Annotated in this window: 56 protein-coding genes (2 of these 56 running past the window's edge); 13 read left to right on the top strand and 43 right to left on the bottom strand. The window is 67.1% G+C overall.

What is annotated here, in order from left to right; genetic code table 11:
* On the top strand, window positions 1–836 hold the 3' portion of the coding sequence (locus C6Y53_RS07040; protein WP_106471798.1) for a LysR substrate-binding domain-containing protein. It extends 88 nt beyond the left edge of the window; the window shows 836 of its 924 coding nt (coding positions 89–924); the start codon falls outside the window, past its left edge; its stop codon occupies window positions 834–836.
* Here the strand turns inward: C6Y53_RS07040 and C6Y53_RS07035 are convergent.
* From C6Y53_RS07035 to pheS, 6 genes are all read right to left on the bottom strand, one after another.
* Window positions 812–1,660 carry a 3-oxoadipate:acetyl-CoA acetyltransferase gene (locus tag C6Y53_RS07035; protein WP_106471797.1) on the bottom strand — a complete coding sequence of 283 codons (849 nt, stop codon included), beginning with the start codon at window positions 1,658–1,660 and terminating at the stop codon, window positions 812–814. The genes C6Y53_RS07040 and C6Y53_RS07035 overlap by 25 nt on opposite strands.
* On the bottom strand, window positions 1,657–2,514 hold the full coding sequence (locus C6Y53_RS07030; RefSeq protein WP_106471796.1) for an alpha/beta fold hydrolase: 858 nt from the start codon (window positions 2,512–2,514) through the stop codon (window positions 1,657–1,659). The genes C6Y53_RS07035 and C6Y53_RS07030 overlap by 4 nt, the downstream gene beginning before the upstream one ends.
* Window positions 2,511–2,885, bottom strand: coding sequence for a hypothetical protein (locus C6Y53_RS07025; RefSeq protein ID WP_244614960.1), 375 nt, complete (start codon window positions 2,883–2,885; stop codon window positions 2,511–2,513). The genes C6Y53_RS07030 and C6Y53_RS07025 overlap by 4 nt, the downstream gene beginning before the upstream one ends.
* A gap of 152 nt (window positions 2,886–3,037) precedes the next feature.
* Complete coding sequence (gene pheT / locus C6Y53_RS07020) at window positions 3,038–5,434, bottom strand: phenylalanine--tRNA ligase subunit beta (protein WP_106471795.1); 2,397 nt, start codon at window positions 5,432–5,434, stop codon at window positions 3,038–3,040.
* On the bottom strand, window positions 5,431–5,751 hold the full coding sequence (locus C6Y53_RS07015) for a DUF2513 domain-containing protein (RefSeq protein ID WP_244614959.1): 321 nt from the start codon (window positions 5,749–5,751) through the stop codon (window positions 5,431–5,433). The genes pheT and C6Y53_RS07015 overlap by 4 nt, the downstream gene beginning before the upstream one ends.
* A 26-nt stretch (window positions 5,752–5,777) precedes the next feature.
* On the bottom strand, window positions 5,778–6,851 hold the full coding sequence (gene pheS, locus C6Y53_RS07010) for a phenylalanine--tRNA ligase subunit alpha (protein WP_106471793.1): 1,074 nt from the start codon (window positions 6,849–6,851) through the stop codon (window positions 5,778–5,780).
* Window positions 6,852–6,993: 142 nt separating this feature from the next.
* Here pheS and C6Y53_RS07005 point away from each other — a divergent pair, with 142 nt between their 5' ends.
* Window positions 6,994–8,133: a serine hydrolase domain-containing protein gene (locus C6Y53_RS07005; RefSeq protein WP_106471792.1), complete on the top strand. Its 1,140-nt coding sequence runs from the start codon at window positions 6,994–6,996 to the stop codon at window positions 8,131–8,133.
* Between the two features lie 101 nt (window positions 8,134–8,234).
* Here the strand turns inward: C6Y53_RS07005 and C6Y53_RS07000 are convergent, their stop codons facing one another.
* From C6Y53_RS07000 to pyk, 5 genes are all read right to left on the bottom strand, one after another.
* Window positions 8,235–8,684: a GNAT family N-acetyltransferase gene (locus tag C6Y53_RS07000; RefSeq protein WP_106471791.1), complete on the bottom strand. Its 450-nt coding sequence runs from the start codon at window positions 8,682–8,684 to the stop codon at window positions 8,235–8,237.
* Between the two features lie 213 nt (window positions 8,685–8,897).
* Window positions 8,898–9,263, bottom strand: coding sequence for a 50S ribosomal protein L20 (rplT, locus tag C6Y53_RS06995; protein ID WP_106471790.1), 366 nt, complete (start codon window positions 9,261–9,263; stop codon window positions 8,898–8,900).
* 14 nt (window positions 9,264–9,277) lie between these two features.
* The gene (rpmI, locus tag C6Y53_RS06990) at window positions 9,278–9,478 is read right to left on the bottom strand and encodes a 50S ribosomal protein L35 (protein ID WP_106473988.1); all 201 of its coding nucleotides are present in this window, start codon (window positions 9,476–9,478) and stop codon (window positions 9,278–9,280) included.
* A 125-nt stretch (window positions 9,479–9,603) separates the two neighbouring features.
* Window positions 9,604–9,828: a hypothetical protein gene (locus C6Y53_RS20980; protein ID WP_211299484.1), complete on the bottom strand. Its 225-nt coding sequence runs from the start codon at window positions 9,826–9,828 to the stop codon at window positions 9,604–9,606.
* A gap of 115 nt (window positions 9,829–9,943) precedes the next feature.
* A complete protein-coding gene (gene pyk, locus C6Y53_RS06980) occupies window positions 9,944–11,389 on the bottom strand; it encodes a pyruvate kinase (protein ID WP_106471788.1) in 1,446 nt (481 codons plus the stop codon).
* A 124-nt stretch (window positions 11,390–11,513) separates the two neighbouring features.
* On the opposite strand from pyk, the gene C6Y53_RS06975 reads away from it, so the two are divergent.
* From C6Y53_RS06975 to C6Y53_RS06965, 3 genes are all read left to right on the top strand, one after another.
* On the top strand, window positions 11,514–12,251 hold the full coding sequence (locus C6Y53_RS06975; RefSeq protein WP_106471787.1) for an N-formylglutamate amidohydrolase: 738 nt from the start codon (window positions 11,514–11,516) through the stop codon (window positions 12,249–12,251).
* Between the two features lie 90 nt (window positions 12,252–12,341).
* Window positions 12,342–12,656 carry a DUF1244 domain-containing protein gene (locus tag C6Y53_RS06970; protein WP_106471786.1) on the top strand — a complete coding sequence of 105 codons (315 nt, stop codon included), beginning with the start codon at window positions 12,342–12,344 and terminating at the stop codon, window positions 12,654–12,656.
* A gap of 63 nt (window positions 12,657–12,719) precedes the next feature.
* A complete protein-coding gene (locus C6Y53_RS06965) occupies window positions 12,720–13,469 on the top strand; it encodes a hypothetical protein (RefSeq protein ID WP_106471785.1) in 750 nt (249 codons plus the stop codon).
* Window positions 13,470–13,496: 27 nt separating this feature from the next.
* On the opposite strand, the gene C6Y53_RS06960 is transcribed toward C6Y53_RS06965, so the two are convergent.
* The 4 genes from C6Y53_RS06960 to dgcN all read right to left on the bottom strand — a co-directional run bounded on the left by C6Y53_RS06960 (window position 13,497) and on the right by dgcN (window position 17,074).
* Window positions 13,497–14,360: a D-amino-acid transaminase gene (locus C6Y53_RS06960; RefSeq protein WP_106471784.1), complete on the bottom strand. Its 864-nt coding sequence runs from the start codon at window positions 14,358–14,360 to the stop codon at window positions 13,497–13,499.
* 55 nt (window positions 14,361–14,415) lie between these two features.
* Window positions 14,416–15,033 carry a PolC-type DNA polymerase III domain-containing protein gene (locus C6Y53_RS06955; protein WP_106471783.1) on the bottom strand — a complete coding sequence of 206 codons (618 nt, stop codon included), beginning with the start codon at window positions 15,031–15,033 and terminating at the stop codon, window positions 14,416–14,418.
* 1 nt (window position 15,034) lies between these two features.
* Entirely contained in the window at window positions 15,035–16,000 is a 966-nt protein-coding gene (dgcA, locus tag C6Y53_RS06950) for an N-acetyl-D-Glu racemase DgcA (protein WP_106473987.1), read from the bottom strand.
* Between the two features lie 72 nt (window positions 16,001–16,072).
* The gene (gene dgcN, locus C6Y53_RS06945; RefSeq protein WP_106471782.1) at window positions 16,073–17,074 is read right to left on the bottom strand and encodes an N-acetyltransferase DgcN; all 1,002 of its coding nucleotides are present in this window, start codon (window positions 17,072–17,074) and stop codon (window positions 16,073–16,075) included.
* 339 nt (window positions 17,075–17,413) lie between these two features.
* Here dgcN and C6Y53_RS06940 point away from each other — a divergent pair, with 339 nt between their 5' ends.
* Entirely contained in the window at window positions 17,414–18,370 is a 957-nt protein-coding gene (locus C6Y53_RS06940; protein ID WP_106471781.1) for an L-malyl-CoA/beta-methylmalyl-CoA lyase, read from the top strand.
* A 156-nt stretch (window positions 18,371–18,526) separates the two neighbouring features.
* Complete coding sequence (locus tag C6Y53_RS06935; protein WP_106471780.1) at window positions 18,527–19,294, top strand: SDR family NAD(P)-dependent oxidoreductase; 768 nt, start codon at window positions 18,527–18,529, stop codon at window positions 19,292–19,294.
* Between the two features lie 6 nt (window positions 19,295–19,300).
* On the opposite strand, the gene C6Y53_RS06930 is transcribed toward C6Y53_RS06935, so the two are convergent.
* The 6 genes from C6Y53_RS06930 to phnD form a co-directional block, all read right to left on the bottom strand.
* A complete protein-coding gene (locus C6Y53_RS06930; protein ID WP_106471779.1) occupies window positions 19,301–19,786 on the bottom strand; it encodes a MaoC family dehydratase in 486 nt (161 codons plus the stop codon).
* Between the two features lie 127 nt (window positions 19,787–19,913).
* Window positions 19,914–20,819 carry an HAD-IIA family hydrolase gene (locus C6Y53_RS06925; RefSeq protein WP_244614958.1) on the bottom strand — a complete coding sequence of 302 codons (906 nt, stop codon included), beginning with the start codon at window positions 20,817–20,819 and terminating at the stop codon, window positions 19,914–19,916.
* Window positions 20,816–21,631: a phosphonate ABC transporter, permease protein PhnE gene (gene phnE, locus C6Y53_RS06920; RefSeq protein ID WP_106471777.1), complete on the bottom strand. Its 816-nt coding sequence runs from the start codon at window positions 21,629–21,631 to the stop codon at window positions 20,816–20,818. The genes C6Y53_RS06925 and phnE (C6Y53_RS06920) overlap by 4 nt, the downstream gene beginning before the upstream one ends.
* Window positions 21,631–22,443, bottom strand: a complete 813-nt coding sequence (phnE, locus tag C6Y53_RS06915; protein WP_106471776.1) for a phosphonate ABC transporter, permease protein PhnE — start codon at window positions 22,441–22,443, stop codon at window positions 21,631–21,633. Before phnE (C6Y53_RS06915) ends, phnE (C6Y53_RS06920) begins: the two co-directional genes overlap by 1 nt.
* The gene (gene phnC, locus C6Y53_RS06910; protein WP_106471775.1) at window positions 22,440–23,237 is read right to left on the bottom strand and encodes a phosphonate ABC transporter ATP-binding protein; all 798 of its coding nucleotides are present in this window, start codon (window positions 23,235–23,237) and stop codon (window positions 22,440–22,442) included. Before phnC ends, phnE (C6Y53_RS06915) begins: the two co-directional genes overlap by 4 nt.
* A gap of 70 nt (window positions 23,238–23,307) precedes the next feature.
* A complete protein-coding gene (gene phnD / locus C6Y53_RS06905; RefSeq protein ID WP_106471774.1) occupies window positions 23,308–24,276 on the bottom strand; it encodes a phosphate/phosphite/phosphonate ABC transporter substrate-binding protein in 969 nt (322 codons plus the stop codon).
* Between the two features lie 197 nt (window positions 24,277–24,473).
* Here phnD and C6Y53_RS06900 point away from each other — a divergent pair, with 197 nt between their 5' ends.
* Window positions 24,474–26,093, top strand: a complete 1,620-nt coding sequence (locus C6Y53_RS06900; protein WP_149615478.1) for a coiled-coil domain-containing protein — start codon at window positions 24,474–24,476, stop codon at window positions 26,091–26,093.
* Between the two features lie 31 nt (window positions 26,094–26,124).
* The gene (locus tag C6Y53_RS06895) at window positions 26,125–27,177 is read left to right on the top strand and encodes a TAXI family TRAP transporter solute-binding subunit (protein ID WP_106471772.1); all 1,053 of its coding nucleotides are present in this window, start codon (window positions 26,125–26,127) and stop codon (window positions 27,175–27,177) included.
* A gap of 34 nt (window positions 27,178–27,211) precedes the next feature.
* Here C6Y53_RS06895 and C6Y53_RS06890 read toward each other — a convergent pair whose 3' ends face one another.
* From C6Y53_RS06890 to C6Y53_RS06790, 21 genes are all read right to left on the bottom strand, one after another.
* Window positions 27,212–29,155: an ExeA family protein gene (locus C6Y53_RS06890; protein ID WP_106471771.1), complete on the bottom strand. Its 1,944-nt coding sequence runs from the start codon at window positions 29,153–29,155 to the stop codon at window positions 27,212–27,214.
* 112 nt (window positions 29,156–29,267) lie between these two features.
* Window positions 29,268–30,197, bottom strand: coding sequence for a carbohydrate kinase family protein (locus C6Y53_RS06885; RefSeq protein ID WP_106471770.1), 930 nt, complete (start codon window positions 30,195–30,197; stop codon window positions 29,268–29,270).
* 71 nt (window positions 30,198–30,268) lie between these two features.
* Complete coding sequence (locus C6Y53_RS06880) at window positions 30,269–31,750, bottom strand: mannitol dehydrogenase family protein (RefSeq protein ID WP_106471769.1); 1,482 nt, start codon at window positions 31,748–31,750, stop codon at window positions 30,269–30,271.
* A gap of 28 nt (window positions 31,751–31,778) precedes the next feature.
* Window positions 31,779–32,552, bottom strand: coding sequence for an L-iditol 2-dehydrogenase (locus C6Y53_RS06875; RefSeq protein WP_106471768.1), 774 nt, complete (start codon window positions 32,550–32,552; stop codon window positions 31,779–31,781).
* A complete protein-coding gene (locus tag C6Y53_RS06870; protein WP_106471767.1) occupies window positions 32,549–33,553 on the bottom strand; it encodes an ABC transporter ATP-binding protein in 1,005 nt (334 codons plus the stop codon). Before C6Y53_RS06870 ends, C6Y53_RS06875 begins: the two co-directional genes overlap by 4 nt.
* 11 nt (window positions 33,554–33,564) lie before the next feature.
* Window positions 33,565–34,395, bottom strand: coding sequence for a carbohydrate ABC transporter permease (locus C6Y53_RS06865; RefSeq protein ID WP_106471766.1), 831 nt, complete (start codon window positions 34,393–34,395; stop codon window positions 33,565–33,567).
* Between the two features lie 10 nt (window positions 34,396–34,405).
* Entirely contained in the window at window positions 34,406–35,272 is an 867-nt protein-coding gene (locus C6Y53_RS06860) for a carbohydrate ABC transporter permease (protein WP_106471765.1), read from the bottom strand.
* A gap of 111 nt (window positions 35,273–35,383) precedes the next feature.
* On the bottom strand, window positions 35,384–36,685 hold the full coding sequence (locus C6Y53_RS06855) for an ABC transporter substrate-binding protein (RefSeq protein WP_106471764.1): 1,302 nt from the start codon (window positions 36,683–36,685) through the stop codon (window positions 35,384–35,386).
* A 115-nt stretch (window positions 36,686–36,800) separates the two neighbouring features.
* Window positions 36,801–37,832, bottom strand: coding sequence for a LacI family DNA-binding transcriptional regulator (locus C6Y53_RS06850; protein ID WP_106471763.1), 1,032 nt, complete (start codon window positions 37,830–37,832; stop codon window positions 36,801–36,803).
* Window positions 37,833–37,959: 127 nt separating this feature from the next.
* Window positions 37,960–39,699: a SulP family inorganic anion transporter gene (locus tag C6Y53_RS06845; RefSeq protein ID WP_106471762.1), complete on the bottom strand. Its 1,740-nt coding sequence runs from the start codon at window positions 39,697–39,699 to the stop codon at window positions 37,960–37,962.
* A 103-nt stretch (window positions 39,700–39,802) separates the two neighbouring features.
* Complete coding sequence (locus C6Y53_RS06840; RefSeq protein ID WP_106471761.1) at window positions 39,803–41,500, bottom strand: bifunctional protein tyrosine phosphatase family protein/NAD(P)/FAD-dependent oxidoreductase; 1,698 nt, start codon at window positions 41,498–41,500, stop codon at window positions 39,803–39,805.
* An 18-nt stretch (window positions 41,501–41,518) separates the two neighbouring features.
* Window positions 41,519–42,403 carry an MBL fold metallo-hydrolase gene (locus tag C6Y53_RS06835; protein WP_106471760.1) on the bottom strand — a complete coding sequence of 295 codons (885 nt, stop codon included), beginning with the start codon at window positions 42,401–42,403 and terminating at the stop codon, window positions 41,519–41,521.
* 20 nt (window positions 42,404–42,423) lie between these two features.
* Complete coding sequence (locus C6Y53_RS06830) at window positions 42,424–42,861, bottom strand: DUF6691 family protein (protein WP_106471759.1); 438 nt, start codon at window positions 42,859–42,861, stop codon at window positions 42,424–42,426.
* Window positions 42,862–42,864: 3 nt separating this feature from the next.
* Entirely contained in the window at window positions 42,865–43,296 is a 432-nt protein-coding gene (locus C6Y53_RS06825; RefSeq protein WP_106471758.1) for a YeeE/YedE family protein, read from the bottom strand.
* 2 nt (window positions 43,297–43,298) lie between these two features.
* Window positions 43,299–43,502 carry a YgaP family membrane protein gene (locus C6Y53_RS06820; protein ID WP_106471757.1) on the bottom strand — a complete coding sequence of 68 codons (204 nt, stop codon included), beginning with the start codon at window positions 43,500–43,502 and terminating at the stop codon, window positions 43,299–43,301.
* 148 nt (window positions 43,503–43,650) lie between these two features.
* On the bottom strand, window positions 43,651–44,313 hold the full coding sequence (locus C6Y53_RS06815; protein ID WP_106471756.1) for a Crp/Fnr family transcriptional regulator: 663 nt from the start codon (window positions 44,311–44,313) through the stop codon (window positions 43,651–43,653).
* A 241-nt stretch (window positions 44,314–44,554) separates the two neighbouring features.
* The gene (gene amaB, locus C6Y53_RS06810) at window positions 44,555–46,048 is read right to left on the bottom strand and encodes an L-piperidine-6-carboxylate dehydrogenase (RefSeq protein WP_106471755.1); all 1,494 of its coding nucleotides are present in this window, start codon (window positions 46,046–46,048) and stop codon (window positions 44,555–44,557) included.
* Window position 46,049: 1 nt separating this feature from the next.
* A complete protein-coding gene (locus tag C6Y53_RS06805; RefSeq protein ID WP_106471754.1) occupies window positions 46,050–47,084 on the bottom strand; it encodes an ACP S-malonyltransferase in 1,035 nt (344 codons plus the stop codon).
* A complete protein-coding gene (locus tag C6Y53_RS06800; RefSeq protein ID WP_106471753.1) occupies window positions 47,081–49,273 on the bottom strand; it encodes a thiamine pyrophosphate-dependent enzyme in 2,193 nt (730 codons plus the stop codon). The genes C6Y53_RS06805 and C6Y53_RS06800 overlap by 4 nt, the downstream gene beginning before the upstream one ends.
* A gap of 4 nt (window positions 49,274–49,277) precedes the next feature.
* The gene (locus tag C6Y53_RS06795) at window positions 49,278–50,465 is read right to left on the bottom strand and encodes a pyridoxal phosphate-dependent aminotransferase (RefSeq protein WP_106471752.1); all 1,188 of its coding nucleotides are present in this window, start codon (window positions 50,463–50,465) and stop codon (window positions 49,278–49,280) included.
* Window positions 50,455–51,516: a saccharopine dehydrogenase family protein gene (locus C6Y53_RS06790; protein ID WP_106473986.1), complete on the bottom strand. Its 1,062-nt coding sequence runs from the start codon at window positions 51,514–51,516 to the stop codon at window positions 50,455–50,457. The genes C6Y53_RS06795 and C6Y53_RS06790 overlap by 11 nt, the downstream gene beginning before the upstream one ends.
* A gap of 94 nt (window positions 51,517–51,610) precedes the next feature.
* Here C6Y53_RS06790 and C6Y53_RS06785 point away from each other — a divergent pair, with 94 nt between their 5' ends.
* Complete coding sequence (locus C6Y53_RS06785) at window positions 51,611–52,528, top strand: LysR substrate-binding domain-containing protein (RefSeq protein ID WP_244614957.1); 918 nt, start codon at window positions 51,611–51,613, stop codon at window positions 52,526–52,528.
* On the opposite strand, the gene C6Y53_RS06780 is transcribed toward C6Y53_RS06785, so the two are convergent.
* Window positions 52,503–53,225, bottom strand: a complete 723-nt coding sequence (locus tag C6Y53_RS06780) for an aspartate/glutamate racemase family protein (protein WP_106471751.1) — start codon at window positions 53,223–53,225, stop codon at window positions 52,503–52,505. The two genes, C6Y53_RS06785 and C6Y53_RS06780, sit on opposite strands and share 26 nt — an antisense overlap.
* Before the next feature lie 203 nt (window positions 53,226–53,428).
* On the opposite strand from C6Y53_RS06780, the gene C6Y53_RS06775 reads away from it, so the two are divergent.
* The 3 genes from C6Y53_RS06775 to C6Y53_RS06765 form a co-directional block, all read left to right on the top strand.
* Window positions 53,429–54,397, top strand: a complete 969-nt coding sequence (locus C6Y53_RS06775) for a TRAP transporter substrate-binding protein (RefSeq protein ID WP_106471750.1) — start codon at window positions 53,429–53,431, stop codon at window positions 54,395–54,397.
* 75 nt (window positions 54,398–54,472) lie between these two features.
* The gene (locus tag C6Y53_RS06770) at window positions 54,473–55,003 is read left to right on the top strand and encodes a TRAP transporter small permease (protein WP_106471749.1); all 531 of its coding nucleotides are present in this window, start codon (window positions 54,473–54,475) and stop codon (window positions 55,001–55,003) included.
* A protein-coding gene (locus C6Y53_RS06765) for a TRAP transporter large permease (RefSeq protein WP_106471748.1) crosses the window boundary here: on the top strand, window positions 55,000–55,579 show its start. The gene runs 719 nt beyond the window's last position; only the first 580 of its 1,299 coding nucleotides appear in the window; its start codon is at window positions 55,000–55,002; its stop codon lies beyond the right edge, outside the window. Before C6Y53_RS06770 ends, C6Y53_RS06765 begins: the two co-directional genes overlap by 4 nt.

Genomic DNA, 55,579 nt, shown 5'->3' with positions numbered 1-55,579 from the left:
CGCCGCTGAGCCGCCAGATCGCCCATCTCGAGGCCGAACTCGGCGTGCAGCTGTTCGACCGCTCGCGCAGCCAGATCAAGCGCACCCAGGCCGGCGATGCCCTGCTGGAACGCGCGCGCGACATTCTCGAACGGGTCGACCGCACCGCGCGCGAGGTCCGGCGCATCGGCGAAGGTGCCGCCGGGCGGCTGCGCGTCGCCTTCATCGGCTCGGCCAGCCATGGGGTCCTGCCGGAACTGATCCGCACCTTTCGCGCCGAGTATCCGGATGTGGAACTGGCGCTGTCGGCGATGAACAACGCCCAGCTCAAGACCGCGCTGATCGAACGCCAGATCGACGTGGCCTTTGCCCGCCCGGCGCTGGACGATGACGAAATCCGCTGCGAGAAGATCCACCGGGAACCGCTGATCCTGGCGCTGCCGGCGGAATCCGAACTGGCCGGCCGCGACCGGCTGGTGCTGGCCGAGCTGAAGCGCGAAACCTTCGTGCTCTATCCCCGCCGGCCGCGGCCCAGCTTTGCCGACGGGATTCTCGACATCTGCAAGAAAGAGGGCTTCATCCCCGACTCAGAGGTTCTGGCGCAGGATTACCAGACCGCGATCGCGCTGGTTTCGGTGGGGGTTGGGGTTTCGGTGGTGCCGCAATCGGTGTCGCAATCGGCCCGCCACGGGGTCGTGTTCCGGCCCTATGACGGCTACAACCCCGGCACCGCGATTTCGCTGGCGGTGCGGCGCGACAATCAGAGCGTGCACACCAACCAATTCGTCACCATCGCGCAGCGCTTTGCGCGCAGGGTCCGGGCGGCGCAGGATCAGGCCGGGACCGCCGCGCCCTGACGCAGCCCGAGGATGCGCCGCGCCTCGGCCGGGCTGGCCACCTCGCGGCCATGTTTCGCGCAGATCTCGACCGTGCGCGTGACCAGCGCGGCATTGGATGGCGCCAGCCGGTCGCGGCTGAGGCGGATATTGTCCTCGAGCCCGGTGCGGGCATGGCCGCCGGCGGCAATCGCCCAGTCGTTCAGTTCGGCCTGGTGCCGCCCGATACCGGCCGCGCACCAGGGCGCATCCGGCCCGAACAGCCGATGCACGGTGCGTATATAGCAATCGAACACGGCGCGATCGGCGGGCATGGCGTTTTTCACCCCCATGACGAATTGCACATAGGGCAGATCGCGGATCTGGCCGCGCTGCCACATCGCATGGGCCTGCAGGATATGCGACAGGTCGAAGGCCTCGATCTCGGGCTTGATGTCATGGGCCAGCATCTCTGCCGCCAGCCAATCGACCAGGTCGGGCGGGTTTTCATAGACCCGTGTCGGAAAATTGTTCGACCCGACCGACAGTGATGCCATGTCGGGCCGCAGCGGCAGCATCGCGCCGCGCGCCTTGCCCGCGCCGGAACGTCCGCCGGTGGAAAACTGGATGATCATGCCGGGGCAATGGCGGTCCAGCCCCTCCTTGAGCCGGGCGAACCGGTCCGGGTCGGAACTGGGGCTGCCATCGTCGTTGCGCACATGCGCATGCACGATGCTGGCCCCGGCCTCGAACGCTGCATGGGTGCTTTCCACCTGTTCGGCGATGCTGACCGGCACCGCCGGGTTGTCGGATTTCTGCGGCAGGCTGCCGGTGATGGCGACGCAGACGATGCAAGGGGTGGTCACGCCGCCACCTCCTGGCCCGCGCGCATCCGCGCCAGCGCGTCGAGAAAGAAGGGCCGGAACCCCTCGGGGTGTTCGCTCATCGGGAAATGGCCCAGTTCGTCCATCACCGCGATCGTCGCGCCGGGGATCGCGTCGGCGGTGCGCTGGGCATCCTCGGGCGTGCAGGTCAGGTCATAGGCGCCGACCATGATATGCACCGGCGTTGCCTTGGTGTCGATTTGGCCCAGCCGCCCGATCAGGCTGTCGTCGCGGGTGTAGAAACCCAGATCGCCCCGGAACACGCCCGGCCCGCTGGCCATGAACATCCACTGCGTGTTCCAGCGTTCGGCCTCGGGCGCATGGGGCGAGATATTGGCCGAAACCAGCGCCGCGCCCATTTCGCCGCCATGGGCGTCGGGGCGGTGGAACCAGTCGATGTCATACCATGCAGGTTGGAAATCGGATGCCTCGATGGCGATGAAACCGGCAAAGCGGTCGCCATGCAGCGCCGCCAGCTGCAACGCGATCCGCCCGCCCATCGAGCAGCCCGCCAGCACCGGCCGGTCCAGCCCCAGCCCCTCGATCACCGCCAGCACCGTGGCGATATAGGTTTCGGTGGTCAGCAGGTATTCCTCGGTCTCGAAGCCCTCGGGCGGCAGCGACTTGCCGTGCCAGGGCATGTCAAAGGCAATGAGCCTGTTGCCGCCGGTGATCCCGGCATCGTTCATCAGGTGCCGCCATTGCCGGGTGTCGGCCCCGGCGGTGTGCATGCACAGAACCGGCCGGCCCTGGCCCGCTTCCTCAAAATAGATGCGCTGCGTGCGGCCTTCGATATCGACCGTCAGGTAGCGCCCGGTGATCGGTTCCACGCTCATACCCGTGTCCCCTTGCGTCCCAATGCCATGAATTCCTTGAAGAACCTCAGGTTCTTGACCAGCGCGAGGATGTCACCGTCGATCCGGGCGCGTTCGATCTTGACCAGCCCGAACAGGTCGTGGAACCCCGGTTCGGGGCGCGGTTCCCAGAACGCGCGCAGGGCTTCGGCATCGGTCCTGAGCGCAAAACGCCACGGGGTCTTGCGGCTGGGGCCGGGTTCAATCCGGGCCAGCTGGCCCCTGTCGAAATGCAGGTAATATTCCGCCTCGTCCACCTGCAGCAGCACGATGTCCGAGAACAGCCGGCCGAGCCGGACCAGATGCGGTGTGCGACCCAACGCCTGCTGCATGGTTTCGATTTTCTCGAGCACGTCATTCTCCGTGTTTCGGTTCGGACACATGGTCGGCTCCGAACCGTCGAAGAACAATGCCCGCTCCGGTATCGCGCGATACCGGACCGGCCTGTCATGCGGGATGACCCGGCGGCAGGTCGCCGCCGGACCTGCCGGCGATCGGCGGATGGTCAGCCGCGCAGGACGCCGCCCGTGGCCTTGGCGACCTTTTCGACGATCCGGGTGCCGACGGCTTCGATATCGGCGTCCTTCAGCGTCGTTTCGGTCGGCTGCAGCCGCACGGTGATGGCCAGCGATTTCTTGCCCTCGCCCAGGCTGCCGCCGATGAATTCGTCAAAGACGCGCACGGATTCGATCAGCGCCTTGTCGGCCCCGGCGGCGGCGTTCACCAGTGCCAGCGCCTCGACATCCGCGTCGACGACAAAGGCGAAATCGCGTTCGACCGCCTGCAGGTCGCGCAGTTCGAGCGCGCCGCGGGCGGCGCCCGACCGGCGGGGCAGCGGCACCTGGCCGGGCCAGATCGTAAACGCCATCGCCGGGCCTTTCACATCCATCTCGGCCAGCACCCTGGGGTGCAGTTCACCGAATACGCCCAGCACCTTTTTCGGCCCCAGGCAGATGCGGCCGTGCCTTCCCGGATGCCACCAGTCGCGGGCCCCGCGCAGGATCTGCACCCTGGCCGGAGCCCCGATCGCGGCCAGCACCGCCTCGGCATCGGCCTTGACGTCATAGACATCGACCGGGCGCGACGCGCCATGCACGTCCTTGGGGCCGGTGCGGCCGACCAGCAGCCCGCTGATCAGCAGGTGCTGTTCGCCGGGTTCGCCGCCATGAAAGGCCGGGCCGGATTCGAACAGCGCCAGGTCCATGTAGCCGCGCGCCTGGTTGCGCGCCGCCGCCCGCAGCAGGCCGGGCAGCAGCGCCGGGCGCAGGTGGCTCATTTCCGAACTGATCGGGTTTTCCAGCATGGTGGCGTCATCGCCGCCGCCGAACAGCGCCGCGGCCTGCCGGTCGATGAAGGAATAGGTGACGCATTCGTTGTAGCCCAGCGCCGCGCAGGTCCGCCGCGCCGCCTGGCTGCGCCGCTGCTGCGGGGTCATCACCGGGCGCGGCACGCCGTCGCCGAGGCGCGCCAGCGGCCGCCCCTCCAGCCGGGTGAGCGAGGCGATGCGCGCGACCTCTTCGACCAGGTCGGCCGGGCCCTGCACATCAGGGCGCCAGGGCGGCACATGCGCCATGTCGCCCTCCAGCCGGAACCCCAGCCGGGTCAGGGTCTGGCGCTGATCCGCCGCGGGAATGTCCATGCCGACGAGGCTCTGCACCCGTTTCGTGTCCAGCGCATAGGCGCGGGAATGATCCGGCACCGCGCCGGCCACCACCACATCGGACGGTTCGCCGCCGCAGATATCGAGGATCATCCGCGTGGCCAGTTCCAGCCCGGTCAGGGTGAACGCGGGGTCCACCCCCCGTTCGAACCGGTACCGCGCGTCCGAATTGATCTTCAGCGACCGGCCGGTCAGCGCGATCTGGACATGGTTCCAATAGGCGCTTTCCACGAACACGTCGACGGTGTCGCCGGTCACGCCGGTTTCCTCGCCGCCCATGATCCCGGCGATACTCTCGGGGCCGTTGTCGTCGGAAATCACCATCATGCCCGGTTGCAGGACATAATCCCGTTCATCGAGCGCGGTCAGGCTCTCGCCGCCGCTGGCGCGATGGACGCGCAGGCCACCCGCCACCTTGGCCATGTCGAACACATGCAGCGGGCGGTTGCGGTCATAGGTGAAGAAATTGGTGATATCGACCAGCGCCGAGATCGGCCGCAGCCCGATCGCGCGCAGCCGGTCCTGCAGCCATTGCGGGCTGGGGCCGTTCCGGACGCCCCGGATCACGCGCCCGGCAAAGAGCGGGCAGCCATCGGCGGTGTCGTCGTCGATGCTCACCGCGACCGGGCAGGGGAAATCGCCGGGGACCGGGTCGCCATCGCGCTGTTTCAGCGTGCCGAGCCCGCGCGCGGCGAGGTCGCGGGCGATGCCCTGCACCCCCAGCGCATCGGGGCGGTTCGGTGTGATCGCGATCTCGATCACCGGGTCCACCTTGGCCGGGTCGTTTTCGGCCAGCCAGTCGATGAACCGGTCGCCGACCTTGCCCGAGGGCAGTTCGATGATGCCATCATGTTCTTCCGACAGTTCCATCTCGCGTTCGCTGGCCATCATGCCGTGGCTCTCGATGCCGCGGATCTTGCCGACCTGGATGGTGGTGTCGATGCCGGGCACATAGGTGCCGGGTTTCGCGACCACCACGGTGATCCCCTCGCGCGCATTGGGGGCGCCGCAGATGATCTGTTTCTCGCCCTCGTCGGTCTCGACCCTGCACACCCGCAGCCGGTCGGCATCGGGGTGTTTCTCGGCGTGTTTCACATAGCCGAGCGTGAAATCGGCCAGCCGCGCGGCGGGGTCGGTGATGTCCTCGACCTCGAGCCCGAGATCGGTCAGCGCCTCGGCGATCTCGTCCACCGAGGCGTCGGTGTCGAGATGGTCTTTCAGCCAGGAGAGGGTGAATTTCATAGTTGAATCCCCAGTCTATTGTTGGCCTCTTGCTTTACATATGCGACCGCCAAGTCCTTCATCATTCCCAGCGTCAAGCCGCCGACCTTCGCCGCACCGTTTTTCGTCCGTTGCCAAACGGTGTCGCTTCGGATTGCTGCAAGGTAGTCGTGCCCGGTATTCGTGAGCCGGTAAGCGTCGTTGTTTACCGGGGCAACCAGACCGGCATCACACATCAAATGAATGTGGCCAAGCCGGTTGCGATCGATGGCGTCCATTGAAAGGGTTTTGACAAAGAGAAGGCTCCAATCCTCCTGCTGCTCGAATTCGAACAGCAAGCTTCTTATCAGGTCGTCGTCACGCCTCACCGGCTCAACCCCCCATGCAAGGTCGGCACATCCAAACTCGCAAAACCGTAATTCCGCAGCCAGCGCAGGTCTGAATCGAAAAACGCGCGCAGGTCGGGGATGCCGTATTTCAGCATCGCCAGCCGGTCGATGCCCATGCCGAATGCAAAGCCCTGCCATTGCTCGGGGTCGATGCCGCCGGCGCGCAGCACGTTGGGATGCACCATGCCCGAGCCCAGCACCTCCATCCAGTCGTCGCCTTCGCCGATCCGCAATTGCCCGTCGACCCAGGAACACTGGATATCGACCTCGGCCGAGGGTTCGGTGAAGGGGAAATGGCTGGCGCGGAACCGGGTCTTGATGCCGTCGATCTCGAAAAACGCGGCAAAGAATTCCTCGAGCACCCATTTCAGGTTGGCCATGGAAATGTCGCGGTCGATGGCCAGGCCTTCGACCTGGTGGAACATCGGCGTGTGGGTCTGGTCGTAGTCGGCGCGATAGACGCCGCCGGGGCAGATGATGCGGATGGGCGCGCCCTGCGCCTCCATCGACCGGATCTGCACCGGGCTGGTATGGGTGCGCAGCACATGGGGCGGGCGGTTGTCGCCCTCGGCGCGCGCCATGTAGAACGTGTCCATTTCCGCCCGCGCCGGGTGGTGGCCGGGGATGTTCAGCGCGTCGAAATTGTAATGGTCGGTTTCCACCCGCGGCCCTTCGGCGACCGAAAAGCCCAGTTCGGCAAAGATCGCGGTCAGTTCCTCGGTTACCTGGCCCACCGGGTGCAGCGTGCCCTGGCGACGGTCGCGGGCGGGCAGGGTCACGTCCAGCCATTCGCCGCGCAGCCGTTCGTTCAGCGCCGCATCGGCCAGCGCCGCCTTGCGCGCGGACAGGGCCGAGTTGAGTTCGTTCTTCAGCGCGTTCAGCGCGGGGCCGGCCACCTGGCGTTCGTCGGGCGTCATCCGGCCCAGTTCGCGCATCTTCAGCGACACCTCGCCCTTCTTGCCCACGGCGGCGACGCGGATCGCCTCGAGCGCGTCCTCGTCCGCCGCGTCGGCGATCTGGCTCAGGTATCTGGCTTTCAGATCGTCCATGACAATCCTCCGAAATGGGCCCCGGTTGGTCCGTGACCTGCTAGCCGCCCCGCCGGGCGATTGCAAGCAGGCGGGCAGGGGCGTGGACGCGGGGCGGGGCCGCCGATAGGGTGGCGCCGTATCGTTGAGACGGGAGGAAACGATGGCGACATTACAGGCGGTTCTGGACGACGCCGTGGCGGCAGGCAAGGTGCCCTTTGCCGTGGGCATGGTCGGCAATGCCGGCGGCATTACCTTCAGCGGCGCGGCGGGCGAGGCGGCGCCGGGCCGCGCGGCGGGCGAGGATACCGCGTTCCGCATCTTCTCGATGACCAAGGCGATCGGCTCGGTGGCGGCGATGATCCTGCTGGACCGGGGCAAGCTGGACATGGAAACCCCGGTCGGCGACGTGCTGCCCGAGTGGAACGACCTGCAGGTGCTCGACGGCTGGGACGGCGACACCCCGGTGATGCGGCCGCCGAAAACCGTCGCCACCGTGCGCAACCTCGCCACCCATACCAGCGGGATCGAATACGAATTCTGGAACCCGGACGTGCCGCGCTATCTCGGCGCGGCCGGGGTGGCGACGGTGCTGAGCGGCAGGCTGGCATCCTTGAACTATCCGCTGACCTTCGATCCGGGCACCCGCTGGGGCTATGGCCTGTCGATCGACTGGCTGGGCCGCGTGGTCGAGGCGGTGGACGGGCGCCGCATCGATGCCTTCTGCCAGCAGGAGATCTTCGACCCGCTGGGCATGGGCGATACCGCCTTTGAGCCGGACGCGCTGACCGACCGGCTGGCGCAGGTGTCGATGCGGGGCGAGGACGGCGCGTTCGTGCCCTTCGAACTCGCGCCGCCGCCGAAACCGGAAGTCTACGGCATGGGGCACGCGCTCTATTCCACCGCGCCGGATTACATGCGGTTCCTGCGGATGGTCCTGAACAAAGGGCAACTGGATGGCGAACGGGTGCTGAGCGAACCGGCCGTGGCCGAGATGCTGGCCGACCAGATGCATGGGCTGACCTTTCAGAACATGTACACGGTGGCGCCGGCGGTCAGCGCGGATGTGGAACTTCCGCCCGGCACCACCCACAGCTTTGCCTTCGTGCGCAGCGAGGCCGACCAGCCCGGCAAACGCCGCGCCGGGTCGCAGGGCTGGGCCGGGGTCTGCAACACGCATTACTGGTTCGACCCGGCCAGCGACGTGGCCGCGGTGATCATGACCCAGTCGCTGCCCTTCGTCGAACCGCCGATGCAAGAGACCTACGACGCCTTTGAGCGCGCGGTGTATGCCGGGCTCTGACCGGGAAACGACGCCGCGCCCGGGTCGCAAGTGACCGGGCTGACCGGCAAAATCGGCGGCGGCCTGCGGGCCGCCGCCGGTCGTTGGCCCGAGGCTGGCCGCTAGCGCGAGAGGCGCAGCCTCACCAGTTCGAAGGGCAGGCCGTTGTCATCGGTTCCGCGCCGCGACATCTCGGTGAAGCCGAGGCCGCGATAGAAACCGATGGCACCGGTATTGGCGGCATAGGCCTCGAGTTCCAGCCCGTCCCGGTCCGACAGCGCATGGCGCACCAGCCCGCGCCCGATGCCCCGGCCGTGCAGGGCCGGGGCCACGAACAGCCCGCCGATGAAATTGTCGAGCAGCCCGATGAACCCCAGCGGCTGGCCGGCGGCATCCACCGCGACATGGGTTTCGGCCTGTTCCAGATAGATGTCGCCGACGAGGCGCTGCTGGTCATCCAGTTGCGCGGCGGTGAAAAACGGGTGCGCGATCTCCGAGGCGCTCCGCCAGATCTCCAGCAGGCGCGGCCGGTCCTCCGGCCGGTAGGGCCGGATGCGATAGGTGTTGGTCATGTGATTATCCTGTCAGTAAGGCGCATATGCGCAGCAAGTTTGGTTCGGCCACCCGGCCGTCGGACCCGTCTCGCGGGTGACCCCAGAGCTTCTGCGCATAGATCTCCTTGTCCTGACAACTGGCCGATACCCGATCGGGCCGCGCGTGACAACCATGGCAAGGAAAAGGGCCGCCCCGGCGGGACGGCCCTGGACTATCGGCTATGGCGGCGGTTACGCGGCCAGCGCGCCCTTGGCCTTTTCGACGATGGCGCCGAACGCTTCGGGTTCGTGCACGGCCAGGTCGGCCAGAACCTTGCGGTCCACTTCGATCCCGGCCAGCGACAGGCCGTTGATGAAGCGCGAATACGTCAGCGCCTCGTCATGGGCGCGGACGGCGGCGTTGATCCGCTGGATCCACAGGGCGCGGAAGTTGCGCTTGCGGTTCTTGCGGTCGCGGGTCGCATACTGGTTGGCCTTGTCGACGGCCTGACGGGCCACCTTGAAGGTGTTCTTGCGGCGGCCATAGTAACCTTTGGCGGCCTTGACCACTTTCTTGTGGCGGGCGTGGGTCGTGGTTCCACCTTTGACGCGGGACATGAGCGTATCTCCTCTTAGCGGTCGTAGGGCATGTAGCCCTTGACGATCTTGGCGTCGGGGGCGGACAGGGTGGTGGTGCCGCGGGCGTCGCGGATGAACTTCTTGGTCCGCTTGATCATGCCGTGGCGCTTGCCGGCCTGGGCCGACAGGACCTTACCGGTTCCAGTCACCTTGAAGCGCTTCTTGGCGCTCGACTTGGTCTTCATCTTGGGCATTTCCGTCTCCTGTTCGTCGGGTTCGGTTAACACGCGACTCGGCATGCCGCTTGGGCCGGTCGCGCGGTCAGATGGGCCGTTTACGCAATGAATGGCGCACGCGCAAGCGAATTTTCCGGGCAGCCTCAGTGCAGGATCTGGCCGATGCCGTCAAAGAACGCATCCGGGATTTCGGACAGGGTCAGCCCGCCTGGAACGGTGCGCAGCGCATACCAGACCAGCAGCCCCGCCACCAGCGCGACCAGCGCCGTTGTGCGCGGCGGGCGCCGCGCGGCAAAGTCGGAAAAGGCCGACGGGATCACCATCGCGGCGAGCACCAGTCCGATAACGAGCGCGATTTCCGGGGTCATGTGGGGCTCCGCTGCGATTCGCCCCAGAATAGGACGAAACCGGCCCTTTGCAGAATCGGTTTCCGCAAACGTCGCTAACAGGGCGTCACCAGGGGGCGGTCCGGGCCAGACAGTGTCAGTCGGGGTCGGTCCGGTAGATCAGCCGTTCGTCGCAGGGGGCGACGCGCAGGATATTCGTCGTGCCGGGCACGTTGTAAGGCACCCCGGCGGTGATCACGATCTGGTCGGTTCCGCTGGCGAAACCGCCCGAACGGGCGGCGCGGGTGGCGTTGATGACCGCTGTCTTGAACCGGTCCATTTCATCGGCCATCACGCAGTTGCAGCCCCAGCTCAGGCACAGGCGCCGGGCGGTGCCGCGCAGGCTGGTCAGGGCGATGATCGGCACGCCGGGGCGTTCCCGCGCGGTCAGAAGCGCGGTGGTGCCGCTCTGGGTATAGCAGCAGATCGCCTTGATATCGGTCTTTTCCGCGATCTCGCGGGCGGCGGCCACGATGGCGTCGGCCACGCTGTCGCCCTTGGCGGTGCGCGACGAGGCGATGATCTGGGTATAATTCGGGTCGGTTTCGACCTCGGCGGCGACCTTGTCCATCGTTTCCACCGCCTCGACCGGGTAGTTCCCGGCCGCCGATTCGGCGCTGAGCATCACCGCGTCGGCGCCTTCGTAGATGGCGGTGGCCACGTCGGAAACCTCGGCACGGGTCGGCATCGGGCTTTCGATCATGCTTTCCAGCATCTGGGTGGCCACGATCACCGGCTTGGCGGCGGCGCGGCAGCGGCGCACCAGCCGTTTCTGGATCGGCGGCACCGCCTGAACCGGCAGTTCGACGCCCAGATCGCCACGGGCGACCATGATCCCGTCGGAGGCCTCGAGGATGTCGTCGAAACTGGCCACCGCGGCGGGTTTCTCGATCTTCGACAGGATCGCGGCGCGGCCGGCGGCCAGGTCCCGCGCCTCGCGCACATCCGCCGCGCGCTGGACAAAGGACAACGCCAGCCAGTCGACACCCAGCCCGCAGACGAATTCCAGGTCGGCGCGGTCCTTTTCGGACAGCGCCGCCAGCGGCAGCACCGCGTCGGGCACGTTCACGCCCTTGCGGTCCGAGATCGTGCCGCCCGCGATCACCTCGCAATCGGCGAAATCGTCGCCGCAGTTCGCGACCTTCAGGCGGATCTTGCCGTCATTCACCAGCAGCGTGGCGCCGGGGCTGAGCGCGGCGAAGATCTCGGGATGCGGCAGCTGGACGCGGCGCGCGTCGCCCGGCGCCGCATCGAGATCGAGCCGGAAGGACGCGCCGTCGGCCAGGTCATGCGCCCCTTCGGCGAACTCTCCCACGCGCAGTTTCGGCCCCTGCAGGTCCGCGAGAATCGCGATCGGGCTGTCCAGGTCCTCTTCGACCTGGCGAATGATCCGATGCCGGCTGGCGATCTCGTCATGGGTGCCGTGGCTCATGTTCAGGCGGAACACGTCGGCGCCCGCCTCGTGCAGCGCCCGGATGACATCATAGCTGGACGATGCCGGGCCCAGCGTGGCCACGATCTTGACGTTGCGCTCTCTTCTCATCCTTATCGCCCCTTTGGTCCCCAAGCCGGCAGGTTGTTACCGCAAACACGGCTGTTCCGCTTATGGCCCAATTCCCATTGGCGGACAACTGGCCTATTGGTTCGGGCAACAACATCACAGGCACATGACGTATTCCCCCTGTTACCTGATCGGCGAGAACCGCCCCGGCCGCTGGCTGATCACCTGCGATCACGCCACCAACTGCGTGCCGCCGCAGGTCGCCGGCGGCGATCTGGGCCTGCCGCACGAGGACATGGAGCGCCACATCGCCTATGACGTGGGCGCCTGGGGGGTGGCGCAGCAGCTGGCGCAGGCGCTGGACGCGCCGGCGGTGGCGGCCAATTTCTCGCGCCTCGTGATCGACCCTAACCGGGGCGAGGACGATCCGACGCTGGTGATGAAGCTCTATGACGGGTCGATCATCCCCGCCAACCGCGGCGCGGACCGGGCCGAGATCGAACGGCGCCTGAACCTGTGCTACCGCCCGTATCACGACACCCTCGCGCGGATGGCGGCGCTGCCCCATGCGGTGATCGTGTCGGTTCATTCCTTTACCCGGCAGCTGCGCGGGCGCGATCCCCGGCCCTGGCATGTCGGCGTGCTGCATACCGATGACGAACGGTTCTCGGCGCCGCTGATCGACCGGCTGCGGGCCGAGGACGATCTGTGCGTGGGCGTCAACCAGCCCTATACCGGCTATCTGCCGGGCGATGCGATCGACCGGCACTGCACTGCGCATCACCGGCCCAACGTGCTGATCGAACTGCGCAACGACCTGATTGCCGACAGCGCGGGCCAGAAACACTGGGCCGGACGGCTGGCGGTGGTGTTGCAGGACGCGCTGGGCGTCTCGGGGCTGTGACCCCGGCGTGACCGCCGGTGCCGTTGCCTTGGCGGGCGCGGATTGCTAGGCAGGGGAACGGGCGCAACCCCGGCCGCAGCGGAGCCTGACATGGACAAGCAGACCCAGACCGAGATCGAAGCCGCCGCCTTTCGCCGGCTGCGCAGGCACCTGATGGACGACCGGTCCGACGTGCAGAATATCGACCTGATGAACCTGGCCGGGTTCTGCCGCAATTGCCTGTCGCGCTGGTACCAGGAGGCCGCCACCGACCGCGGCATCGACATCGACAAGGCGCAGGCGCGCGAGATCTTCTATGGCATGCCCTATGACGACTGGAAGGCGGCGTTCCAGACCGAGGCCAGCGCCGAGCAGCAGGCCGAGTTCGAGGTCTCGTTCCGCGAGAACGTCATCGACAGGAAATGATTTGCGGTTGAATCCCGGCGGTTAGCCGGGAAAGTGGTGCTGGTTCAACCAGCGAGGCCACCGATGTTCCTTCACCGCGTTCGCACCGGCGCCCGCACCGCAACGCCGGTGCCGATCCTGCTGTCCCTGTTCCTGTCCTTCTTCGGCTTTGCCCCGGTGCTGATGCGGTTCGTCACGGCGCCGCTGCGCTATTATCGCCTGACCCGCGATCCCGGCGCCCGGCAGGCGATGGTCAATCTCTTCGCGTGGTCGCTGCTGATCCAGTATGTGGTCGGCACGTCGTTCTACAACCCGTCCGGTGCCGTGGACGAAACCGGGCGGCAGGGCGTGTTCGCGGTGCTGGAAACGGCGCAGAACCCGGTCTTTGCCGAGGTGCTGGTGCTGTTCTGGCTGGTTCTGCTGCTGCTGCCGGCCTGGCCCACCGTGCATTACTGGTCGCGCCGGACCGAGGGCAGCACCGAACCGGCGCAATACTGGGCGCTGATGATCGGATTCGGGGCGCTGGGCAACCTGCTGAACACCGCCTATTACGCGTCGAGCCAGCACCTGCTGCCGCTGCTGGCCACGAACCCGCAAACCTCGCAGACCTCGCAGTTCTGGGGCATGGCCCATACCCACCTGTTCGATGCGCTGTGGGCAGGGCTGGCGGTGGTCGCCGCGATCAACCTCTACCGGATCGACCGGCGGCTGACCTGGAAACCGTTCCTGACCGGGCTGGCGATGCTGGCGGTTCTGGGGACCCTGTTCGAAAACGCGGTCACGCTGGGGCTGAGCCTGCTCTGGCCCGACTCGCTGCTGCTGTGGATCATCTGAGCCGGACGCCGGGGCGCCCGGCCCCGGTCAGATCGCGGCCTTGCGGCTTTCGTCCAGGTAGATTTCGCGCAGCCGCGCGGCGACCGGCCCCGGCTGGCCATTGCCCACGGGCTGCCCGTCGAGTTCCACCACCGGCATGACAAAGGTGCTGGCCGAGGTGATGAACGCCTCGTCCGCCGCGCGGGCCTCGTCGATCGAGAAACTGCGTTCCTCGACCTCCATCTGCGCTTCGCGGGCAAAGCGCAGCACGGCGGCGCGGGTGATCCCGTGCAGAATGTCGTTGGACAGGGCGCGGGTGATGATCTTGCCGCCCTTGACGATATAGGCGTTGTTGCTGGTGCCCTCGGTCACCATCCCGTCCTCGATCATCCAGGCATCGTCGGCGCCGGCCTTCTTGGCCATCATCTTGCCCAGCGACGGGTAGAGCAGTTGCACGGTCTTGATGTCGCGCCGTCCCCAGCGCTGATCCTCGATGCCGATCACCTTGATCCCGACCCTGGCAGCCGGATTGTCGGCCAGCCCTGGCTTGTTCTGGGTGAACAGCACGATCGTCGGCGGCGTGGTTTCGGGATCGGGAAAGACGAAATCGCGGTCATCCGGGGCACCACGCGTGATCTGCAGATAGATCATGCCGTCCGTGATGCCGTTGCGCGCCACCAGTTCCCGGTGGATCGCGAGCAGCTCGTCCCTGGTCACCGGGCTGTCCATGTCCAGTTCGCGCAGGCTACGCTCGAGCCGGACCGCGTGCCCGTCGAAATCGATCAGCTTGCCGTCCAGCACGCTGGTGACTTCGTAAACCCCGTCGGCCATCAGGAAGCCGCGGTCGAAGATCGACACCCTGGCCTCGGTCTCGGGCAGGTAATCGCCATTCAGATAGACGGTGCGGGACATCCCGGTTTCCTTTCCGTTTCGTTGAGGTCTTTCATCGTGGCTCCGCGCGCCGGCGTCAAGCCGGGGCCGGGCCGGCAAAATCGCCGGGTCGCAGGCGGCCTGCCCCGAGCAGATGGCCAAGCACGGTTGCGACCGCCTGCGCATCGCCCGCCGCATCATGGGCCCGGCCCGGCGATGCCAGCCCGAAATGCGCGCAGATCGTGTGGCTGCGAAGGCCCTCGACGGTTTCGCGGGTCTCGCCTGCCCGGACCAGCAGCGGCACCGCGCTGCGAAACCGCGTGGCCGGGATCGGCGATGGCACCTGTTCGACAAACAGCGACGCGGCCAGCGTCAGCAGCTCGTCCTTGCCCCAGGCGAACAGCGGATCGCCCTGCGAAAAACGGTCGAGCGCCCGCAGCGCGTCGGTCAGCGGCAGGCCGCGGGCCAGGTCCGCATCGCCCAGCCCCGTCAGCCGTGTCACCAGCGGATCGACCGGCACCACCCTGCCGTGGCGGTCCACCGGCCGCACCGGCCAGCTCTCCGGTTGTGACATGCCAAAGGGCGGCTCCAGCGACAGGCGAACGGCGCCGATCTGGATGGTCAGCGGGTCGGGGTCTTCCGGCCCGCACCAGAACCGCTGCGGCGCACCCGGGGCGGTCAGGAATTCAGCGTCATAGACCGTGATCGACCTCATGTCATCCCCACAGGCCGGGGGCGGGCGGATGAACCCCGGCGGCGTCGAACTGCAACGGTTGCGCACGGTCCCGCGCCAGCAGCAGCGGGCCGTCGAGATCCGTCACCCGCGCGCCCTGTGCCACGATCACCGCCGGCGCCATCGCCAGCGACGACCCGACCATGCAGCCGACCATGATGTCATAGCCCTGCGCCCGTGCCGCGTCGCGCAGCGCCAGCGCCTCGGTCAGGCCGCCGGTCTTGTCCAGCTTGATGTTGACCACGTCATACTTGCCCTTCAGGCCGGGCAGGCTGGCGCGGTCATGGCAGCTCTCGTCCGCGCAGACCGGCACCGGGCGCTCCAGCCCGATCAGCGCGTCATCCTCGCCCGCGGGCAGGGGCTGTTCCACCAGCGCCACGCCCAGCCGCAACAGGTGCGGGGCAAGATCGGCATAGACATCCGCGCTCCAGCCTTCATTGGCGTCGACGATGATCCTCGCCGCCGGCGCGCCCGCCCGCACCGCTTCCAGCCGCGCCATGTCGTCGGGCGTGCCCAGCTTGATCTTCAGCAGCGGCCGGTGCGCGTTCTTTGCCGCGCTGGCGCGCATCGCCTCGGGCGTGTCCAGCGACAGCGTATAGGCGGTGATCTCGGGGCCCGGCGCGGGCAGCCCGGCCAGGTCCCAGACCCGCCTGCCGGCCCGCTTCGCCTCGAGATCCCACAACGCGCAATCCACCGCGTTGCGGGCCGCGCCCGGCGGCAGCAGCCCTTGCAGCATGTCCCGGTCGAACGCGCCGGGCAGGCCGGCGATCTGCGCCTCGACCGAGCCCAGCGTTTCGCCGTAGCGCGCATAGGGAACACATTCGCCCCGGCCGGCCACATCCCCGTCCCGCAGCGTCACCGTCAACACCTGCGCCTCGGTCCGCGACCCGCGCGAGATGGTGAAAACCTGCGCCAGTGGAAACACGTCCCGCCGAATCTCTACCTGCACATCGCGTCCTTCCTCTTGCCCAAAATATCCCCGCCGGAGGCTCCCGCCGCCCGACACGCGCGCCGCGCCCGATCAGATCGCGGCCAGTGCATCCGCCAGGCGCGCCGCGCCGTGGCGGAACGGATCCACCGCGGGCAGGCCCATCCGCGCCTCGACCCCGGCCAGATAGGCGGCCGCCTCGTCTTCGCTCATATGCTGGGTATTGACCGAAATGCCCACCACCTGGCAGGCCGGGTTGGCCACCCGGGCCAGCGGCAGCGCGGTGTCGCGCAGCGCCTCGAGCGTCGGCACCTCGTAATCCGGCAGGCCGCGCATATGGGCGCGGGTCGGTTCGTGGCTCAGGATCAGCGCGTCGGGCTGGCCGCCATGGATCAGCGCCATGGTCACGCCGGAATAGGACACATGGAACACCGAGCCCTGACCCTCGATGATATCCCAGTGATCGTCGTCATTGTCCGGGGTCAGCCATTCCACCGACCCGGCCATGAAATCGGCGACCACCGCGTCCAGCGGCACGCCGTCGCCGGTGATCAGGATGCCGGTCTGCCCGGTGGCACGGAAGGTCGATTTCATGCCCCGCTCGCGCATCGCGTTATCCAGCGCCAGCGCGGTATACATCTTGCCGACCGAACAGTCGGTGCCCACCGCCAGCACCCGCTTGCCGCTGCGCTTGACGCCATTGGCGATCGGGTAATCGACCTCGGGCACGCGCACGTCATGCAGGCTGCGGCCGGTCGCCTCGGCCACGGCCACCAGGTCGGGTTCGTCGCGCAGCAGGTTGTGCAGGCCCGAGGCCAGGTCGAACCCTTCCTCCAGCGCCATGACCAGAACCTTCTTCCATTCCTGGCTGATCACCCCGCCGCGGTTGGCAACGCCGATGACCAGCGTTTTCGCCCCCGCCTCGCGGGCTTCGGTCAGGGTCATGTCGGCGATGCCCAGATCGGCCTTGCACCCCTCCATGCGGTACTGGCCGACGGCGTTTTCCGGACGCCAGTCCTTGATGCCCTGGGCGACCTTTGCCGCGAGTTGGTCGGGCGCGTCGCCCAGAAACAGCAGGTAGGGGGTTTCGATCATGGCGCGGGTCTCCAGCAGTTTCCGCGGAAGCTACACATTAACCTCGCCAATGCCCATCGGAAAATTCGCGAAGTTTCGGGCGCACGCGCAAGAAACTCTCGCAATCCTACCGATATATCGAAGAAACTTGTGCGGAATGCCCGGGCCGCGCCGACGAATCTCGGGCGATGGGATTGCCCCGGATGGTATCGCGGCGCAGCGGGCGTGTGTCTGGCAATTGGCGGGGCGCAGCCGATGCGGAATGCTGCGCCTGCACAATCCTGCTTGCACGGGGGTGCGCAATTTAATACCCCGCAAGGGAATGCCCCCGCAACATCCTTACCCGAAAGGTGCCGCATCATGAGTTTCCGCATCCAGCCCGCCGCCCCGGCCCGTCCCAACCGCTGCCAGCTGTTCGGTCCGGGGTCGCGCCCCGCGATCTTTGAAAAGATGGCGGCCAGCACGGCGGATGTCATCAACCTCGACCTGGAGGATTCGGTGGCGCCCTCGGACAAGGACAGCGCGCGCGAAAACGTCATCGAGGCCATTTCGGGCGTCGACTGGGGCAACAAGACCCTGTCGGTGCGCATCAACGGGCTGGACACGCCCTATTGGTATCGCGACGTGGTCGACCTGCTGGAACGCGGCGGCGACCGGCTCGACCAGATCATGATCCCCAAGGTCGGCTGCGCGGGCGATCTCTATGCCGTGGACGCGCTGGTCACCGCAGTCGAAGCGGCGAAGGGGCGCGCCCGACGCATCGATTTCGAGGTCATCATCGAATCGGCTGCCGGCATCGCCCATGTCGAAGAGATCGCCGCCGCCTCGCCCCGGCTGGTGGCGATGAGCCTCGGCGCGGCGGATTTCGCCGCGTCGATGGGGATGCAGACCACCGGCATCGGCGGGACGCAGGAAAACTACTACATGCTGCGCGACGGCGAAAAGCACTGGTCCGACCCCTGGCACTGGGCGCAGGCCGCGATCGTCGCCGCCTGCCGCACCCATGGCGTGCTGCCGGTGGACGGCCCGTTCGGCGATTTCGGCGACGATGACGGGTTCCGCGCCCAGGCGCGCCGGTCGGCGACGCTGGGCATGGTCGGCAAATGGGCGATCCACCCGAAACAGGTGGCGCTGGCCAACGAGGTGTTCACGCCGTCCGACGAGGCCGTGACCGAAGCGCGCGAGATCCTCGCCGCGATGGAGGCGGCCAAGGCCAAGGGCGAAGGCGCCACCGTCTACAAGGGGCGGCTGGTCGATATCGCCAGCATCAAGCAGGCCGAGGTGATCGTGCGCCAGGCCGAGATGATCGCGGGCTGATCCGTCATCGCGCCCGGCGGCGGCTGACCGCCGGGCACCCCCCTGAAACGCCGCGTCATTGCTTGACAGCGTCCGGATGCTCCACCCAATCATTGCCGGTATCGGAAAACCGCGCCGCAACAGGGGGGCGGGCATTTGGCAGGGGAGGGAACGCCAATGGAACTGTTCGACCTGAGCGGCAAGGTGGCGCTGATCACCGGTTCGACCAAGGGGATCGGCCGCGCGATTGCCGAGGAAATGGCGGCGCATGGCGCCCATGTGGTGATCAGTTCGCGCAAGGGCGATGTCTGCGAAGAGGTGGCGGCCGCGATCCGCGACTCCGGCGGCAAGGCCACCGCGATCCCCTGCAACATCTCGTCGAAAGAGGCGTTGCAGCAACTGGTGAAATCCACCCGCGACACCTGCGGGCCGATCGACATTCTGGTCTGCAATGCCGCGGTGAATCCGAGCTATGGCTCGTTTCTCGACATACCCGACGAAGCCTTTGAAAAGGTGCTGGGTGTCAACATCATGTCCAACCACTGGCTGGCCCAGCTGGTGGCGCCCGGGATGATCGAGCGCAAGGATGGCGCGATCATCATCGTGTCGTCCATCGGCGGGTTGCGCGGCAGTTCGACCATCGGTGCCTACAACGTGTCCAAGGCCGCCGACATGCAGCTGACCCGCAACCTCGCCGACGAACTGGGGCCGCACAATATCCGCGTGAACTCGATCGCGCCGGGTCTGGTGAAAACCGATTTCGCCCGCGCCCTGTGGGAAGACGAGAAGATCGCCGCCCGCTATTCCCGCGGCACCCCGCTGCGGCGGCTGGGCGAACCGCGCGACATCGCCGGGATCGCGGTCTATCTGGCCTCGGCCGCGGGCGGCTGGACCACCGGGCAGACCTTCGTGGTCGATGGCGGGGTGACCATCACCGGCGGCTGAGCCGCCTTAGCCCAGCAGGCGCACCAGAAGTTTCTGCCAGCCGTCCAGGATCAGTTCCCGGCGCTGGTTGTGCACGGTGTTGCGCAGGGTGACGACCCCGTTGGTGCGCTGCCGGGTGAGATCGGTGATCTCCAGCGCGGGATAGGCGGTGTCGCCCAGATAGAGCGGGCCGAGGAATTTCGACGATTGCTCGACGAACCCGATCAGCGCATCGCCCAGCACATGCGGCAGAGCGCTGGCGCCGGGGGCGCACAGGATCAGCGCCTGATAGCCATGCCCGAGCAGGGTGGGATGACCCTGGGCACGGCAGTATTCCATGTCGTAATGTATCGGGTGATTGTCCATCGACGCGGCCTGGAACGCGCTGAAATTCGCATCCCCGATGGTCCGCGACGGGATCACGAACCGGTCTCCGACCCGCAGTTCGTCAAAGCTCTTCCGGGCGCAGGTCACATGCGCGGCGGGATCGAAACTGTCATCGATGTGGCTCATCTGTTTCCTCGCGGATCGTGGGGTGTCGTGGCCGCCGGTCCGGACGCGGCTGGCTCGTGCCCCATCGGGTAGCGCAGATGCCCGATCCCGTCACGGGATTTATCCGGTCGCGGACCGGCTGTCCGGCTCAGGGCCGGTCGAGGATGAAATCGGGACAGATGCCGCTGGTGGCGATGGCGCGGTCCACCCGCCGGCCCGCGAAAAACCCGTATCCGGCCACCAGCGCCGAGGTCACGCCGGCGGTCTGCGCCCCCAGCACATCGGTGTGCAGCGTGTCGCCGACCATCACGGTACGGCTGCGATCCAGCTCGCCGCCGAGCCGGGCAAAGGCAAGGTCGTAGATGTTGCCGAACGGTTTGCCGAAGAATTCAGGCACCACGCCGGTCCGGTCGGCCAGCCAATGCGCGAAATGCCCCGGTTCGACCGACAACCCGGTTTCGCGGGGCGCGACGATGTCGGGGTTGCCCACGCGCACCGGGCGCGGGTTGCGGGTCAGGCTGGCCTCGAGCAGGGCCTGCCGCGCGCCCGTCCAGGTGCCGCTGCCCAGCAGCAGGAACCCTTCGGCGCGATCGTAATCGGCGGGATCGTCGCCCAGCTGGATCGTGGTCAGCGCGGACAGGTCGGTGGCGTCCGACAGGTCGGGCGCCATGACGCCCCAGCAGCGGCCGTCATCCGCCTCCATGGCGGCCAGCAGCGCGGCGCGGCTCGAGACCACGTCCTGCGGGTCGAAGGCGTAGCCGAGGCCGCGATACTTGGCCAGCAGCCGGTGCAGCGGATAGCTGGCGGCGTTGGTCAGCACCATCACCCGTTTGCCGGCCGCCTGCAGCCGCGCCACCCGTTCGGGGACGCCGGGTATCGCGGTTTCGCCGATATTGAGCACGCCGAAGGCATCCAGCAGGAACAGGTCGAACCGTTCGGCGATCGCGTCCAGATCGGCCACGCGCCGGGCCGCCTTGCCCGGTCCTTCCGGCGGCAGGCGGTGGCGGACGGCCTCATAGGCGGCAAAGGCGCCCTGAAAGGTGAGCGGGATCAAATGATTGCACCCCGGACCTTGGCCGAAACCCATTCGCTGATCACCACCGCGAACAGGATCACCACCAGGATCAGGCTGACCTGCGGCCAGGCCAGCACGTTCAGCGAGGCCGAGAGCTGCAACCCGATGCCGCCGGCGCCCACCAGCCCCAGCACGGTGGATTCGCGGATGTTGATATCCCAGCGGAACACCGCGATGCCCGCGAAGGCCGGCAGGATCTGCGGCACGATGCCATAGGCCATCACCTGCCAGCGGCTGGCCCCGGTGGCGGTGATCGCCTCGACCTGGGTTTCGTCGATTTCCTCGATCGCCTCGTAGAGCAGCTTGGCGCAGAACCCGATCGACCGGATCGCGATCGCGACCACCCCGGCAAAGACCCCCGGCCCGATGATCGCGATCAAGAGCAGCGCCCAGATCAGCGAGTTGATCGACCGGGTCGAGACGATGACCAGGAGCGCGACGGGCCGGATGAACAGCGCCGAGGGTGTCGTGTTGCGCGCCGCCATGAAGGCGGTCGGCACCGCCAGCACCAGCGCGATGATCGTGCCCAGCGTGGCGATGTTCAGCGTGTCCCAGATCGGCCGGCCCAACTGGGTGACATAGTTCCATTTCGGCGGGGTGGCGCGGTCCCAGATGTCGCCGGCGATCCGGGGGGCATCGACCACGAAATACCATGTCGTCGCGCTCGAGATCTGGTGCCAGCAATAGACGAAAATGGCGGTGCCCGTCAGCCACAGCGCCCAGCGCAGCAGGCTTTCGGGCCGGGTGCGGCGTTGCCAGACCTTCTGGCCGGACTGTTCGACCACCGGCATTACTGCACCCTCGCGCGGATGATGCCCGACAGGTATTCCAGCCCCATCACGATCACGATGATCAGGATCAGGATCGCGGCGGCGGTGTCGTATTCATAGCGGTCGAAGGCGGTGTTCAGCGTCGCGCCGATACCGCCCGCGCCGACCAGCCCGAGGATCGCGCTTTCGCGGAAATTGATGTCGATGCGATACATCGACAGCCCGATCAGCCGCGGCATGACCTGCGGCTGCACCCCGTAATTGATCCATTGCAGCCAGCGCGACCCGGTGGCGCGCACCGCCTCGGCCTGGGACCGGTCCATCGCCTCGATATCCTCGGCCAGCAGTTTCGACAGGAACCCGATGGTGGCGAAACTCAGCGTCAGGAACCCGGCCAGCGGGCCGAATCCGAAGATCGCCACCAGCAGGATCGCGACGATGATTTCCTGCAACGCGCGGCTGACCGCGACGATGCCGCGGCAGATCAGGTAGACCGGCATCGGTGCGATGTTGCGTGCCGCACCCAGCCCGATGGGGATGGAAATGGCGATGCCGACCACTGACGCCGCCACCGTCATCACGATGCTTTCCAGCATGCCGTCGCGGATATCGGCGGCGCGAGTGGTGAAATCGGGGGTGGCAAAGGACAGGATGAAGGCCGCGCCGCGGTCCAGGCCTTCATAGACCCGCGACCAGTTGACCTCGATCGTGGCGACGGCCGCCACCAGGTAGGCGATCGCGCCCAGGGCGATCGCCCAGCGCAGCCAGGCCTGCCGGACCAGCGGCGGGCGCCGCCACCTGCGGCCGATGACAGCGTCCAGATCGCCGCTCATGCCTGCACCGCCACGGCGTCGTCCTCGTCCTCGACCTTCTGGATCGTGGCTTCCCAGTCTTCCTCGCCATAGATGCGGGTCAGCACGTCGGGGGTCAGCTCTTCGGGGGTGCCGTCGAATTCGATGGCGCCGAACCGCAGGCCGACCACGCGCTGCACGAACATCTGCGCCAGCGCCACGTCGTGGATGTTGATGATCGCCGCCAGCCCGCGTTCGGCGCACAGTTCGCAGATCAGACGCATGATCTGGCGGCTTGTCTTCGGGTCGAGCGACGCGGTGGGTTCGTCCACCAGCAGCAGTTTCGGGTTCTGGATCAGCGCCCGGCAGATGCCGACGCGCTGCCGCTGTCCGCCCGAAAGCTCGTCGGCGCGCTTGTCGGCCATCGCCAGCAGCCCGACGCGATCCAGCAGCCGGAACGCCTCGTCCACGTCCGCCTGGGGATAGCGGCGGGTCCAGCTGCGCCAGAACCCGACATAGCCCAGCCGCCCGGACAGCACGTTTTCCATCACCGTCAGCCGTTCGACCAGGGCGTATTCCTGAAAGATCATGCCCATCAGGCGGCGCTGGTGCCGCAACGCCGTCTGCGACAGGCCGGTCAGTTCGGTATCGTCCAGCCAGGCCTTGCCGCCGGTGGGTTCGACCAGCCGGTTGATACAGCGGATCATGGTGGATTTGCCGGCGCCCGATGGCCCGATCAGGGCCAGGACCTGCCCGTCGGGGATCTCGAGGTCGATCCCCTTGAGCGCCTGGTCACCCGTCTTGTATGTCTTGGTCAGCGTTTCGAGTCTGAGCATTCGGTCCCCACCGCGTCGGAGGGCGGGCCCGCAGCCAGGCCCGCCGGTTGTCGCATCCGGTCAGATCGGATTATTCGCAGGCGTAGCTGACGCCGTTGGCGCTGTCGATCTTGCGGATCACCTCCCAGAATTCCTGATAGGTGATCGGCAGGAACTGGCCTTCGCCGTTCTTCTCGAACTCTTCCTGCAGCGATGACCCGTCCCATTCGAAGTTGAAGAACGCGTCATGGATCTTCTGCTGCAATTCCGGCTTGAGGTTGTTGACCACGCCATAGCCGGTGGTGGGGAATGTCTGCGACTTGTAGATCGACACGATCTGGTCCTTCGTGACCACGTCGCGTTCGATCATCCGCGTCATCACCGAATTGGCGATCGCGGCGGCGGGGTAATCCTTGTTGGCCACGCCGAGAACCGAGTTGTCATGCTTGCCCGAAAAGACCGGTTCGAAATCCTTTTCCGGCTCCATGTCGTAATCGGCCTTCAGGATCGCCGAAGGCGCCTTGAACCCCGAATTGGACGTGGGCGCGGTAAAGGCGAGTTGCTTGCCCTTGATGTCCTCGATCTTGTCGATCCCCGAACCCGGATAGGTGATGATCTCCATTTCATAGCCGAACGACCCGTCCGGCGCGGCCATGATCGTGAACGGACGGAAGCCCGCGCAGTTCACCGCCAGCGGGTTCGACCCGGTGTTGAAGCCCGCGATATGCAGCCGGCCCGATCGCATCGCCTCGATCTGGGCGGCGTTGGACTGCACCGGGAAGAACACGACCTTCTTGCCGGTTTCCTGCTCCAGATGGGTCAGGAAATCGGCCCAGGCGGTCTTGTAGACGGCGGGGTCCTCGACCGGCGTATAGGCAAAGACCAGCGTGTCGGGGTCGATCTGCTGCGCCGGGTCCTCGGGGATGTCTGCGATCAGGTCGCCGTCAACGTCGCAGAACCGTTCGTCGAGATCGCCCCGCGGGCAATCGGCCTGCGCGGCACCGGCGAACATCGCCACGGTTGCGGCTATCGCTGCGGCCAGAATGTTCTTGTTGTTCATTTCGTCCTCCCTGTGGGCGTACCCGTTATCAAAGCGATTTTGTTATCAGTACCCATGTGGGCGGCTTTTTCAATGCCGTAACAAGGACATGAAATCGCGCATTGGTTGTCTCGTTATCCGCGGAACTTGCTTTTGTCGGGGCTGGGACTAGACTGTTCGCCTATAGATTGATGAACCGATTTGCCGGACGGAAACCGATGCTTGCTGATCGATGCCTGATCGTGGTCTTTTGCATGTTCGTATCGGCCTGCCCGCTGATGGCGCAGACCGATAGCCCGGCGGATCAGTCGCAGGTCGACCAGTTGTCGCAGCAGGCGGCGTCCTTCCGCCGGATCATCGCGCGGCTCGAGGCCGAGGCCGAGGAAACCGAGGCCGCGCTGGCCGACAGGAAATCCGCGCTGGACGCCGCCGCCGCCGAACTGGCCACGGTGCAGGATACCGTCACCCGGCTGCGGGACGAGGAAACCGCGCTGAAAGAGCAGATGGGGCAAGCGCAGGCCGAACTCGAGAAACTGTCGGAAACGCGTGAAACCCGCGACGCCCTGGCCGCCGAGATCGACGGGCTGGGCGCGGAACTCAGGACGGCAAGGGCCGATCTGGAACAGGCCCGCGCCGATGCCAGCGCGGCCGCCGAGGAAAAGACGGCGCTGGACGCCGAAGCGGCCGATCTGCGCGCAACGCTTAAGACGCTGAAGGCGGATATCGCCGCCGCGCAGGCGCCGCAGGACACCGGGGCCGGGGATGGGGACGCGGCGGCAACGGCCGAGGCCGAACGCGACCGCATCCTGTCGGAAACCGAAGCAGCTCGCACAGCACTCGACGAAATTCTGTCACGCCAGGCCGAACGCGAAAAACGCCTGCTGGATCTCGACCGGCGCAGTGCCACGGCGCAGGCGGCAGCGGAGGAGGCCGAGGCTCGCGTGGCGGCGGCAGAGGAACGACATGCCGAACAGACCGCCGCGCTGACAGATCTGCAAACCCGGATCGACGCGGCCACGGCTGAGGCCGGCGAGGTCGAGGCCCGGGTGGCGGCGGCGCAGGAAACGGCTCAGGAAACGGCGGAGGAACGCGGGGCGGCGCTGGCGGAACTGGAAAGCCGGATCGCGGATGCCACGGCCCGGGCAACCGAGGCCGAAACCGGCGCTGCAACCGCCGAGCAGGCGGCTGCCGAGCGGACCGCCGCGCTGCAAGATCTCGAAAGCCGGATCGCCGAGGCCACGACCCGCGCGACAGAGGCAGAGGCCGGTATCGCGGCGGCCCAGGAACACGAGGCCGAGCGGGCCGCGGCGCTGGAGACGCTGGAGGGCCGGATCGTGGCAGCAACCGAGGAGGCGGCCGGGGCCGAGGGCAAGCTCGCCGAGTTGCAGGCCCGGATCGCCGAGGCCGAGACCGAAAGCGAACGGCTGGCCGAGGCGGCCACGGCCGCGGCGCAGGGCCAGCGCGAGGCCGAGGACCAGCGGGCGGCCTTGCAGACCGAACTGGCCGATCTGACCGGGCGTATCGAAGAGGCGCGGGTCACGCTGGAGACATTGCAGCAGGAACGGCAGGCGCTGGAAACGCCGGCCCCGGCGACCGAGGCACCGGCCGCCGCTGTGGCCGGCAGCCAGGAACGCCGGTCGCAGCCGCTGGCACCCGGCCAGATCGCGCAGGCGCTGGCGCGGGCGCCGGGAATGGAAACGGTCAACACCGCCCAGCGCACCCGGTTGGAGGAACTGCTGGGGCAGGGGGTGTGCACGCATGATGCGCTCAGTTCGGTGCTCGGAACGGTGAACCGTCAGACGCTGGTGTCGCTGATCCGGGATCTCGGACGATGCTGACCGGGCCGATCATTCAAAGGGAGACTCCGACATGGCCTTCTTGACCCGAACCGCTCGCTGTCTCGCCGTCGCGGCGGGGCTGATGTTTGCGGGTGCAATCCCGGTCCCGGCGCAGGAATTCGAAAAGAACATCCTGACCGGCGGACCGACGGGAACCTATATCCAGTTCGGGCGCGACATCGCCGGGTTGCTGGACGATTGCGGCCAGACCCTGCATGTCCAGGAAAGCGCCGGGTCGCTCGAGAATTTCCTCGGCGTCCGCAAGCGCCGCGCGACCCAGTTCGGCATCGTGCAGAGCGATGTGCTGGAATACCTGCGGACCTATTCGGCCGACGATCCCGCCATCGCCCGCGCGATTGCCGGGGTGCGGATCGCCTTCCCGCTCTACAACGAGGAAATCCACCTGCTGGCGACTCGCGACATCGGATCGGTGAGCGATCTCGCGGGCAAGCGTGTGGCCATCGGGGTCGAGGACAGCGGCACCTTCCTGACCGCGTCGCTGGTTCTCGACCTGCTGGACGTGGACGGGGTGGTGCGCCGGACGATCACGCCCGACGAATCGATGGCGCAGCTGCTGGGCGGCGAACTGGACGCGTTTTTCTATGTCGCCGGTGCGCCCACCAGGATCTTCCAGAACGAGGCGATCGACCCCGCGCGGTTCCACCTGGTGCCGATCTCCGACCCGGTGCTGAACACGGTCTATACGCCGACCAGCATTCCGGCGGGCACCTATCCGTTCCAGTCCGGCCCGATCGAGGCGGTGGCGGTCAAGGCGGTGCTGATGACCTATGAATACGACCGCAACCGGAATGCCTATCACCGGGCCAGTTGCCAGGCGGTGTCGGACGTGTCCCACCTGATCCTGACGCGGTTCCCGGAACTGAGGGAAAACGGTCACCCCAAGTGGCAGCAGGTCGACCTGGGGGATATTCCGCCGGGCTGGGATATCGGCGCCTGCGTGAATATCGGGCTCGCACCCGCCTACAACATGCAGTGCGGCGCGCCGACGACGGCGGCACCGGTCGATGACAGCGCGGCAAACTCGGCCTATCGCAAACGGATCTGCGACGCGATCGGCTGCTGATGCCCTGATGCCCCGCCCCCGCCGGGGCGGTCGTTCAATCCGGTTCCGCGCCGCCGATGTCCTGCCAGTCCGAGGCGGGGCCGTCATCGGCCCGCACCCGCCATAGCCGGGCATTTTCGGGCAGTTCGATCAGCGCGGCGGTCAGCGGGGTTTCGAAACGGCCGACCGGCATCTCCGGCGTAGCGGCCAGTTCCACCGTGAACCGGCTGGCATGGCCCTGCCAGACCAACTCGACCATGTCGCCGCTGGCGATGGCAACCAGCGGCGTGGCCGCGCTGGCCGCCAGAATATCGGTCGAGGCAAGCTCATCCGCGTGCAGCGGGGCCTCGCCCCTGGCCACGGCATACCAGCGTTCGGCGATGCCCGGCGCAAAGGACACGCCATCGCCGGTTTCGAACATCTGGCCGAGATAGCGCGCCGCGCGCTGATGGCCGCGCAGCGCGGCGCGGGCATAGGAAATCGCCATTCCGGTCGAATCCGCCGCGTCGAGCGCCGCATCGTAGAGCGTCTTGCCATCGGCCCCGGACCCGGTGCGCACGGCCAGCAGCGGCAGGGGCGCGGCATCGGGTTCCGGGTCTTGCGGACCGGGGTCCACAGCCTCATTTTCTGGCTCTGGCTCTGGCTCTGGCTCTGGCTCTGGCTTGGCGGTGGTGCTCTCTGCGGGTTGCGAAGGGTCTGGCGCCTGATCGCCGGTTACCGGTTCCGTCGGTCCGGCACCGGGCATCAGGCCTGACAGGTTTTCGCGCACCCCCGGCAGTATCGCGACGACCATGATCGCCGCCGCAGCCGCTGACAGCCACAGCGCCCGGCGCGATTTGCGCTGCGCTGCCGGTGAGGTTTCCGCCACCTCTGGCCGTGTGGCGGGTTCCGGCGCGGCGGCATCCACCTGCGGCGCTGTTGCGGTGGCCGCAACGACAGGTGCGACGACGGGTGCGGCCTTGGGCTCCGGTTCGGGCACTGGTTCAGGGGTTGGCTCGGGGGCGGGCGGCGTTTCCGTTGTCGCCGTGGCTTCAGGCCCGGGGCTGACGGCAGGTCGGCGTGCGGGCATCACCGATATGACGGGGGCCGCCGGGGGCTCGGGTTCAGGTGTCGCGGGTTCCGGTGGGGCAGGTGGAGGGGGCGGGCTCTGATCGCTGACGGGCGGAAAGGCCGGATGCATGGTCCCGCCGCCCCATTGCATCCAGTTTTCGAACACCTCCTCGACCGCCTCGCGGTCGATCCGTTTCCGGCCCTCCTGCCCGGCGGTGAACAGGCAGAGGTCGCACAGGATGTTGATCAGCCGGGGCACGCCGCCGGTATGCTGGTGGATCGCCCCGATCGCCCCGTTGTCGAACAGGTCGCCGCCCTCGTATCCCGCCCCGGCGAGCCGGGCGCGGATATAGTCGCCGGTTTCCCCGGCCGGCAACTCGCGCAGGTGGATCGCCTGCCGCGACAGGGTGCGCAGGGCCGCAAAGGCGGGGCGTTTGAAATGGTCCCGCAGTTCCGGCTGGCCGACGAGAAGAACGGGCAGCCTCAGCGGGCCGCGATCATCTGCGGTCAGGCGGCCAAGCATCACCGCGCCGTCATCGGTCAACGTCTGTGCCTCGTCCCCGATCAGCAGGAACCGGGTGTTTTCGGTGGCCAGCCGGGTCAGTTCCGCATCCAGAACGGGCAGGGGGTCGTCATCGGCGCCGATATCGGGTGGCGCGTCCAGGCAGGCAAGGATGCGCTGGACGATCTCGCGCGCGTCGCCGGACAGGTTGGACAGCAGCAGCACCCGGACATTGGCGTGGATCTCGGGGTCTTGTAGCAGCGCCCGCACCAGCGTGGTCTTGCCCGATCCGATTTCTCCCGACAGCACTGTCATCGCGCTTCTGTCGAGGATACGCGCCCTGATCAGGTCGAACGCCCGCCGGTGCTGACGCGACCAGAACATCAGGTCCGGGTCGGGGGTGACGGCAAAAGGCCGGCAGTCCAGTCCGAAGAAATCCGTATACATCAAAACCGCGTAAGCAATTATGCCCGTCCACTATGGCGCGATTGCCGATCCCGGTCGAGTGGGTTCTGGGTCGTTCAATCCCAACGGGTGCCGCGCAGCGCGGCGGCCCGCGCTATCGCAGTTCCTCGGCCCAGGGCGGATTGGCGCCCGCGCGCGAAACGGTGATCGCCGCCACCCGCGTCCCATGGGTCAGCGCGGCCTTCAGGCTGGGCGCATCCAGCGTCGCCAGCGCGGACCTGGTCAGGTTGCCCTGTTCCGACAACCGGGCAAGCACACCCGCGTTGAACGTGTCCCCGGCGCCGACGGTATCGGCGATCTCGACCCGCTGCGCCGGGACATCGACCCGGGTGCCGTCGGCCAGCACGCCGATGGCCCCTTCGCCGCCGCGCGTCACGATCACCACCGGGGGGCCGGATTGCTGGATCGTCCCGATCTTTTCCGCCAGCGACAGCGGTGCCGGAACGATCCAGTTCAGGTCTTCGTCCGACACCTTGAGGATGTCGGCCCGCGCGATCATGCCGTCCAGCCGCCTGCGGTACCGGGTTTCGTCTGCGATGAAGCCGGGGCGGATATTCGGGTCGATCATGACGGCGCGCCCGCCGGCCTCGCGCGCGAGCAGCGCCGCATAGGCATCGGCGCCGGGTTCGCAGGCCAGGCTGATCCCGCCGAAATAGAGCGCCGACACCTCGCCGGGCAGGCCGGGTAGGTCGGCGGGCGTCAGCATCCGCCCGGCCGAGTTCTCGTCGAAGAAGGAATAGCTCGCATGGCCGTCGGTCAGCTGCACGAAGGCCAGCGTCGTGGGCCGGTCCGACCGGATCAACAGGGACGTGTCGACATGGCTGGCGGTGAGCGCGTTTTCCAGTTGCCGGCCGAACATGTCCCCGGACAACCCGGTCAGCAGCCCCACGCGCATGCCCAGCCGCCCCGCCGCGATCGCGGTGTTGAACACGGCGCCGCCGGCATGGGGCACGAACCCGTCCCGGCCGGTACCGGTTGGCGCCGGGATCATGTCGATCAGGGCCTCGCCGCAGCAAACAAGCATGGATTTCCCTCATTAGGTTTGTCGGAACGGCCCCGGGCCTGCGTCATTGTCGATGGGCATTCGGCGCCTGTCTAGGCCCGCGCCTGACCGGCATAGCCTGCGATGGCCGGCCGGACACCATCGGCAAGGATGATGGCCAGCCAGCGTTCGAAAGCGGCGGCAAATCGCGGGTCCCGACCCAGCGCGCCATAGATATGGTCCTGCTCCAGCCACGAACGCGGCCTGTTCCGCGCGGCCCGCGCCGCGTCCTGCAGGGCGTCCCAGTTCGGGTCGTTGGGGGCGATCGCGGTTCCGTCGTCGCGCGTGCCTGCGCACATATGCGCCCAGAGCGCCTCGACGAGGCTGAGACCCTCAATCGCCCCGCCTTCCCTCAGGGCATCGCGCAGGATGGGCAGAACGAAGCCGGTGTGCCGGGACGAGCCGTCAAAGGCCACGCGGCGGGTGGTGTCATGGACGGCCGGGTTGGCAAAGCGCCGTTCGACCAGCGCGACATAATCCGCCGGGTCGACCCCCGGCACGGGCCGGACCCGGGGCACGATCTCGTCCCGCTGAACCTTGCGGAACAGGGCGGCGATGTCCCGATCCCGCATGCAGTCGGCGATGGTGCCGACCGACAGCAGCTCGCCCGCGTTGGCGATCACCTGGTGGCCCGCGTTCAGGATGCGGATCTTCATCGTCTCGTAGTCATGCACCGCGTCGGAAAAGGTCGCGCCGACCCGATCCCAGTCGGGGCGACCGGCGCAGAAATTATCCTCGATCACCCATTGGCGATAGTTCTCATGGGTGACGGGGGCGGCATCGTCCACGCCGATCCGCCGCGCCAGCGCGATCTCGTCCGGTCCGGTCGCCGGGACGATGCAATCGACCATCGAGTTCGGAAAGGCGCCATGTTCGTCGATCCAGCCGGCCAGCGCGGGATCGGTGAGCCGCGCCAGCGTCACCACGGTCTGGCGGGTGATCCGGCCATTTCCCTGCAGGTTGTCGCAGCTCTGCACCGCAAAGGGCGCGTGCCCGGCCGCGCGTCGTAGCCTCAGCGCCGCCACGATGGCACCGAAAACGGTAGCGGGGCGGTCGGGATGCGCGGCGTCATGGCGGATGTCGGGATGGCTGGTTGCCAGCCCGCCGGTCGTCGGGTCGAAATAATAGCCGCCCTCGGTCACCGTCAGGGCGACGATGCGGATCGCCGGGTCCGCCATGGCCCGGATCAGCGCGCCGTTGCCGTCCTCGATGGGCAGGTAGCCGATCATCGGCCCGATCACCTCGGCCGACCGGTGCGACGGGGCCAGTTCGATCAGGGTCGTCAGGCAATCCTGCGCGATCAGCCGGTCGCGCATGGCGGCGTCATAGGGCCGGACCCCCGCGCCGAGGATGGCCCAGTCATGGGCCAGCCCCTGCTGCATCAGCCGGTGCAGATACCAGGCCTGATGCGCGCGATGGAAATTGCCCAGGCCGACATGCACGATGCCGGGCGTCAGCCGGGAACGGTCGTAACCGGGCCGCCCGATCCGGGCGGGGAGGTCTGCGAGCGTGTCATTCGAGAGTTTGATGGTCATGCGATCCCGTGCCGGCCTTCGCCGTCCGTCAGCTCATCCATTGCCCGCCGTCGACATTGTAGGTCTGGGCGACGATGTAGTCGGCCTCGTCGCTGGCGAGAAACACGGCCATGCCGGTCAGGTCCGCGGCCCGGCCCATGCGCCCGTAGGGCACGGCCTCGCCCACCTCTTTCTTCTTCTGGCCCGGCGCCTTGCCCTCGTAGCGGGCAAAGAACGCATCGACCCCGTCCCAATGCGCCCCGTCCACGACGCCGGGTGAAATGGCGTTCACGTTGATGCCGTGTCCGATCAGGTTCAGCCCCGCCGACTGGGTCAGGCTGATGATCGCGGCCTTGCTGGCACAATAGACCGCGACCAGCGGTTCGCCCCGCCGTCCGGCCTGGCTGGCCATGTTGATGATCCGGCCGCCGCCGCCCCGCGCGATCATGTGGCGCGCGACCGCCTGCAGGGTGAACAGCGTGCCCGAAACATTGATGTCGAACACGCGTTGATACTCCTCGCGGGTGATGTCCACGATCGGGGCCGCGACAAAGATTGCGGCGTTGTTGATCAGGATGTCGATGCGCCCCAGTGCCGTGATCGTGGTCTCGACGGCCTGTTCGATGCTGTCCTGGCGGCTGACATCCATTTCGACGGCAATCGCGGCGCCGCCCAGTTCAGCCGCCGCCTGCCCGGCGCCCTCCAGATCGATATCCGCCAGCGCAACCCGCGCGCCCTCGCGGACATAGGCCTCGGCGAAGGCGCGCCCGATGCCGCGGGCGGCACCGGTGATCAGCGCGGTCTTTCCCGCAAGCCGCGTCATTCGATCCGCAGCCCGTTGCCGTCGAACCGATGCAGATGGGCCGGGTTGGGTGTCAGGAACAGGCTGTGCCCATAGCCGACATCTATTTCGCCGCTCGCCCGCACCGTCAGCGGTTCGTCGAAACCATCGCACTGGACGTGAAAGAACGTGTCCGACCCGAGGTGCTCTGACACGCCCACGGTGCCGGCCCATTCGCCGGATTCGGTGGAAATGTCGATATGTTCGGGCCGGATGCCGATGGTGTGGGCATCGTGCCCGGCGGCTATCGCGCCAGAAAGCAGGTTCATCCGCGGCGAGCCGATGAAACCGGCGACAAAGACATTGCGCGGCCTGCGATACAGTTCCAGCGGGCTGCCGACCTGTTCGATCACGCCGGCCTGAAGGACGACGATCTTGTCGGCCATGGTCATCGCCTCGACCTGGTCATGGGTCACATAGACCATCGTCGTGCTCAGGCGCTTGTGCAGTTCCGAGATTTCGAGCCGCATCCCCACCCGCAGCGCGGCGTCGAGGTTCGACAGCGGTTCGTCGAACAGAAAGGCCGCCGGTTCGCGGACGATGGCCCGCCCGATCGCGACCCGCTGCCGCTGCCCGCCCGAGAGCTGGCCCGGACGCCGGTCGAGATAGTCGGTCAGGTTCAGCGCCGCGGCGGCGCTGTCGATGCGCCGTTTCTGTTCGTCCTCGGGCACGCCCGCCATCTTCATCGGAAACGCGATGTTCCGGCGCACCGACATATGGGGATAAAGCGCATAGGACTGGAACACCATCGCCAGGCCGCGTTTGGCGGGCGGCACATGGGTCGCGTCGGCGCCGTCGATGCTGATCGTGCCCGAGGTCACATCCTCGAGCCCCGCGATCAGGCGCAGCAACGTGGATTTGCCGCAGCCCGACGGGCCGACGAACACGGTGAATTCGCCATCCCCGATGGTCAGGTCCAGCGGCGGGATCACCTCGGTGGCGCCGAAGCTCTTGGTGACATTTTCGAGTTTGATTTGTCCCATGGTCAGGCTCCTTATTTCACCGCGCCGAAGGTCAGGCCGCTGACGAGCTGCTTCTGGCTGAACCAGCCGAGGATCAGGATCGGTGCGATGGCCATGGTCGAGGCGGCGGACAGCTTGGCGTAGAACAGCCCTTCGGGGCTGGAATAGCTGGCGATGAAGGCCGTCAGCGGCGCGGCCTTGGCCGCGGTCAGGTTCAGCGTCCAGAACGCTTCGTTCCATGCCAGGATGACATTCAGCAGCAGGGTGGACGCGATGCCTGGCACCGCCATCGGCGTGAGCACATAGAGGATTTCCTCTTTCAGCGACGCGCCGTCCATGCGTGCCGCTTCGAGGATCTCGCCGGGGATCTCGCGGAAATAGGTGTAGAGCATCCAGACGATGATCGGCAGGTTGATCAGCATCAGCACCACGACCAGCCCCACCCGCGTATCCAGCAGGCCGAACTTGATGAAGATCAGGTAGATCGGATAGAGCACGCCCACCGCGGGCAGCATCTTGGTCGAGAGCATCCAGAGCAGGATGTCCTTGGTGCGTTTTGATGGAACGAAGGCCATCGACCAGGCCGCCGGAACCGCAACGATGATCCCCAGCAGGGTCGAGCCGCCCGCGATGATCACCGAGTTCCACAGGAACCGCATGTAGTCGGAACGTTCCTGCACGACGGCATAGTTCTCGAGCGTCCAGTCGAAGAACAGGAACACCGGCGGATCGCTGATCGCCTGCGCCTCGGATTTGAAGCTGGTCAGGATCGTCCACAGGATCGGAAAGAAGATCAGCAACCCGATGCCCCAGGCCAGCGCCGTGTTCAGGGCCTTGCGTCGTGTCGTTGTTGCGCGTGCCATGGCGGCCTCCTCATGCGTCCAGGTTCTTGCCGACGATGCGCATCAGGAAGACCGCAACGATATTGGCGAGGATGATGGCATAGACGCCACCGGCAGAGCCCAGCCCGACATTCTGGCTTTCCAGAACGCGCTGGTAGATCAGGTAGGTCAGGGTCCGGGTCCCGAACGAACCCTGGGTGGTCACGAAGATCTCGGCAAAGATCGACAGCAGGAAAATCGTCTGGATCAGCACCACCACCGTGATCGCCCGCGACAGGTGCGGCAGCGTGATATAGCCGAACCGCGACAGCGGCGGGGCGCCGTCCATCTCTGCCGCTTCCAGCTGTTCGCGGTCGAGCGACTGGATCGCGGTGAGCAGGATCAGCGTGGCAAAGGGCAGCCATTGCCAGCTCACGATCAGGATGATCGATTGCAGCGATGCCTCGGACAGCCAGGAAACCGGCTCGGCCCCGAAGACTTTCCACAGATGGGCAAAGAGGCCGTTCACCGGGTCCATGAACATGTTCTTCCACACCAGCGCGGAAACCGTCGGCATGACGAAAAACGGCGCGATCACGAGGATGCGAACGATACCCTGGCCCCACATCGGCTGGTTCAGAAGCAGCGCGAGCAGGACGCCGAAGATGACGGTGATGAGCAGGACGCCCCCCACGATCACCAGCGTGGCCTGCACGCTGGGCCAGAAGGCGCTGGACGACAGGAACCGGGCGTAGTTGTCGAACCCGACCCAGCCCAGATCGCCGCCGCGAAGCGGCAGGTATTTCTTGAACGAGAAATACAGTGTCATCGTCAGCGGCACCAGCATCCAGCCGAGAAGCAGGATGACTGCGGGCGCCATCATGATGCGTGCCGCGGATCGTGAATGCTGTGTAGCCATGACACATCTCCATTGTCGGCGGGCCTTATGCCGCCCTCACAAATATTGGCCGGATGCGGGGCAGGGTGGCCGGGGCGGTCTTGGCGCCGCCCGCTGGCCTGGGGGAAAGCCTCAGTAGCCCGCGGCTTCCATTTCATCGGCGGTCAGGGCCTGTGCCTTGGCCAGCGCCTCTTCGGCGGTCTGCTGGCCGGCAAGAGCGGCCGAGAATTCCTGGCCGACCTGGCTGGCGATGCCCGCAAACTCGGGGATGGCCGCGAACTGGACGCCCACATAGGGAACCGGATCAACCGTCGGGTTGTTCGGGTCGGCGGTGAGAATGCTCTCCAGCGTCATCTTGGCAAAGGGCACGTCCTGGTAGCTGGGGTTCTCGTAGAGCGAGCTGCGCGTGCCCGGCGGCACGTTGGCCCAGCCCTCTTTCTCGGCGACGAGTTCGAGATATTCCTTCGAGGTCGCCCAGTTTATGAACTCCTTGGCGGCGGCCTCCTTCTGGGTGCCGGCGGGAATGGCCAGCGCCCAGGCCCACAGCCAGTTGCCGCGCTTGCCCAGCCCGGCATCCGGCGCCAGGGCAAAGCCGACCTTGTCGGCCACGGTCGAATCGTCGGGGTTGGTGACAAAGGACGCGGCGACGGTGGCGTCGATCCACATGCCGCATTTGCCCTGCTGGAACAGCGACAGGTTTTCGTTGAACCCGTTGTTCGACGCGCCCGGAGGACCGGCATCGTTCATCAGGTCGAGGTAGAAATTCAACGTGGTGGCCCAGGGCTCGCTGTCGAATTGCGGCGTCCAGTCCTCATCGAACCACCGCGCGCCGAACGAATTGGCGGCAGCGGTCAGGAACGCCATGTTTTCGCCCCAGCCGGCCTTGCCGCGCAGGCAGATCCCGTAGATCTCGTTGTCCTTGTCGGTCATCTTGCGCGCCGCGTCGGCCACGAAATCCCAGCTGGGCGCGTCGGGCATCTCCAGCCCCGCCTGTTCCATCAGGTCGGTGCGATACATGATCATCGAGCTTTCGCCGTAGAACGGCGCGGCATAGAGCGTGCCGTCCAGCGACAGCCCCCCGCGCATGGCCGGCAGGATGTCGTCGACATCATAATCGGCGGGCAGGTCGTCGAGGGCGACCAGCCAGCCATTCGCGGACCAGATCGGCGTTTCGTACATGCCGATGGTCATGATGTCGAACTGGCCGCCCTTTGCCGATATGTCGGTGGTGACGCGCTGGCGCAGCACGTTTTCCTCGAGCGTGACCCATTCGACCTCGTGGCCGGTTTTCGCGGTGAAATCTTCGGTCAGGCCCTGCATGCGGATCATGTCGCCATTGTTCACGGTGGCGATGGTGATCGTCTCTGCGAAGGCCGCCGTGGCGGTCAGCAGCGACAGCGCCGTGGCCGCACGAATTGCGTTTCTCGGATACATCCGTCTCCTCCCTCTGGCTGGATGTTGGTGCCAAGGGTAGTTGGATATATGACGCTGCGTCAAATTATTTTTTTACGCGCGTAAAATTTAGGATATTCGCCAACTTATCCGGCAATCATGCCGATCCGCGCATGACCAGGCTGCAATCGAACAGGGTGGTTTCACGGGTTTCGCCGGGGGTTTGCGAATCGATCAGCCCGAACAGCGTTTCGGCGCTGCGGCTGGCGATCGCGGCATAATCCTGCGAGACCGTGGTCAGGGTCGGACAGGTATAGCGCGAGAACGGGTGGTCGTCATGCCCGGCCACGCGCAGCGCACAGCCGTCGCCCAGCCCCACGCGCAGACCCATCTGATAGGCGGCGGACAGGAGGCCGATCGCCAGCCGGTCGTTGCTGCACAGGATGGTGTCGGTCGGCAGATCGCGGCCTGACAGGACGCGGGTTCCTTCGCGAAACCCGATTTCCTCGAAATCCCAGCCCTCGCCGTCGACCTGGATCAGGCGGGGGTCATGGCCGAGCCGCTCCATCGTCGCCACATAGGCGGCGCGGCGTTTGAACGCGTTGGGATTGCTGGGGGTCTTCATCTCGAAAAAGGCGGGGCATTCGCCGGTCCGGCAGAGATATTCGACAATTACCCCAATGCTTTGCATGCTGTCGGACCCGACAAAGGCGGCGCCGACCCCTTCGATATTGGCGTCGAACAGGACGGTGGGGATCTCGTCGCAGAAGGCTGAGATCCGAGCGGCATCGGACACCCGCCCGATCGGCGCCATCAGAACGCCGGCGGGTTTGATCAGGCGCAGGTTGTCCAGGTTTTCGATCTCCTGTTCCCTGCTGCCATGAGAGCCCAGCAGCACCGGGCGGAACCCGGCTTCGATCACGCGGTTCTCGATGGTGCGGGCGATCCCGGCAAAGAACGGGTCGGCGAGATAAGGCACGACGATGCCGATATTCTTGGTCAGCCGCCGGTTCTGGTTCATCGCATACATGTTCGGGCGATAGTCGAACCTCTCCAGCGCGCGTTCGATCTTCTTGCGCGTGGTGGGCCGGACGCTGGTCGGGTCGTTGAAGTATTTCGAGATCGTGGGACGCGAAATTCCGCTGAGCGCCGCGAATTCCTCCATGTTCCTGATCTTCTGGTCACTCATCCGGTGTTCCGCCTCCAGCCTGCGCCCGTTCCGATGCCGTTCCCCGATTATACACGCATCGCAGCGGTGCCGGTTCCATCGTTGATACTTTGCGCGCGGAAACTTTTCCAGTGTGGCCGGATCGCGGTCAATCCGCGGCGCGGGCCGGCTTGTCGGACCGGCACAGGCTCTCCCAGGCGTCGAACTGCGAGAGATAGACATTGCCGTTGAGATCGCCGATCAGGTGGGAGGTCCGCAGGCGGTCCATGACCGGGCCTTTGACCTCCGACAGGTGGAGGCCGATATCCTGATCCCTGAGGCGCTGGTTGATGGCTTCGAGGCTTTCCAGCGCCGAGAAATCGACGGCGTTCACGGCCGAGAACATCAGCACCACATGGCGCAGGTCGGGGCGTTCGGCGACGCGGGCCTGCACCAGGTCCTCGAGAAACCGGGCATTGACGAAGAACAGGCTTTCGTCGACGCGCAGGGTCAGCACAGCCGGGTCGGTTTCGACCTTGTGGCGCAGGATGTTGCGGAAATGCTGGGTGCCCGGCACCAGCCCGACCTCGGCCACATGCGGGCGCGATGTCTTGTAGAGATGCAGCAGCACCGAGATGACGACACCGGCGGCGACCCCGATCTCGACCCCCAGGCCGAGGGTCAGCAGGATGGTGGCGGCGACGGCGGTGAAATCGGATTTGGAATAGGCCCAGGTCTTGTGCAGGATCGAGACATCGACCAGGCTCAGCACCGCGACGATGATGGTGGCGGCCAGGGTCGCGTTGGGCAGGTAATGCACCAGCGGCGTCAGCGCGATGGCGGCGATACCCAGCCCGATCGCGGTAAAGGCGCCGGCGGCGGGCGTTTCGGCCCCGGCGTCGAAATTCACCACCGACCGCGCGAACCCGCCGGTGACCGGGTAGCCGCCGGTGAACGCCGCGCCGAGATTGGCCGCGCCCAGCCCGATCAGTTCCTGGTCGGGGTCGATCCGCTGGCGCCGTTTCGCGGCCAGCGTCTGCGCCACCGAGATGGATTCGACAAAGCCGATGATCGAGATCAGGATCGCCGGCACCAGCAGCGCCGAGATCAGGTCGGGGGACAGGCCCGGCAGGGTGAACGGCGGCAGCCCCTGCGGCACTTCGCCCACGATCCGCACGCCCTGTTCGTCGAGACGCAGCAGCGCCACGGCCAGTGTCGTGACCACCACGGCGGCGACCGGCCCGGCGCGGGTCAGGGTGCTGGCCAGCGCCGGGGGCAGACCCAGCGATGTCAGCAGCGGGTTCAGCCCCTTGCGCACCCAGAACAGGAACGCGGTCGCCAACACGCCGATGATGACGGTGGCGGGGTTCACCTGACCGAGATGCCCGGCCAGCGATGCCAGGGTCTCGGGCAGGGTGTGCCCCTGCGCATCGACGCCCAGGATATGCTTGAGCTGGCTGGTGGCGATCAGGATCCCCGAGGCGGTGATGAACCCGGCAATCACCGGATGGCTGAGGAAATTGGCCAGGAACCCCAGCCGGAACAGCCCCATCGCGAGCAGAAACGCGCCCGACAGGAATGCCAGCGTCAGCGCCGCGACCGCATAGCCTGCGGTTCCGCTTTCGGCCACCTGCCCGACTGCCGAGGCGGTCAGCAGCGACACCACCGCCACCGGCCCGACCGCCAGCGCGCGGCTGGTGCCAACGATCGCATAGAGGATGATCGGCGCGATCGAGGCATAGATCCCCGCCTCGGGCGGCAGCCCCGCCAGCAGCGCATAGGCCAGCGATTGCGGGATCAGCATGATCGTCACGATCACGGCGGCGATCACGTCGCTGGAGAAGGTCTCGCGCGTATAGCTGCGCCCCCATTCGAGGGCTGGCACCATGCGGCTGATCCGGTCTGGCATCGTCTGTGTATCCGAGGTTCAGGAACGGGCGGGCCGGCGCTCCGGCCCGCAGGGCGTGGCGGTGGCCCGGCGCGAACCGGGTTGCAGGTTGTCGGGGATGGTCTCAGCCCGGCGGGCGGCCCCGGTCCGGGGCGACCTTCAGCGGCTCGGGCCGGGCCAGCCATTCCTTGCCCTTCAGCATGGCCTTCCAGTAGATCGGCGGCAGCATCCTCTCTTTCAGGAACCAGGCCGCGCGGGTCGGCCTGGTCCCGTCCACCAGCCAGGACGGAAAGGACGGTTTCAGCACGCCGCCATAGCCGAACTCGGCCAGCACGATCTTGCCGCGTTCGACGGTCAGCGGGCAGGACCCGTAGCCATCATACTGCGCCGTGGCCGACCGCCCGGCAATGTCGGCGGCGATGTTCTCGGCCACGACCGGGGCCTGCTTGCGCGCGGCGGCGGCGGTCTTGGCGTTGGGCGCGTTCATCACGTCGCCCAGCGACCAGATGTTGTCATGGCTGCGGTGGCGCAGGGTCATCTGGTCCACGTCGATCCACCCGGCCGCATCCGCCAGCGGTGACACGCGGATGAAATCCGGCGCGGTCTGCGGCGGGCAGACATGCAGCATGTCGAACCCGACCTCGACCGTCTCGGGGTCTTCGTCGGGCCTGTTCACCGCAAAGGTGGCCGTCCGTGCCGGGCCATCCACCGCGACCAGGTCGTGAAAGAAATTCAGCGTCGCGTCGTATTTGCCGACATAGTCCATCAGCGCGGGGACATAGTCCTTCACGCCGAACAGCACGCCGCCGGCATTCATGAACTGGATGTCGATATCCTTCAGGACGCCGCGGCGGAACCATGCGTCGCCCGACAGGTACATCGCCTTTTGCGGCGCGCCGGCGCATTTGATCGGCATCGGCGGCTGGGTGAACAGCGCCCGTCCCGACGACAGGCCCTGCACCAGTTCCCAGGTATAGGGCGCCAGGTCGTAGCGGTAATTCGACGTGACCCCGTTGCGGCCCAGCGTTTCCCCCAGCCCCTCGACCGCGTTCCAGTCGAGCTTGAGCCCCGGACAGACCACCAGCCGGTCGTATTTGACCACCCGGCAGCCGTCGAGGATCACCGCGTTGTTGTCCGGTTCGAACGCGGCAACGGCGGATTTGATCCAGCGGACGCCGCGCGGGATCAGCGACCCCATCGTCTTGGCGGTCTGTTCCGCCGCAAAGACACCGCCGCCCACCATGGTCCAGCCGGGCTGGTAATAGTGGATGTCGGCGGGGTCGATGATGGCGACCTGCAGGTCGGGCTTGCGGGCGCGCAGGCTGGCCGCGACCGAGATCCCGCCCGCGCCGGCGCCGACGATCACCACGTCGAATTTCGCATCCCCCGTATCGGTCGGTGTCCTGCCGCCATTGGCGATCCGCCGCGCGACGCCGTTCATGTCATAGCCGGCGGATTTGGCCGCGGCGAGAATTTCGGTCATCGGCCGGGTTCCGGCCTGCGACAGCGCCCACAGCGTGGCCGAACGGGTGCCGGTGCGGCAATAGGCCAGGACCGGGCCGGGAAGGTCGCGCAGCGCCTCGCCGAAGGCCTGCGCCGCCTCGTCGGTCACCTTGCCGGTCTCGACCGGCATGTAGCGTGTCTCGAGCCCGGCGGCCTCGGCGGCGGCGCGGATTTCCTCGAAACTGGTCTGGTCCGCCCCTTCGCCATTCGGGCGGTTGGACACGACCGACCGAAAGCCCAGGTCCTTCAGCGCCGCGACATCGGCCGCCGAAATCTGCGGGCTGACCGTCAGCTTCTCGGTGATCTTTCTCAGGTCCATTGCCGGTCTCCCCCGCGTCTAAAGGCTGTTCACCGGCACCTTGAGCATCGGGTTGCCGTCCTTGTCGGTAGGAACCTCGCCGGCGCGCATGTTCACCTGCAGCGACGGGATGATCAGCCGGGGCATCGAAAGCTGTGCGTCCCGCTCGGTCCGGAACTTGACGAATTCCTCTTTCGTCTTGCCGCCGCCGACATGGATGTTGTGCGCCTTTTCCTCGCCCACCGTGGTTTCCCACTGGATGTCGCGCCCGTTCGGGCCGTAATCGTGGCACATGAACAGCCGCATATCGTCGGGCAGCGCCAGCACCGTCTGGATGCTGTCATAGAGCGTGCCGGCGTCGCCGCCGGGGAAATCCGCCCGCGCCGACCCGCCATCGGGCATGAACAGCGTGTCGCCGACAAAGGCCGCGTCGCCCGTCACATGCACCATGCAGGCCGGGGTATGGCCGGGCGTGTAGATGGCAAGGCACTGCATCCCGCCCACCATGTAGGTGTCGCCATCCTCGAACAGCGCGTCGAACTGGCTGCCGTCGCGCTGGAACTCTGTGCCCTCGTTGAAGATCTTGCCGAACACGTCCTGGACCACCAGGATCTTCGACCCGATGCCGATCTTGCCGCCCAGCTTCTCCTGGATATACGGCGCCGCCGACAGGTGATCCGCATGGACATGGGTCTCGATGATCCATTCCAGCGTCAGGCCCCGGTCGCGGATATGCGCGATCAGCGCATCCGCGTGGTCATAGGTGATCCGGGCCGCCGCATAGTCGATATCCATGACGCTGTCGATGATCGCGCAGGCCTCCGAGCCGGGATCCTTGACAACATAGCTGATCGTGTTGGTCGCGTCGTCGAAGAATGCGGCCACGTCGGGCCTGCACTCCATGTTGACGGGATAGTCGGTCATGTCTGGTCTCCTTGGCTTGATCAGGCGGCGCTGCGTTTCGCTGACCTGCTGGACGATTGAAGAAACTTGGCGAGATAGATGCCCGCGGCCAGCGCGGCCACATAGATCGCGACCTCCCACCGTCCGCTGCCCAGCGCGGGCAGCGCGCCGCCGGGGCAGAAACCGGAGATGCCCCAGCCGATGCCAAAGACGGCCGAGCCGCCGATCAGCCGGAGGTCGAGATCCTTGCGCGTGGGCAGGTGAAAGCGGGTGTCGAGCAGCGGTGCGGCCCGGCGCAGGACGAAACGATAGCCGACGAAGGCCACAAGCAGCCCGCCCCCCATCACGAAGGCGAGCGACGGATCCCACGTTCCGGCGATGTCAAAGAAATTCACGACCTTGGCCGGGTTGGCCATGCCGGAGATCATGATGCCGACCCCGAAGATCAGGCCGATGAGATATGCGGAGAAAAGGCGCACGGCTCAGACTCCCACAACGTGGCGCAGGACAAAAACAGTGATGAAGGTGGCCAGCATGAAGGTAACCGTGGCGACGATCGACCGGGCCGACAGGCGCGCGTTGCCGCAAATGCCATGCCCCGAGGTGCAGCCGCCGCCATAGGTCACGCCGACCCCGACCAGCAGCCCGCTGACGACCAGCATCGGCGCGGACGACACGACCTGGATCGTTGCGGGCATGCCAAAGATCGCGCCGAGCGCCACCGGCCCGGACATCATGCCCAGCAGGATGGCTGCCCGCCAGCTGAAATCCTGTCCGCCGGCGGGTTGCAGGATGCCGTTGAGAATGCCCGTAGCCCCCATCACCCGGCCCAGCGACAACATCAGCAGCACGGTCGAAACGCCGATCAGCAGGCCGCCGCCGAGCGACAACAGCGGTGTGAACGCGGTTTCCATCTTCAGCAATCCTTACAACTGCGAAGGCCGACCAGGCGATAGAGCGGGCAGAACCCGACGGCGGCGGTGACGAGCATGACGATCCCGGCCACCGCGGCGGCGATGCCCGGCAGCGATCCCGCCCCGGTCAGATAGGCGCAGGCCAGCAGGACCAGCCCCAGTATCGCTCTCGCGGATCTATCCAGTGTTCCCATGTTTCTGGCCATGGTGACCTCCTGATTCCCTAAAGACACATGGGATATGGAGCTTTGGTTTCGATTCATCTGTGACTTTGTCACCTTGCCGCAGGATAACGTTCCGAGGCCACAAAAATCGGGCTCCGGGCGCGGATCAGGCGGCGGATCAGGCGGCGGATCAGGCTGCGGCGAGGGTCTCCAGCGCCGTCCGGTCGGTCAGGCGGATATGGCCCCGTGATTGTTCGATCCAGCCCCGGCGCTGGAATTCCGTCAGCTGCCGCGAGATGACTTCGCGCGCGGTTCCCAGCTCCGAGGCGAGCCGCTGATGGGTGACGCCCAGTTCGTCCTTGCCCTGCGCCAGCGCGACCAGCCGTCCGGCCAGCCGCATGTCGATTTGGCCAAAGGCGACATCGTCGACGACCCGCAGCAGGTCGACCAAGCGTCGGGAATAGGCCGCGAACACGAAATCGCGGAACGCGGCGGCCTCGGCGACCAGCCGGTCAAAGGCCAGGCGCGGCAGGGCAACGGCGGTCACGTCGGTTTCCGCGATACCCTCGGCGTGATAGGCCTCCTCGCTGAGGATGCAGGCGGTGGTCAGCACGCAGCTCTCGCCCGCCTCGACGCGATAGAGCACGATCTCGCGCCCGGTATCCGACGTCTGGGACACGCGGATCACGCCCTCGACGAGAAACAGCAGGTTTTCGGGCACATGATCGGGGCTGAAGATCGTCCTGCCCGCCGGCACCTTCACCACGCGCGCCACCTGCCGCAACCGCTTGCGCACGTCCGGCGGCAGGGCACGGGTGCCGTCGAACAACTCGGTCCAGTCGCCAATGCTCATGCCCTGTTCCCCGCCTGTATGCCCCGTCTGCAATTCCCGTCTGCCCATTCAGGCCATCGGCCGACGCCGCGACGGCGTCGCGACCCGGGGTCCCGCCGCTCAGGTGACTACTATGTCGTGGCAAGTCTGGCAAAGGGAATACGGCTTGCGCCGGCGGGGGGGGCGCAGGCCCGGCGGGATCGGCCGGGCAGGCGCGGATGCGGCGCCCCGCGGCGGTCAGCCGCCGCGGGGCGCCCGTTGCTCAGATGTCGAACTTGACGCCCTGGGCCAGCGGCAGCTCCGCCGAATAGTTGATGGTGTTGGTCTGGCGGCGCATGTAGCCCTTCCAGGCGTCCGAGCCGCTTTCGCGGCCGCCGCCGGTTTCCTTTTCACCGCCAAAGGCCCCGCCGATCTCCGCGCCCGAGGGGCCGATATTGACGTTGGCGATCCCGCAATCGGACCCCGCGGCGGACAGGAAGGTTTCGGCCTCGCGCATGTTCATGGTGAAGATGCAGGACGACAGCCCCTGCGGCACGCCGTTATGCAGCGCCATCGCCTCGTCGAAGGTTTCGTATCCCATCACATAGAGGATCGGCGCGAAGGTTTCGGTGCGCACGGTCTCGGTCTGCGCCGGCATCTCGACGATGGCCGGTTTGACATAGGTGCCGCCCGAGACGCCCCCGGCCGCGCCGCCGCCATGCACGGTGCCGCCCTCGGACCGGGCCTGCTCGAGCATGGATTGCATCCGGTCGCCCGAGGCCTGGTCGATCAGCGGCCCGATCAGGGTGCCGTCGGCGCGCGGGTCGCCGACCGGCAGGCTGTCATAGGCCTTGACCAGCTTGGCCACCAGGTCGTCCTTGATCGAGCTGTGGACGATCAGCCGCCGCAACGAGGTGCAGCGCTGCCCGGCGGTGCCGACGGCCGAGAAGACGATGGCCCGCACCGCCATTTCCAGGTCCGCCGACGGTGCCACGATCATCGCGTTGTTGCCGCCCAGCTCCAGGATCGGGCGCCCCCAGCGGGCCGCGACCCTGGGGCCGACGATCCCGCCCATGCGGGTCGATCCGGTGGCGCTGATGATCGGGATCTCGGGCGCATCGACCAGCGCCTCGCCGATTTCGGGCCCGCCGACGACCAGCTGCACCAGCCCCTCGGGCGCGTCGCCGAACCGCGCCAGCGCCCGGTCGAAGATCTTCATGCAGGCCATCGCGGTGAGCGGGGTCTTTTCCGACGGTTTCCAGATCACCGGATCGCCGCAGACCAGCGCCAGCGCCGTGTTCCACGACCAGACCGCGACCGGGAAGTTGAAGGCGGTGATGACGCCGCAGGGGCCCATCGGGTGCCAGGTCTCCATCATCCGGTGGCCGGGCCGTTCCGACGCGATGGTCAGGCCATAGAGTTGCCGCGACAGCCCGGTGGCGAAATCGCAGATGTCGATCATCTCCTGCACTTCGCCCAGCCCTTCGGACACGATCTTGCCCGCTTCCAGCGTGACCACCGCGCCCAGTTCGTCCTTGGCCGCGCGCAGTTCTTCGCCCAGCAGGCGCACCAGTTCGCCCCGGCGCGGGGCCGGCACGGTGCGCCAGGCGCGAAAGGCGTCCTGCGCCCGCGCGATCACCGCCGGCATGTCGGCGGGGGCGGTTTCGGTCACGCGGGCGACCTCGGCCCCGTCGATGGGCGACCGGACGGCGAGCGTGCCGCCGGTGATCTCGCCGTCGGTCAGCCCCGCGGCCCTGAGTACGTCTTGATGGCTCATGTCATTCTCCTTTGGTCACGAGGGCCCGCTGGTCGTCTCGTCCCATCGAGATCAGGAACGGCGCCTCTGTCTGGGTTGTCTGGAAACCGGCCTTGTCGGGGATACCGCGCCAGCCGGACAGGATCAGCGATTGCGCCACCGCGCCGCCCAGCGTCGTGCCGGGTCCGGCGACGATGAACAGGTCCGGGGCAAACTCGCGCGCGGCCACGCGGATCGCATGGGTGAAATCGTAGGTTTCGGTCACCTGGTGCCCCAGCGTGTAGTCCCACAGCGCATGGGCATCGCTCGCACCGGGCCACCAGATCGCGCCGCGCCCGTCGATCAGCGGCAGGTCGGGCTGGCCGAACAGCTCGGGCGACAGCCGCGCCCGGCCGGTTTCGGCCACCGGCGCCATCAGATGCGTATGGAACGCGGCATGGTTCGGCAGGCGCATCGGGAAACGGTCCAGCACCGGCACCGCGGCCTCGAACGCGGCCAGCCCGGCCTCGTTTCCGGCCAGAACCAGCATCCCGCCCAGGTCGATCGACAGCGCCAGCGCATGGTCCGGACGCGCGCCGATCCCGGCGACCAGCGCCAGCAGCTCGGCCCTGCGCCCCGGATCGGGGCGCCAGTCGTCGCCCATGTGGGGATAGATCAGCTGGCCGCCGATCAGGCTGTCCTGCATCAGCTGGCCCATCGTGTTGACGACCTCGAAGGCATCCTGCGGGCTCAGCGCGCCGCCGCAGGCCAGCGCCGAATACCAGCCCATCGAATTGCCGGTGACGGCGACGATGTCGATCCCGTCACGGTCGATGGAAAGGTGGTCGCCATAGCTGGCGGCAAAGATCAGCGCCGAGGCATTGTCGCCGCGCGTGTGGCGGGCCATGGAATAACGCGCCGCGCCGTCGAGCGCGCACAGCGTGTCCTGTCCCAGTTCGCTGCGCCGCGCGTCGAAACCGGCCAGCATTGCCGGGTCGGGAAAGCGGCGGCCCAGAACTCCCAGTTCGGTCTTGTTGTAGGTGCCGCGGCCGGGGCAGATCAGAACGGCGGTTTTCATGCGGTATCCCCCCCGACCAGTGCGCGGGCGGCATCGCAGATGCTGTCCGCCGACGGCATCGTGGCGCCATAGGCGGGACCGGTGGCGATGAAGCTGTCCTCGGCGGCGAGCCGCGCCACCGGCAGGCCGGTTTCCTCGGACACGAGCGCCATCAGCGCCTCGGACAGGCCGCCGGTGCGGCGGGTTTCGTCGACGATCAGGACGCGTTTGCAGCCGCCGATGGCGTCCAGCAGCGCCTCTTTCGGCAGCGGGTTGAGCCAGCGCAGGTCGATCACCCGTGCCTTCACCCCTTCGGCCCCGAGCCGCTCCTGCGCCTGCCGCGACAGGTAATAGCCGTTGGCATAGCTGACGATGGCCAGGTCGGTCCCGTCGCCATGCTGCCCGACCTCGCCCAGCGAGATGCGCTGGTCCGGAGCCGGATAGCTGGTCATCCAGCCGCCGTCGCCGGTGTCATGCAGGTCGCGCATCGGGTAGAGCGCGATCGGTTCGAGGAACACCACCAGCCGCTGTTCTTCGCGCGCCAGCCGCACGCATTCGCGCAGCATCCGCGCCGCGTCCGCGCCGTTCGACGGGCAGGCCAGGATCAGCCCCGGGATGTCGCGCAGCACGGCCACCGAGTTGTCGTTGTGGAAATGCCCGCCAAACCCTTTCTGGTAGCCGAGCCCGGCAATGCGCACGACCATCGGGTTGGCATACTGGCCGTTCGAGAAGAACGGCAGCGTCGCCGCTTCGCCGCGCAGCTGGTCCTCGGCGTTGTGCAGATAGGCCAGGAACTGGATCTCGGGGATCGGGATGAACCCGTTCTGCGCCATGCCGATGCCAAGCCCCAGGATCGACTGTTCGTCCAGCAGCGTGTCGATGACACGGTCGGCGCCAAAGCGGGTCAGCAGTTTCTGGGTCACCCCGTAGACGCCGCCCTTGCGGCCGACATCCTCGCCCATCAGCACGACCTCGCCATGCTGCAGCATCAGGTCGGTCAGCGCCCAGTTCAGGATCCGGCTCATCGGCTGCGGGTCCCGCTGCGCCTTCAGGTCGCCGCCGAACGCGGCGGCGCGGGCCTCGGCCGACGGGCCGTTCGTGGGCCGGCAGTCCCGTGCCGGGGGGATCAGGCTGGCCATGACATCGCCGGCGGTTTCCAGGTGCGGGCGGGTGACCGCCTCGGCCGCCACCCGTGCCACCCGCGCCCGGGTGTCGTCATAGATCGCCAGCGCCGCCTCGGGGGCGAGCGCGCCATGCCGGTCGAGCAGCCGCACCGTATGCAGCAGCGGATCGTTGGCCTCGTCGGTTTCGACCTCGGCGCGGGGTAGGTAGGTGGTGGCCACATCGGCCCCCGCGTGACCGTAGAGCCGCACCGTGCGCAAATGCAGGAAGGCCGGTTTGCGCCGGGTGCGCACATATTGCGCCGCCGCCTGCGCGGTCGCATGGGCGTCGTAGATGTCGAGCCCGTCGCAGGCGAAATACTTCATCCCCGGCCGGTTGGCGAAACTGGCGGCGATCCAGCCCCTGGGCGTCTTGGTGGATATGCCGATGCCGTTGTCTTCGCAGACGAACAGGATCGGCAGCGGCACCGACTGGTAGCTGGTCCATTGCGCGGTGTTGAATGCCCCCTGCGCGGTCGAATGGTTGGCCGATGCGTCGCCAAAGGAACACATCACCACCGCATCCTCGGGATATTCCGCATGTTCCGGCGCGTGGCGCCGCGCGGTGCCGATCGAATAGGCGGCGCCGACCGCCTTGGGCAGGTGGCTGGCGATGGTCGAGGTCTGGGGCGGAATGTTCAGCGCCTTCGAGCCCAGAACCTTGTGCCTTCCGCCGGAAATCGGGTCGTCGGAGGAACAGGCAAAGCTGAGCAGCATGTCCCAGGTGATCGCCTGGCCCGGCACCTGCGCGCTGCGCGCGATCTGGAACGCGGCGTCGCGATAATGCAGGAACGCCGGATCGGTGGGCCGCAGCGCCTGGGCGACGGCGGCCATGCCTTCGTGGCCCGACGACCCGATCGTGTAGAATCCTTGCCCCGCCGCCTGCATCGCGCGGCTCTGCAGGTCCAGCGCCCGGCTCAGGCACTGGGCGCGGAACAGCGCCACCGCGTCGGCGCGCGACAACGGCCCGGCCGGGTCCGCGCCCGGCGGGAAATCATGCGCCGCGACCCTGGTGCGGAAATTGGTTTCGACAATCGCTGCCCGGTCCATGATCTCACCCGCCCGCCTGTTCGGTTTCGATGGCGGCGCCGATGCGGGCCAGCCCTTCGTCCAGTTCGGCCTCGGAATAGGCAAATGACAGGCGGAAATGGCCGGGCAGGCCGAACGCGCGGCCCGGGACCACGGCCACGCCGGCCTGTTCCAGCAGCGCGGCGCAGAAATCGCCGTCGCTGCGCCCGTCGCCCAGCAGCGCGGCGCAGGACGGGAACACATAGAACGCCCCGTCCGGTTCGAGACAGCTCAGGCCCGGCATGGCGTCAAGCGCGGCGACGACGCGGTCGCGGCGGGCGCGAAAGGCCGCGCGGCGGTCGTCGAGCAGTGCCCGGTCCCCGGTCAGGGCGGCCAGCGCGGCGGCCTGGGCAACCGTGCAGGCGCCCGAGGTCGATTGCCCCTGCACCGCGGTCATCGCCTTGATCAGCGGCGCCGGGCCCACGCCCCAGCCGATCCGCCAGCCGGTCATCGCCCAGGCCTTGGACACGCCGTTCACGATCAGCGTCCGGTGCGCCAGTTGCGGCGCCACGGCGGTGAAACTGGCAAAGCGGACATAGCTCAGATGGGCATAGATCTCGTCCGAGATGATCCAGACCTGCGGGTGGCGGTCCAGCACCTCGGCCAGCGCCGCGATTTCGCTGGCGGAATAGACCGCGCCCGACGGGTTCGATGGCGAATTCAGCATCAGCCAGCGGGTGCGCGGGGTGATCGCCGCCTCGAGCGCGGCGGGCGACAGTTTGAACCCGTCCTCCATCGGGCAGGCCACCTGCACGTCGGTGCCGCCCGCGATGCGCACCATGTCCGCATAGCTGGTCCAGAACGGGGTGGGCATGATGACCTCGTCGCCGGGGTCGAGCGTTGCCAGCAGGGCGTTTGCCAGCACCTGCTTGGCCCCGGTGGACACCATGACCTCGGCCAGCTGGCGGCCGTGGTCCTCGGCGATCGCGGCGCGAAGATCGGCGTTGCCAGCGGTCGGCGGATACCGGGTCTGCCCGCCCCGCGCCGCGGCCAGCGCCGCGTCGATCACGAAATCGGGGGTGGGGAAATCCGGCTCTCCGGTGGACAGCGTGACCACGTCGCGGCCTTCGGCGCGCAACAGGGCGGCACGTTCCGAGATACGGACGATCTCGGACAGGTCCAGCCCCGTCAGCCGCCCGGCGCGGCGAAACCCGCCCGCGGGATCATCCAGCATAGCGCGCCCCGTTTTCCGTCTGCAGGAACGCGTCGAGGGGGATGTCCTCCTGGCGCAGGAAACCCGACTTCTCCAGCGTTCCGGCCCGGACCATTTCGATCACGGCGACGACCGAGGACGCGGTGGTCCAGGCGATGGCGGTGCGTTCCTTGCCGGCGATGGTCCGGGGCTTGAGCGCGCGCACGAATTCGCGGCGTTTCAGCGCGCCGTCCTCGGTGCCTTCGGCCGAGACATGGATATAGACCACATCGGCATCCACCGGCGGTTTGGCCCGCACGAGGATCTCGCCGGCCTCTTCGCGCCGCTCGCGCATCAGCAGTTCGTGGAAGAAGAAGTTCATCAACTGGACATGGCCGGGATAGCGCATGGTCTTGTAGTCGAGATTGGGCACGGTCCCGAGATAGGTTTCGCACATCGTGCCCAGCCCACCCGAGGTGGTGAACGCCTCGAGCTCGACGCCGCCGATCACGATCTTTTCGACCCATTCCATCGGCGACACCCATTTGTGTTCGCCTTCCTCCAGAACCTCGCAGTCGTTGAGGTATTCGTTCACAACCCCTTCGGGCGACCAGTTGAAGGAATAGCCCATCAGCCCGGTCGGGTGCTGCGGCAGCGCGCCCACGCGCAGGCGGCAGGCGCGGCAACTGTCGAACTGCGCGATCAGATGGGCGCCGACGATGCCGACGAAACCGGGCGCCAGCCCGCATTGCGGCGCCATCAGGCCGCGCGAGGTTTCGGCCAGTTCCCGGATCGCCTGCGTGGTGGGCACGTCTTCGGTAAGGTCGAAGTAATGGATGCCCAGCGCATGCGCCGTGCGGGCCACGTCCTTGTTCAGGAAATAGGGCAGGCAGGACAGCACCGCGTCAGAGCCGGACAGCGCCGCTTCCAGGCTCGCCATGTCCGAGACATCGAGCGCGCGCACGGGGAAGGGCAGGCCGGTATCCGCCTGCGGCGCCGCATCGAACCCCACGACGTCGAAACCGCTCTGGTGCAGCAGTTCCGCCGCCAGCGTTCCGACCTTTCCAAGTCCCAGGACCGCAACAGATTTCATCAGGTTCACCTCATGTTCGGAATCGCCGCGAGGCTACGCCATTGACTGATGCATAAAAATCCATGAATTACTCAGTAATCCATGATCAAAAGTAATGAATGACATGCTGCATCTCCCGTCGCTCTCTGTCCTGCGCAGTTTCGAGGCCGCGGCAAAGCACCAGAGCTATACACAGGCCGCCGAGGAATTGCGGGTCACGCAGGGCGCGATCAGCCGGCAGGTGCGCGAGCTCGAGGCGATCGTCGGCGTGGCGCTGTTCCGCAAGGCCGGGCGCGGGGTGGCGCTGACCGAGGCCGGGCGCAACCTGGCCGCGCGGTTGCAGGGCGACCTGGACCGGCTGCGCCAGACCGTGGCCTATGCCAGCGCCGCCGGCGACGGGGCGCGGACGCTGTCGATTGCCGTGTTGCCGACCTTCGGCGCCCGCTGGCTGGCGCCGCGCCTGCCGCGGTTCGTCGCCCGCGAGCCGCGCGCGCAGCTGGCCTTTCACAGCCGTGGCGAACCGTTCGATCTGGCCCGCGAAGGCATCGACCTTGCGATCCATTTCGGGTCGGCGGACTGGGTGGGCGGCACCCTGACCCCGCTCTGCCCCGAAGACCTGGTGGCCGTGGCCTCGCCGCTGCTGGCCGACCGCCACGATGTCGAGAGGCCCGAGGACAGCCTGCGCCTGCCGCTGTTGCACCTGAGCAGCCGGGGCACCGCCTGGCAGGACTATTTCAACGGCCTGGGGCTGGTCCCCGACGGCGCGTTGCAGGGCGCCCTGTTCGACCAGTTCTCGACGATGATTGCCGCCGCGACCCACGGGCTGGGCGCGGCAATCGTGCCGACCTACCTGATCGAAACCGAACTGGCGCAGGGCACGCTGGTCATCCTCGGCCAGCCCGAAGGAACCGCGGGCATGTATCATGTGGTCCGGCCAAGGGATGTCGACAACCCGCTGGCCGAGAGCTTTGCCACATGGCTGTGCGAAGAGGCCGAGGCGTCGTCGCTCAGGCGTGTCCGGCACCAGGGCTGAGCGCCGGTCGCCGGTCGGCGGCCGCGCGGACCAGCCAGTGGGCCGCATCGACCAGGTGAAAGACCGGCAGGCCGGTCGCCGCGCGGATCGCCTCGGCATAGGGCGGGAGATTGCCGCATTCCAGCAGGATCGCGCCGAGATCGGGGTTGCCGGCAACAAGGTCGCGCGCGGCGGCGACGACGGTCCGCTCCATCGCGGCCCGGTCGATCCCGGTCGCCTGCGCCGTTCGCGCCGCCAGGAAGGTTCCGGCAAAGATCGCGTCATGTTCGAGCCCGGCAATGGCGACCTCCTGCGGGGCGATGCCCGCCGCCGCCAATGCCCCCGGTCCCAGCGCCCCGCGCGAGGCGGTGAGGATGCCGATGCGGCCGGGACAGGTGGCGCGGATGACGGGGCAGAGCGACAGCGATGACAGCATCACCGGCACTGTCACCTCGGCGGCGATCCGCGCCTGTGCCGACACCAGGAACCCGCAGGTGGACACGATCGCGGTCGCGCCCCGGCCCTCGAGCGCGCGGGCGGCGTGGGCGAACCGGTCCAGCAGGGCGGGCGCGGGCGCCCGGTCCCTGACGATGTCGGGACTGTCGGCGCCCGCGACGATCTCGATGTCGCAGGGGAACGGATAGCTCTCCGCACAGCCGACATCGCCGGCGATTCGGGGAAAGGCGGTGTCGAGCGACAGGATACCAAGCCGTGCCATCGGGTCTCGTTCGTCAGGGTCGTGTCACCCTAATACGCGCGCCGCGCGCGGGAAACACCGGGATGCGTGCGGGCGTTTTCGGGCCAGATCGGGCCAGATCGGGCCGGTTGCCCGCGATTTCGCGCCGTTGTTGCCAGAAGGCGCCATTCGGCGTCTAATGCCGCCCATAAGCAATCCAACACACAGGACAGGGAACCCAGCCGATGACAGTCAAGACAGGCATGATCGCCGCCACCTTTGCCGCATTCGCATGCGGGGCGGCTTCTGCGGAAAAATGGGACATGGCGCTGGCCTATGCCGCCACCAACTACCATTCCGAGATCGCGGCCGAGTTCGCCGCCGAGGTGACCGCGAATACCGACCTGGAAATCGTGACCCATCCCGGCGGGTCGCTGTTCGGCGGTTCCGAGATCTTCGGCGCGGTCCGCAAGGGGCTGACCCCGATCGGCGAACGGCTGATTTCCGCGCTGGGCAATGACGATGCGCTCTACGAGGTGGACAGCGTCCCGTTCCTGGCCACCGGCTTTGACGGCGCGCGGAAACTCTATGACGCGTCGCGCCCGGCGCTGATCGAGACGCTGGAGGAGGCGCGGCTGCATTTCCTCTATTCCTGCCCGTGGCCGCCGCAGGGGTTCTATTCGGTCCGGGAAGCCACCGATCTCGATGCGCTGGCGGGGATGAAGTTCCGCGCCTACAACGCCACCACCTCGAAGATGGCCGAGGGTCTCGGCATGGTGCCGACCAAGGTCGAGGCGGCGGAACTGGCGCAGGCCTTTGCCACCGGCACCGCGCAGTCGATGATCTCGTCGGGGGCGACCGGCTATGACCGCAAGCTCTGGGAACATGTTTCGTATTACTACGACGTGAAGGCCTGGCTGCCGCGCAACATGGTCATTGTCAACGGCAAGGCCTGGGCGGGGCTCGATGATGCCACCCGGGAGGCGATCAACACCGCCGCCGCCAATGCCGAGGAAAAATGCTGGGCCAAGGCCGAGGAACTGGATGGCTGGTATGTCGAGCAGTTCACGGCCAATGACATGACCGTCGGCACGCTGCCGCCCGAGGTCCAGGCCGCGTTCGAACAGGTCGGCGCCGAGATCAAGGCCCAGTGGGCCGAACGCGCCGGCGAAAAGGGCCAGGCGGTTCTGGATGCCTACGAGGCCATGAACTGAGCATCGTTCCGGTCCGGGCTGCGCCCATCGCGGGGGCGGCCCGGAAATTCTCCGTTCATTGAAACAGGAGCAAGGATGATGCGCAGCCTATCGTCATTTCTGGATGGCATCTACCGGCTCGGCGGCCTGCTCGCCGGGGTCGGTCTGGTCTGCCTCTGCCTGCTGGTGCTCTACAGCATCTTGGCCCGGCTGCTGGGGCTCTATGCCGGCGGGGCCACCGATTTCGCCGGCTACGTCATGGCCACGGCCACCTTCCTGGCGCTGGCCGACACGTTCCGCACCAATGGCCATATCCGGGTGCAGCTGCTGGTCCAGAAGATCATCGGCACCCCGCGCCGGGTGATCGAGATCCTGTGCCTGGCGATCATGTCCGGGGCGACCGCCTATCTCGCCTATTACCTCGCGCGGCTGACCCATGACAGCTACGATTTCGGCGAACGCAGCGAAGGCGCGGACGCGGTGCTGCTCTGGATGCCGCAGACGCCGGTCGCGTTCGGCGCCGCGCTGCTGGCGCTGTCGGTGCTGCACACGCTGATACAGGCCCTGTTCGACTATGACGCGGTCAATCCCGAAACCAGCGGGCACGAGGGGCCGAACGAGGTATGAGCGAAGCACTGTCCATCATCATATTCCTGTCGACCCTGTTCGTCCTGCTGGGGCTGGGGGTCTGGGTCGGGGTGTCGCTGCTGGTGACGGCCATCCTGGGCATGGCGCTGTTCACCTCGGTTCCCATCGGCGACGCGATGGCGGTGACGATCTGGGGCGAACAGTCGTCCTGGACGCTCACCGCGCTGCCGCTGTTCATCTGGATGGGCGAGATCCTGTTCCGCACCAAGCTGAGCGAGACGCTGTTCCGCGGGCTGGCCCCGTTCCTGCGCCGCCTGCCGGGCGGCCTGCTGCATGTCAATGTCGGCGCCTCGGCGGTGTTCGCGGCGATTTCCGGGTCGTCCGCCGCCACCGTGGCGACGGTCGGCAAGATGTCGATACCCGAACTCAGCCGGCGCAACTATCCCGAACACATGATCATCGGCACCCTGTCGGGCGCGGGCACGCTCGGCCTGCTGATCCCGCCGTCGATCTCGATGATCATCTTCGGCGTCACGGTCAATGAAAGCATCTCCAAGCTGTTCATGGCGGCGATGATACCCGGGCTCGCGCTGGCGCTGATGTTCATGGCCTATA

The sequence above is a fragment of the Pukyongiella litopenaei genome, assembly GCF_003008555.2.
GTDB lineage: Bacteria > Pseudomonadota > Alphaproteobacteria > Rhodobacterales > Rhodobacteraceae > Pukyongiella > Pukyongiella litopenaei.
This window is presented reverse-complemented; position numbering and strand designations above follow the sequence as displayed.

Coding starts and splice junctions, on each gene's coding strand:
- rpmI (WP_106473988.1), bottom strand. CDS start 9,478: ATGCCCAAGATGAAGACCAAGTCGAGCGCCAAGAAGCGCTTCAAGGTG.
- C6Y53_RS06835 (WP_106471760.1), bottom strand. CDS start 42,403: ATGACCGACTATCCCGTCAACATGGAGTGCAGGCCCGACGTGGCCGCA.
- C6Y53_RS06970 (WP_106471786.1), top strand. CDS start 12,342: ATGGACAAGCAGACCCAGACCGAGATCGAAGCCGCCGCCTTTCGCCGG.
- C6Y53_RS06845 (WP_106471762.1), bottom strand. CDS start 39,699: ATGCCAGACCGGATCAGCCGCATGGTGCCAGCCCTCGAATGGGGGCGC.
- C6Y53_RS06965 (WP_106471785.1), top strand. CDS start 12,720: ATGTTCCTTCACCGCGTTCGCACCGGCGCCCGCACCGCAACGCCGGTG.
- C6Y53_RS06790 (WP_106473986.1), bottom strand. CDS start 51,516: ATGAAATCTGTTGCGGTCCTGGGACTTGGAAAGGTCGGAACGCTGGCG.
- amaB (WP_106471755.1), bottom strand. CDS start 46,048: ATGAGCCATCAAGACGTACTCAGGGCCGCGGGGCTGACCGACGGCGAG.
- C6Y53_RS06795 (WP_106471752.1), bottom strand. CDS start 50,465: ATGCTGGATGATCCCGCGGGCGGGTTTCGCCGCGCCGGGCGGCTGACG.
- dgcN (WP_106471782.1), bottom strand. CDS start 17,074: ATGATCGAAACCCCCTACCTGCTGTTTCTGGGCGACGCGCCCGACCAA.
- C6Y53_RS06955 (WP_106471783.1), bottom strand. CDS start 15,033: ATGAGGTCGATCACGGTCTATGACGCTGAATTCCTGACCGCCCCGGGT.
- C6Y53_RS06875 (WP_106471768.1), bottom strand. CDS start 32,552: ATGACGCGGCTTGCGGGAAAGACCGCGCTGATCACCGGTGCCGCCCGC.
- C6Y53_RS06860 (WP_106471765.1), bottom strand. CDS start 35,272: ATGGCTACACAGCATTCACGATCCGCGGCACGCATCATGATGGCGCCC.
- C6Y53_RS20980 (WP_211299484.1), bottom strand. CDS start 9,828: ATGACCCCGGAAATCGCGCTCGTTATCGGACTGGTGCTCGCCGCGATG.
- C6Y53_RS06820 (WP_106471757.1), bottom strand. CDS start 43,502: ATGGCCAGAAACATGGGAACACTGGATAGATCCGCGAGAGCGATACTG.
- C6Y53_RS06900 (WP_149615478.1), top strand. CDS start 24,474: ATGCTTGCTGATCGATGCCTGATCGTGGTCTTTTGCATGTTCGTATCG.
- pyk (WP_106471788.1), bottom strand. CDS start 11,389: ATGAGAAGAGAGCGCAACGTCAAGATCGTGGCCACGCTGGGCCCGGCA.
- C6Y53_RS06825 (WP_106471758.1), bottom strand. CDS start 43,296: ATGGAAACCGCGTTCACACCGCTGTTGTCGCTCGGCGGCGGCCTGCTG.
- C6Y53_RS06930 (WP_106471779.1), bottom strand. CDS start 19,786: ATGAGCCACATCGATGACAGTTTCGATCCCGCCGCGCATGTGACCTGC.
- C6Y53_RS06880 (WP_106471769.1), bottom strand. CDS start 31,750: ATGACCATCAAACTCTCGAATGACACGCTCGCAGACCTCCCCGCCCGG.
- C6Y53_RS06885 (WP_106471770.1), bottom strand. CDS start 30,197: ATGCTTGTTTGCTGCGGCGAGGCCCTGATCGACATGATCCCGGCGCCA.
- C6Y53_RS07005 (WP_106471792.1), top strand. CDS start 6,994: ATGGCGACATTACAGGCGGTTCTGGACGACGCCGTGGCGGCAGGCAAG.
- C6Y53_RS06850 (WP_106471763.1), bottom strand. CDS start 37,832: ATGAGTGACCAGAAGATCAGGAACATGGAGGAATTCGCGGCGCTCAGC.
- C6Y53_RS06800 (WP_106471753.1), bottom strand. CDS start 49,273: ATGGACCGGGCAGCGATTGTCGAAACCAATTTCCGCACCAGGGTCGCG.
- C6Y53_RS06840 (WP_106471761.1), bottom strand. CDS start 41,500: ATGGACCTGAGAAAGATCACCGAGAAGCTGACGGTCAGCCCGCAGATT.
- pheT (WP_106471795.1), bottom strand. CDS start 5,434: ATGAAATTCACCCTCTCCTGGCTGAAAGACCATCTCGACACCGACGCC.
- C6Y53_RS06895 (WP_106471772.1), top strand. CDS start 26,125: ATGGCCTTCTTGACCCGAACCGCTCGCTGTCTCGCCGTCGCGGCGGGG.
- phnC (WP_106471775.1), bottom strand. CDS start 23,237: ATGCTCAGACTCGAAACGCTGACCAAGACATACAAGACGGGTGACCAG.
- C6Y53_RS06935 (WP_106471780.1), top strand. CDS start 18,527: ATGGAACTGTTCGACCTGAGCGGCAAGGTGGCGCTGATCACCGGTTCG.
- C6Y53_RS06780 (WP_106471751.1), bottom strand. CDS start 53,225: ATGGCACGGCTTGGTATCCTGTCGCTCGACACCGCCTTTCCCCGAATC.
- C6Y53_RS06890 (WP_106471771.1), bottom strand. CDS start 29,155: ATGTATACGGATTTCTTCGGACTGGACTGCCGGCCTTTTGCCGTCACC.
- C6Y53_RS06815 (WP_106471756.1), bottom strand. CDS start 44,313: ATGAGCATTGGCGACTGGACCGAGTTGTTCGACGGCACCCGTGCCCTG.
- C6Y53_RS06770 (WP_106471749.1), top strand. CDS start 54,473: ATGATGCGCAGCCTATCGTCATTTCTGGATGGCATCTACCGGCTCGGC.
- C6Y53_RS06855 (WP_106471764.1), bottom strand. CDS start 36,685: ATGTATCCGAGAAACGCAATTCGTGCGGCCACGGCGCTGTCGCTGCTG.
- rplT (WP_106471790.1), bottom strand. CDS start 9,263: ATGTCCCGCGTCAAAGGTGGAACCACGACCCACGCCCGCCACAAGAAA.
- C6Y53_RS06805 (WP_106471754.1), bottom strand. CDS start 47,084: ATGAAAACCGCCGTTCTGATCTGCCCCGGCCGCGGCACCTACAACAAG.
- C6Y53_RS06775 (WP_106471750.1), top strand. CDS start 53,429: ATGACAGTCAAGACAGGCATGATCGCCGCCACCTTTGCCGCATTCGCA.
- phnE (WP_106471776.1), bottom strand. CDS start 22,443: ATGAGCGGCGATCTGGACGCTGTCATCGGCCGCAGGTGGCGGCGCCCG.
- C6Y53_RS06960 (WP_106471784.1), bottom strand. CDS start 14,360: ATGTCCCGCACCGTCTATCTGAATGGCGATTACCTGCCCGAGACCGAG.
- phnE (WP_106471777.1), bottom strand. CDS start 21,631: ATGCCGGTGGTCGAACAGTCCGGCCAGAAGGTCTGGCAACGCCGCACC.
- phnD (WP_106471774.1), bottom strand. CDS start 24,276: ATGAACAACAAGAACATTCTGGCCGCAGCGATAGCCGCAACCGTGGCG.
- C6Y53_RS06865 (WP_106471766.1), bottom strand. CDS start 34,395: ATGGCACGCGCAACAACGACACGACGCAAGGCCCTGAACACGGCGCTG.
- pheS (WP_106471793.1), bottom strand. CDS start 6,851: ATGGACGATCTGAAAGCCAGATACCTGAGCCAGATCGCCGACGCGGCG.
- C6Y53_RS06870 (WP_106471767.1), bottom strand. CDS start 33,553: ATGGGACAAATCAAACTCGAAAATGTCACCAAGAGCTTCGGCGCCACC.
- C6Y53_RS07030 (WP_106471796.1), bottom strand. CDS start 2,514: ATGAGCGTGGAACCGATCACCGGGCGCTACCTGACGGTCGATATCGAA.
- C6Y53_RS06785 (WP_244614957.1), top strand. CDS start 51,611: ATGAATGACATGCTGCATCTCCCGTCGCTCTCTGTCCTGCGCAGTTTC.
- C6Y53_RS06940 (WP_106471781.1), top strand. CDS start 17,414: ATGAGTTTCCGCATCCAGCCCGCCGCCCCGGCCCGTCCCAACCGCTGC.
- C6Y53_RS06975 (WP_106471787.1), top strand. CDS start 11,514: ATGACGTATTCCCCCTGTTACCTGATCGGCGAGAACCGCCCCGGCCGC.
- C6Y53_RS07000 (WP_106471791.1), bottom strand. CDS start 8,684: ATGACCAACACCTATCGCATCCGGCCCTACCGGCCGGAGGACCGGCCG.